Consider the following 57,671-nt stretch of genomic DNA (forward strand, 5'->3'; position numbering starts at 1 on the left):
TCACCCCCCTCCCATCACCTCTTCCCCCCCCCGCCGCTCTCCCAACCCCCCCCCCGCTGGACGGGCCGCGGGGGGGGGAGGGCGGGGGGGCGGGCCCGGACCGGCCACCCGCCCCTCCGCCGTACCCGGGACAGGGGCCCTCCCCCGTACCCGGACAGGGGGCCCTCCCCCGTACCCGGACAGGGGTCCGCCGTATCCCGGCGCCCCCGTCGAACAGAGGGTTCGCCGGGGGTTCGCCGGGGGGAAACCCGCTCCGCGCGGCACGGTTCCGCGTGGAAGGATGGCGGCAAACGTCACACACCGAGGAGATGAGCGCGTGCCTGGCACGAACCTGACCCGTGAAGAGGCCCGGCAGCGGGCGCGGCTGCTGACCGTGGACGCGTACGAGATCGAGCTCGATCTCGGCGGCGCGCAGGAGGGCGGCACCTTCCGGTCCGTGTCCACCGTGCGCTTCGCGTCCGCCGAGGCCGGCGCGAGCACCTTCGTGGACCTGGTGGCCCCCACCGTCCACGAGGTGGTGCTGAACGGCACCGCGCTGGACGCGGCGGCCGTCTTCCAGGACTCGCGGATCGAGCTGTCCGGGCTGCGCGAGGGCGCCAACGAGCTGCGGGTGGTCGCGGACTGCGCGTACACCAACACCGGTGAGGGACTGCACCGGTTCGTGGACCCGGTGGACGACCAGGCGTACCTCTACACGCAGTTCGAGGTGCCGGACGCCCGCCGGGTGTTCGCCAACTTCGAGCAGCCGGACCTGAAGGCGGCCTTCCAGTTCACCGTGAAGGCCCCGGCCGGCTGGACGGTGATCTCCAACTCCCCGACCCCGGAGCCCAAGGACGACCTCTGGGTCTTCGAACCGACGCCGCGCATCTCCACGTACATCACGGCGCTGATCGCCGGTCCGTACCACGCCGTGCACAGCTCGTACGAGAAGGACGGCCAGTCGGTCCCGCTGGGCATCTACTGCCGTCCCTCGCTCGCCGAGTTCCTCGACGCGGACGCGATCTTCGAGGTCACCCGGCAGGGCTTCGACTGGTTCCAGGAGAAGTTCGACTACGCCTACCCGTTCGCCAAGTACGACCAGCTCTTCGTGCCCGAGTTCAACGCGGGCGCCATGGAGAACGCGGGCGCGGTCACCATCCGCGACCAGTACGTCTTCCGCTCCAAGGTGACGGACGCGGCGTACGAGGTGCGGGCCGAGACCATCCTCCACGAGCTGGCCCACATGTGGTTCGGCGACCTGGTGACCATGGAGTGGTGGAACGACCTCTGGCTGAACGAGTCGTTCGCCACCTACACCTCGATCGCCTGCCAGGCGCACGCCCCGGGCTCGCGGTGGCCGCACTCCTGGACCACCTTCGCCAACTCCATGAAGACCTGGGCGTACCGGCAGGACCAGCTGCCGTCCACGCACCCGATCATGGCGGAGATCCGGGACCTGGACGACGTCCTGGTCAACTTCGACGGCATCACCTACGCCAAGGGCGCCAGCGTGCTGAAGCAGCTCGTCGCCTATGTGGGGATGGACGAGTTCTTCCGGGGCGTGCAGTCCTACTTCAAGGCGCACGCCTTCGGCAACACCCGGCTGAGCGACCTGCTCTCGGCGCTGGAGGAGACCTCCGGCCGGGACCTGAAGTCCTGGTCCAAGGCGTGGCTGGAGACGGCCGGCATCAACATCCTGCGCCCGGAGATCGAGACCGACGGCAGCGGTGCCATCGCCTCGTTCGCCGTCCGCCAGGAGGCCCCGGCGCTCCCGGCCGGCGCCCAGGGCGAGCCGACCCTGCGCCCGCACCGGATCGCCATCGGCCTCTACGACCTGAACGCCGCCGGGAAGCTGGAGCGCACCGACCGGATCGAGCTGGACGTGGACGGCGAGCTGACCGCCGTGCCCGAGTTGGCCGGCCGGGCCCGTCCGGCGGTGATCCTGCTCAACGACGACGACCTGTCGTACGCCAAGGTCCGGCTGGACGAGGAGTCGCTGCGCACGGTCACCGCGCATCTCGGCGACTTCACCGAGTCGCTGCCCCGCGCGCTGTGCTGGGCCTCGGCCTGGGACATGACCCGGGACGGCGAGCTGGCCACCCGCGCCTACCTGGAGCTGGTGCTCTCCGGCATCGGCAAGGAGTCGGACATCGGTGTGGTCCAGTCGCTGCACCGCCAGGTGAAGCTGGCGCTCGACCTCTACGCCGCACCCGAGTGGCGGGAGACCGGGCTGACCCTGTGGACCGACGCCACGCTGGCCCACCTCCGGGCCGCCGCGCCGGGCAGCGACCACCAGCTCGCCTGGGCCCGCGCCTTCGCCGCCACCGCCCGCACGCCGCAGCAGCTCGACCTGCTGGCCGGTCTGCTGGAGGGCACGGAGACGGTCGAGGGCCTGGCCGTCGACACCGACCTGCGCTGGGCGTTCGTGGAGCGCCTGGCCGCGACCGGGGTCCTCGACGAGGCGGACATCGCCGCCGAGTACGAGCGCGACCGCACCGCCGCCGGTGAGCGGCACGCCGCCACCGCCCGCGCGGCCCGTCCCACCCCGGAGGCCAAGGCGGAGGCCTGGGCGTCGGTGGTGGAGTCCGACACCCTGCCGAACGCGGTGCAGGAGGCGGTGATCGGCGGCTTCGTCCAGACCGACCAGCGGGAGCTGCTCGCCCCGTACACGGAGAAGTTCTTCGAGGTGCTGAAGGACGTGTGGGGCGCCCGCTCCCACGAGATGGCCCAGCAGATCGCCGTCGGCCTCTACCCCTCGCTCCAGGTCGCCCCGGAGACCCTGGAGGCCACCGACGCCTGGCTCGCCTCGGCCGAGCCGAGCGCCGCGCTGCGCCGCCTGGTCTCCGAGTCCCGCTCCGGCGTCGACCGCGCCCTCAGGGCCCGGGCCGCCGACACCACCGCCTGACCGGCGCCTTCCGCACACCCCCGACGCCCGGCCGGAACTCCCGGCCGGGCGTCCGGCGTCGGGGGCCGGCGCCGCGTCCCCGCCCGTCGCCGGTTCGCGGCCGTCGCTCAGCTCTTCGCCGCCCCCGTGCGGCCCGCCCGGTAGGCGCGGCGCACGGCGGGGCGGTCGGCCCACATGGTGAGCAGGGTGGTGGCCAGGGCGATCCAGAAGATGGTGCGGGGGACGTCCCGGGCGGTCCAGGGAATCAGCGCCAGGAGCAGGGCGCAGCCGGTGACCGTCGCGGCCTGGGCGAGGGCCAGCCGGGCCCAGCCGTCGCGGCGCAGCAGCGAGCGGAGGTTCAGCCGGACGCCCCGGCGGCGCCTGCGGAAGCGCGGCAGGGTGCCGAGGGCCCAGACAGCGGCCAGCAGCAGCACGTCCCAGAGCCGCTGGCCGAGCGGCAGCGGCAGCTCGCGCGGGGTCTCCCCCGGCCACAGGTCGAGGCCGACGGCGGCGAACACCAGGCAGAACAGACCGAGCCAGCGGGTGCCGCGCAGCAGCCGGTAGGTGGCCGCGTCCAGGTCGGCCCGCATCGACGCCGACTGCGGGGCCACCGCGAGGGCGTCGGCGGTCAGGTCGGCGGCCTCGGCGGCGCGGACCCCCGGGGTGTGGGCGGCCCGCCGGCTCCGGGCGCTCAGGGCCCCGGCGTCGGTGGGGTCGATGCGCAGGATGGCGCGGTTCATCGCCTCGGACGTCTCGCGGTCCCCGGACAGGCCGGCGATGAACCGCCGTATCCGGTACGGGTACAGCTCCTCGGGCGCGAGCCGTATCGCCTCGTCCGCCAGCGCGACGGCCTCCGCGGATCCGGCGGCCAGTTCCTCGTCGGTGACGGTACGGAAGCCGTCCGGGCCGAACCGCCCGTCCGCCTGCGCGCTGCGGATGGTGACCCGCCGCATGAGGTGGTCCGCGAGCGTCGCCAGGGCGGCCGCAGACCCCGGCCGCACCCGTACCGCCTCGCGGAACGTCGCCACGGCCCGGTCGATGCCCGCACCGGTTCGGACTTGCAGATGGCCGTGGAGCAGCAGTGTGTTGACGTCCTCGGGAGCCAGCCGCAGGGCCTCCTGGACGGCCGCCACCGCCTCGTCGAACTGCTCCAGCCGGTAATGACAGCGGGCGAGTTCGGTCCAGGCGACGGCGTCCTCGGGTGCCTCGGCCAGCCGGCGCGCGAGGAGTCCGCGCGCCTCCTCGTACCGCTGGAGCGAGCTGAGCGCCTCGGCGCGCTCCACGGCCTGTTCGGTGTTCACAGCTTGCGCTTCCTCTTGAGATGGGCGACCAGGTCGTCGTACTGGCCGCCCTCGTTGGCGTACATCGCCACATTGCGGGCGGCGGCGAACCACGGCTCGGTGGAGGGCACGATCCCCCGGACCGCGCCGAGCAGGTCCGGCATGCCGATCAGGCGTACGGTCCCGGTGCGTGCCGAGTCGAGCAGCGCGGTCTCGGCGGCGCTCTCGCACACATGGGCGAGGTCGGCGCCGGAGAAGCCGTCGGTCAGCCGGGCCAGTTTGGCCACGTCGACCTTTTCGATGGGGCGTTCGCGCAGGTGGTAGCGGAGTACGGCCTCCCGGGCCGGGGCGTCGGGCGGCAGCACCAGCAGGGTGCGGTCGAAGCGGCCCGGCCGGCGCAGGGCGAGGTCCACGTCCCAGGGGGCGTTGGTGGCGGCGAGCACGAACACCCCCTCGTTGGCGGCGGCGTCGACACCGTCCAGTTCGGTGAGGAGCTGGTTGACGGTGTTGCGCATGCCGCTGGACTGGACGCGCGAGCGCTTGCCGCCGAGCGCGTCCAGCTCGTCGAGGAAGACCACGCAGGGAGCCTGGCGGCGCGCGGTCTCGAAGACCTGGTGCATATTGCGCTCGGAGTTGCCGATCCACATGTCGAGCACGTCGTTGACGGACACCGAGAGGAAGCCCGCGCCGAGTTCGCCGGCGACCGCCCGGGCCACGAACGTCTTGCCGCAGCCGGGCGGCCCGTACAGCAGCAGGCCGCCGCGCAGGCTCTTGCCGTAGAGCCTGCGCAGCTCCGGGTTGCGCAGCGGGGCGAGGAACGCGGCCTCCAGCCGGTCCTTGACCTCCCGCAGGCCGCCGACGTCCGCCAGGCGTACGGCTCCGGGCACCTCGACGTCCCAGGCGGCGTCGCTCTGCTCGTCGCCGGTGTTCTCGTCGCCGTCCGCCGCGAGCGGTTCGGCCGTCACGAAGCGGGGCGGCACGGCGTCACCGACCTGTTCCCCGGCGGCCTTCCAGTCGAAGCCGGGCCGCGGCGCGGCTGCCTGCGGGACCGGTGAAGCCGGCGAAGCCGGTGAGATCGGTGACGCCGACGCGTTCGGTGCCGTGGGTGAACTCTGCGGTGTCGGTGAAGCCGGTGACGCCGGCGGGGCGCCCATCGCCCGCGCCATCAGCTCGCGGGCCTGCGCGTCGCCCGGCGCGTGCTGGAGCGCGACGGCCGCCTCGGCGACGGCGGCGTCGGCGGCTCCCCCGGCCAGGAGCAGTTCGGCGAGGTGCAGGCGCAGCGGGATGTCCTGGGGCGCGGCGGCGACCGCGGTTCGCAGGCTCTGTATCAGGGGTGAATCGGCGGGCATGGGGCCCCACTCTACGAAGTGGGGCCCCATGCCCGGCCGGGTGGACCGGGGACCCGGTCTACCGGCGGGCGGCGGTGACGGCCGGCTCGGCCGGGGCGGGGGCGGGCGGGGTGCCGGGCCGCCTGGGGGCGCGCTGGGCGAGGAAGGTGGCGGAGAGGGCGACGGCCATGCCGAGGAGCTGCACCGGGCCGAGGGCCTGACCGAGGGCGGCCCAGCCGATGACGGCGGCGGTGACCGGGGAGAGCGGGCCGAGCAGGGTCACCGAGGTGGCGGTGAGGCGGGAGACGCCCCACATCCAGATCCAGTAGGCGGCGGCGGTGTTGAGCAGGACCAGGTAGAGGTAGCCGGACACCGCCCGGCCGTCCAGGGCCGGCGGGGCCCCCTCCACCAGGAGGGCGACCGGGGCGATGAGCAGTCCGCCGGCGGTGAGCTGCCAGCCGGTCAGGGCCAGCAGCCCGACCCCGGCCGGGCGGCCCCAGCGCTTGGTGAGCACCGTCCCGGTGGCCATGCAGGCGGACGAGCCGAGCCCGGCCAGCACGCCCACCAGGTCGAAGGCGGCGCCCGCCTTCAGCACGACCAGGCTCACCCCGAGGGCGGCGGCCACAGCGGTGAGCACCGCCCGTACGGTGGGCCGCTCGCCCAGCAGCAGGGCGGCCAGCCCCACCACGAAGAGCGGCCCGACCGAGCCGACCACGGCCGCCACCCCGCCGGGCAGCCGGTAGGCGGCGAGGAAGAGCAGCGGGAAGAAGGCGCCGATGTTGAGCGCCCCCAGCACGGCGGCCCGGCCCCACCAGACTCCGCGCGGCAGTCTCCGGCCCGCCGCCAGCAGGAGCAGCCCGGCCGGCAGGGCCCGGGTCAGCGCGGTGAACAGCGGCCGGTCGGGCGGCAGGAACTCGGTGGTGACGAAGTAGGTCGTCCCCCAGGAGATCGGCGCGAGCGCGGTCACGGCGACGACGCCGGCCTTTCCGGAGACCGGCGCGGACGCTGACACTGACGACGCCGACGACACGGATGACGCTGATGACACGGACGACGCGGACATGGGTATCCCCCTCAAGGAAGCTTGTGAGTAAGTAGCTTAACGCTAAGCTACTTACTCGCAAGAGGCTTTCTCGCTGCCGGGAGATCCGGGGGGAGACTGATCCGTGTGGCCCACAGGGAATCCGGGACACGAACGACATGAACGCCATGAACGACACCGAGCCGAAGGAGGCCGCCGTGGCCGGGGGCGACGCCGTGGACGCGATCAGGGAGCAGTGGGCCGCGGTCCGCCCCGACCTGGAGACCCTGCCGATGGAGGTGTACGGGCGGATCTACCGGCTGGCGGCGGTGATGGGCGACCGGGTGGGCCGGGCGTACGCGCCCTTCGGCCTCTCGCGCGGGGAGTTCGACGTGCTGGCGACGCTGCGCCGCTCGGGAGAGCCGTACACCCTCTCGCCGCGCGAGCTGGCGGCCACCCTGATGCTGACGACCGGCGGTATGACGGGCCGGCTGGACAAGCTGGAGCGCCGGGGCCTGCTGGCCCGGCACCCGGATCCGGACGACCGCCGCGCCCTGCGGGTCACCCTGACGGAGCAGGGACTGGCCGTGGTGGAGGAGTCGGTGGGCGCCGGCCTCGCGGCACAACGCGCCGCGGTGGACGCCGCGCTGACCCCGGAGGAGGCGGCGGATCTGGCCGGCCTGCTGCGCAAGCTGCTGCGCGCGACGGAGGGATGACGCTCCGTCGGTGACGGCGCGGGCGGGCCGCCGGAACCGGACGGCGGGGGCCGGGGCGGGCCGCGACCCGCCACGGTGATCCGGCACCGGTCCACGGCGCCCTGCCACCGGGCCACCGGGGCGCCGCCCGGGACCCGCGGGACGGCGGCCCGGGATGCCTCAACCGCGCGTCACCGGCTCCCCCGCCCCCGGGGCGAGAGAGCCGGAGGGCGCGCGGGCGGCGAAAGGGAGAGGGGGTCCCCCGGACGTAAGCCCGGGAGACCGAGCCTCAGAAAATCAGGCCTGCTTCTTGGACCTGTCCAGCAGCATGACCAGGCCCGCGATCACGGCGAAGATCACGATCGGCGCGGCGACGTAGAGGCCCAGGGTCTCGGCGACGCTCAGGCCCGGGCCGGGGTCGTCGCCGTCGTCGCGGGTGAGCGCGAGCGCGGGGGACGACAGGAGCAGCATCATCAGCGTCGTACCGGTCGCGACGGCTCCGGTGCGCAGGGCGTTCTTCTTGTCCACGGGCCCCAACGTAGCGAACGCCTAGACCTCCCGCGCGTCCGGGGGTGCCGTTGGCGGACGGAGCACGGCCATCAGGGCCGCGAGGCGGGGCGAGGCGGCCAGTTCCTCCAGGGTGACGGGGCGGCCGGTCGCGTCCGCGACGGGGAGCCGCCAGTTCGGGTACTGGTCCCAGGTGCCGGGGAGGTTCTGCGGGCGGCGGTCGCCCACGGCGTCGGGCAGCCAGACGCCGACCATCCGGGCGGGGGTGCGGCAGAGGAAGCGGTAGACGGCCCGGATCTCCTCCTCCTCGTCGCGGGCGTCCCCGGCCGCCCGGTCGCCGTCCCCGAGCAGGCCCAGGCTGTGCAGGCAGGCCAGCCAGCCGGCCACGTCGGCGTCGTCGGCGGCCCGTTCGACGTCCAGCGGCCGGGTGAGCAGGCCCAGCCGGTGGCGGAGGTCCACATGCTCGCCGGAGAGTCGGGCGGCGGTGGAGGGGAGGTCGTGGGTGGTGGCGGTGGCCACGCAGTCGGCGCGCCACTCCTCGGGCGGCAGCGGGTCCCCGGTGCCGGCGTAGTCGCGCTCGAACCAGAGCACCGAGGTGCCGAGGACGCCGCGCCGCTGGAGGGTCTCCCGTACGCCGGGCTCGACCGTGCCGAGGTCCTCGCCGATCACCGCGGCGCCCGCCCGGTGGGCCTCCAGGGCGAGGACGGCGAGCATGGCGTCGGCGTCGTAGTGGACGTACGTCCCCTGGGTCGGCGTCTCGCCCCCGGGCACCCACCAGAGCCGGAAGAGGCCCATGACATGGTCGATCCGGAGGGCGCCGGCGTGCCGGAAGAGGGCGCGCAGCAGTTCCCGGAAGGGGGCGTAGCCGGAGGCGGCGAGGGCGTCGGGGCGCCAGGGCGGCAGGCCCCAGTCCTGGCCCCGGGCGTTGAAGGCGTCGGGCGGGGCGCCCACCGAGATGCCGGCGGCGAAGGTCCCGGCACCGGCCCAGGCGTCGGCGCCGTCCGGGTGCACCCCGACCGCCAGGTCGTGGACGATGCCGACGGCCATGCCCGCCCGCCGGGCCTCCGCGGCGGTCGCGGCGAGCTGCTCGTCGGCGAGCCAGGCGAGCCGGCGGTGGAACTCCACCCGGCCGGCCAGCTCCTCCCGGGCGCGGGCCGTCCCGGCGGAGCGGGGGTCGCGCAGGGCGTCGGGCCACTCGCGCCGGTCGGTGCCGTACCGCTCGGCCAGCGCGCACCAGGTGGCGTGGTCGGTGAGGGCCTGGCCCTGGCCGGCCACGAACTCCTCGTAGGCGGCCAGCCGGGCGGGGGCGAGCGGCACCCGGTGGAGGAGTTCGAGGGCGTCCCGCTTGAGCACCCAGACGGCGTCCCGGTCGATCAGCTCGCCCTTGCGCAGCACCCCCTCGCGCAGCTCGGCGGCCCGGCCCAGCAGGGCGTCCAGGGCGGCCCGTTCCTCGGCCGTCAGGTAGCCGGGGGCGTACGCGTACTCCGGTACGTCCTCGATCCGCACGTGCACCGCGTCGGGGAAGCGCCGGGAGGAGGGGCGGTAGGGGGAGGGGTCGGTCGGGGTGCCGGGCACGGCCGCGTGCAGGGGGTTGACCTGGAGGAAGTCGGCGCCCAGCCGCCGCCCGGCCCAGCCCGCCAGTTCGCGCAGGTCACCGAGGTCGCCCATGCCCCAGGAGCGGCTGGAGAGCAGCGAGTACAGCTGGACCAGCAGCCCGTGGCCGCGTCCCTCGGGGACCGGCACACGGGCGGGCGCGACGATCAGGGCGGAGGCGCCGGTACGGCCCTCCCGGGTGGTGGCCTCCAGCCGGTGCACCCCGGGCGGCAGCCGCTCCCAGCGGGGCGTGCCGGTGATCTCGTCGCCCCGTTCGGTGATCACCCGCACCTCGGTGCCGGGCGGCAGGCCCGCCAGCGGGCCCGGCAGGACCGGCGGGGCGTCCAGCCAGAGCACCAGGGCGGGCGGCAGCAGCCGCTCCCGGGCGGCGGTCTCGGCGGCGTCCAGGGACCTGCGCACCGCGTCCGGGGTGGCGGCGTCCACGTCCAGGGCGGCCAGCACCCGGATCACCGTGGCGTCGGGCACGGTGACCGTACGGTCCTCGGTGGGCGCGTAGGCGGTGGCGACGCCGTGCAGGGCGGCGAGCCGGGCAAGGGTCAATTCAGGCTCCAGGTGACTCCGGTCCGCCCGCCGTGCCGTGCGCGGTCGGCTCGCTGGTCAGGGGGGTGAAGTGGGTGAGCGCGGGTTCGCTGGTGAGCGGGGCGGCGTCGGCGAGCGGCGGTTCGCTGGTCAGCGGGGCCGTGTCGGTGAACGCCGGTTCGCCGGTGACGGGGGCGGGCAGCAGGTCGGCGAGCGAGGGCTCACCGGCCGGTTCGCCGGCTCCGGGGGTGGCCGGGGCGGAGGAGACGTACCGGGCGGAGACCGGGGAGGGGGCCGGCGCGGGGGCGGGGATGCCCGGGACGCCGGGGACCTGTTTGGAGAGGGCGGACATCAGCAGCTGGGCGGAGGCGGGCACGGGGGCTCCCTTGTGGGGGGACGGACGGACACGACAGCCCTACCCAGCGGGCGGCGCCGCATCCGTCCTCCGTGGCGCCCGTCACACCATGTCCATGAGCCCGCCGGCCCGGCGACACCGGGTCGTACGGGGCTGTTCCCGGAGCCCGGTGGCCGGGCGGCCCCAGGTGGGCGCGGGACCGGGCGGGGCGGGACCGCCCGGGCGGCCGGCCCGCCTCCGTACGGGCCCCGCGCCCGCCCCGGCCGGAGCGCACACCGGGACCACACAAGCGGAATTCGACATTCCGAGGGCTCTCGGCAGGCAAATCCGACACAACGACCATGCGCGTTGACACCTTCGGTGCGGGGTGGTGGGCTCGAAGCCCATCGGGCGGAACCCCTCGCTCAGGGCTCCCGGCCGGATCTCCCGGTCGGGGCTCGCGATCGGGGCTCGTGATCGGGTGCTTCCGGCCGGGGCCTCCGGCGGGGGACGGATCGGGCCACGGACAGGTCGGGTACGGACAGGTCGGTACGGACGGGCCGGCCGGTGGGACGTGGCAGCCGCGAGGCCCCCGGGCCCGCCGGTCGCGGAACAAGCTACTCGCGGAACAAGCGAAGACGAGGGAAGACGAGGGGAGACGCGCGTGGGGTCGGAGCGCGGAAAGCGAACCGCCACCGCGGTGGCGGTCGCGGTCTTCGGCGGCCTGCTGAGCGGAGCCGGCGCCACCGCCGCCCCCGGCGAGCCCGCCGGTTCGGGTACGGCACCGGCCGAGGGCGCCGCCGCTCCCCCGCCCGCGACCGCGCCGCCCGCCGCGACGCCGCTCGGCGGTGTGCCCTCTCCCCGCACCGCCCCGGCCGCCGCGTCCCCCGCCGTGCCGGCCCCCGGCCCGTCCGCCGCCCTGCCGGCCACCCGGGGCGGGCTGCCCGCCGTCTTCCCGCGCCCCCAGTCCTACCGGCCGGCCGGCTCGGCGGTGGCGCTGCACGGAACGGTCCGGCTGGTGGTGGACCCGGACGCCGACCCGTACGCGGTGGCCGCCCTGGAGGAGACCCTGCGCGGCGCCGGGGTACGGGCCGAGCGGGCGGCGGCGCCGGGCGAGGGGACCGGACCGGTGATCCTGGCCGGCGGGACGGCCGCCCGGGACGCGCTGCGCGGGCTGCGGGCGGCCGAGCCCGGCGACCTGCCGGCCGGCGGCTACCGGATCGCCACCGGGCGGTACGCGAACCGGCCGGTGGTCGCGCTGGACGGGGTGGGCGCGGACGGCCTCTTCCACGCGGTGCAGACCCTGCGCCGGCTGATCGCGGACCGCTCGGTCCCGGGCGTGCGGGTGCGCGACTGGCCGACCACCGCCGTGCGCGGGGTGACCGAGGGCTTCTACGGCCGTCCCTGGAGCCACCAGGAACGGCTGGCGCAGCTGGACTTCCTGGGCGCCACCAAGCAGAACCGCTATCTGTACGCCCCCGGGGACGACCCGTACCGGCAGGCGCGGTGGCGGGACGCGTACCCGGCGACGCAGCGCACCGAGTTCCGGGAGCTGGCCGCCCGGGCCCGGGCCAACCATGTGACCCTGGCCTGGTCGGTGGCGCCCGCCCAGTCGATGTGCCTCGCCTCGGACGACGACGTACGGGCGCTGAAGCGCAAGGTGGACGCCATGTACGCGCTGGGCGTCCGGGCCTTCCAGCTCCAGTTCCAGGACGCCTCCTACGACGAGTGGCACTGCTCCCGGGACGCCGACACCTTCGGCTCGGGCCCGGAGGCGGCGGCCCGCGCGCACGCCCGGGTCGCCGATGAGCTGGCCCGGCACCTGGCCGCGCGGCACCCGGACGCCGGGCCGCTCTCGCTGATGCCGACCGAGTACTACCAGGACGGCACCACCGCGTACCGCACCGCGCTCGCCGGCGCCCTGGACGACGCGGTGCAGGTGGCGTGGACCGGCGTCGGGGTGGTGCCGCGCACCATCACCGGACGGGAACTGGCCGGGGCCCGGGACGCGCTGGGCGGCCATCCGCTGATGACCATGGACAACTACCCGGTCAACGACTACGAGCAGAGCCGCCTCTTCCTCGGCGCCTACACCGGCCGGGAGCCCGCCGTGGCGGCCGGGTCGGTGGCGCTGCTGGCCAACGCCATGGAGCAGGCCACCGCCTCCCGGGTGCCGCTGTTCACCGCCGCCGACTACGCCTGGAACCCCCAGGGCTACCGGGCCGGGGAGTCCTGGCAGGCGGCGCTCACCGAGCTGGCGGGCGGCGACCCGGCGGCCCGTGCGGCGCTGCACGCCCTGGCCGGCAACGACTCCTCGTCGATCCTGGACCCGGGCGCCGAGTCGGCGTATCTGCGTCCGCTGCTCGACGCCTTCTGGCGCACCCGCTCGGCGGGCCCCGGCGGAGCCCCGGCCCGGGACCGGGCGGCGCACGAGCTGCGGGCCGCCTTCACGGTGATGCGCGAGGCGCCCGAACGGCTGGCCGGGACGGCGGGCGGGCACCTGGACGACGAGGTGCGGCCCTGGCTGGACCAGCTCTCCCGGTACGGCCGGGCCGGGGAACTGGCGGTCGATCTGCTGCAGGCCCAGTCCCGGAACGACGGCCCGGCCGCCTGGGGCGCCGCGCTGGAGCTGGAGCCACTGCGCACCGCCCTGGCCGCCGCGCCGGTGAAGGTCGGCACCGGGGTGCTCGACCCGTTCCTGGCCCGGACCGCCAGGGCGGCGGCCGAGTGGACCGGCGCCGCGCGGGAGCGGGCCGGGACCGTGGAGCGGGACCGGGGCTCGTACACCCTCCGCTTCGGCCGGCCGCGCGCGCTGGAGGCGGTGACGGCGATGACCGTGCCCGGCCCGGGGACGGGCGGCGGCGCCGTGGAGGCGTATCTGCCGGGCCGGGGGTGGCGGACCCTGGGACCGCTGGCGGCGAGCGGCTGGACCCAGCCCGCCGTCCGGGGGCTGCGCGCCGAGGCGCTGCGGGTGACCTGGACCGGTGGTGACCCGGCGGCGGTACGGGCGCTGGTGCCCTGGTTCGCCGACGAGCCGGCCGCCACGGTGGCGCCGGCCCACGAGGAGGTGGAGGCGGTGATCGGCGGGCCCCCGGTCCGGGCCGACCTGACCGTCACCGCCCGGCGGGCCGGCGGGGTGCGGGGCCCGGTCACCGTGCAGGCCCCGCCCGGGCTGCGGATCACGGCGCCCAGGGGGGAGGTGACGGTGGAGCGCGGCCCGGCGGTGGCCGTCCCCGTCTCCGTGACCGTCCCGGCCGGCACCCCGGCGGGCGAGTACCTGGTCACGGTCGGATACGCGGGTGAGCGCCGGACGGTCACCGTCCGCGCCTACCCGCCGGCCGGCGGCCCGGACCTGGCCCGTACCGGAACGGCCACCTCGTCCGGCGACGAGACCGACGCCTTCCCGGCCCGCGCCGCGCTCGACGGCGACCCGGCGACCCGCTGGTCCTCCCCCGCCGAGGACGACGCCTGGTGGCAGGTGGAGCTCCCGGCCCCGGTCCGGCTCGGCCAGGTGGTGCTGCGCTGGCAGGACGCGTACGCCGCGAAGTACCGGGTCCAGGTCTCCGCCGACGGCCGCACCTGGCGCACCGCCGCCGCCGTCCGCGACGGCGGGGGCGGCCGGGAGGCCCTCCGGATGGACGCCCCCGGCACCCGCTTCGTCCGCGTCCAGGGCGACGCCCGCGCCACCCGCTTCGGCTACTCCCTCCACGCGGTCGAGCTGTACGCCGTCACCCCGCCCCGGACGAGCCCCGCGAGCCCCCCGGCCGGGTGAGCCGGCGCCGTCACCTCACAGCGGCGCCCCCGAGGTGAGGCGGGCTCCCTGGAAGCGGGCCAGCGCGTCGTCGGCGCCGTAGGGCTGGAGATAGGGGAGCCAGCGCGGGTCGCGGTGGCCGGTGCCGATGATCCGCCAGGCGAGCCCGGACGGCGGGGCCGGTTGCTGGTGCAGCCGCCAGCCCAGCTCCCGGAGGTGGCGGTCGGCCTTGACGTGGTTGCAGCGGCGGCAGGCGGCGACCACGTTGTCCCAGGCGTGTCTGCCGCCCCGGCTGCGCGGGATGACGTGATCGACACTGGTGGCGACGGCGCCGCAGTACATACAGCGCCCGCCGTCCCGGGCGAAGAGGGCCTTGCGGGTCAGTGGAACGGGCCCCCGGTAGGGGACCCGTACGAAGCGTTTCAGCCGTACGACGCTGGGCGCGGCCACGGCCCGGGTCGCGCTGTGCATGAAGGCGCCGGACTCCTCAAGGCAGATCGCCTTGTTCTCCAGCACGAGGACGAGCGCGCGGCGGAGCGGTACGACGCCGAGGGGCTCGTACGACGCGTTGAGGACAAGGACATGCGGCACGTATGCCTCCCATTACGCCGGCGGCGCGTGGCTCGCGCCGGGACGATCGCTCTCAGTCTCCCCTCAGCCGTGGCCGAAGCGCCACCACGTACCGGTAACACCGGTAACGGCCACGGAGTGTTTTCGACCACAGCGCGGCCGGAAACCGAGCCCACCTGGGTGGTCCCCCGCTGAGACATCGCTCTCACTCGAACAGGGCAACGAAACGGGGTCGCTGCCCCGTTAGTGTGGTTGATCCGCTCGTGTCGCCTGGAGGTCCCCGCCGTGCCCTGGTCCGCCCTATTGGCCGCCGATCCCTCGCCGCCCCCGCAGGTCTCGTTCGACGAGGCCGCCAAGCAGGCCAACGAGGCGGCCGGCTGGGTCGAGGAGAACTGGACCACCTGGGTCAACACCGGGCTGCGGATCATTCTGATCCTGGTGATCGCGCTGGTGCTGCGGATGCTGATACGCCGCGCCCTCACCAAGCTGATCGAGCGGATGAACCGCAGCGCGCAGGCGGTCCAGGGGACGGCGCTGGGCGGGCTGCTGGTCAACGCGGAGCGCCGCCGCCAGCGCTCGGAGGCGATCGGCTCGGTGCTGCGCTCGGTGGCGTCGTTCCTGATCCTGGGCACCGCGGCGCTGATGATCCTGGGCGCCTTCAAGATCGATCTGGCGCCGCTGCTGGCCTCGGCCGGTGTGGCGGGCGTCGCCATCGGTTTCGGCGCCCGGAACCTGGTCACCGACTTCCTCTCCGGGGTCTTCATGATCCTGGAGGACCAGTACGGCGTCGGCGACTCGATCGACGCGGGGGTGGCGTCCGGCGAGGTGATCGAGGTCGGGCTGCGGGTGACCAAGCTGCGCGGCGACAACGGTGAGATCTGGTACGTGCGCAACGGCGAGATCAAGCGGATCGGCAACCTCAGCCAGGGCTGGTCCACGGCGGCGGTGGACGTCACGGTCCGTCCCACCGAGGACCTGGACCGGGTGCGGACGCTGATCACCGGAGCGGGCGAGTCGCTGGCCAAGGAGGAGCCCTGGAACGAGCGGCTCTGGGGCCCGGTGGAGATCCTGGGTCTCAGCGAGGTGCTGCTGGACTCGATGACCGTACGGGTCTCCGCCAAGACCATGCCGGGCAAGTCGCTGGGCGTGGAGCGGGAGTTGCGCTGGCGGATCAAGCGGGCGCTGGACGCGGCGGGCGTCCGGATCGTCGGCGGCCTTCCGGCGGCGGTGGAGGAGCCGGCCGCCGACCCGACGGCGGGCATGGCGCCGCCCTCGGTGTTCGCCAACGCCTCCTCCCCGCAGTCGACGGCGGCCACCCCGATAGCGCCGCCGGTCCCGCCCGCCGCCGGGCAGAGCCTGCACAAGTGACGGTCTGAACCTCCGCCGTTCCGGCATCTCTGTTCTTTCCGCCGTCTCTGTCGCTTCTGCCGTTTCCGTCGTCTCTGTCGTCTCCGTCGTCTCTGTCGTGACCGCCGTTTCCGCCGGCCGTCCTGGGTGGGCGGGCCCCTGAAGCAGGGGTCCGCCCACCCATGCGTTCTACAGGGTTATGGGTTTGACGGTCAGATATGGAGATCGTTTGAATGCTTGCCGAGCAAGCGCTCACTTCATCTGACCGAAGGACCTTCCTTGCGCGCACATTCCGTCCGCACCCTCGCCGTCGCCGTGGTGGCCGCCGCGGTTCCCACGGTTCTCTTCGGCCTGCCGGCCGTCGCCGCGGACGCCCCGGCCCGTCCGGCCACCGCAGCCGTCGCCACCACCGAGCCGGGGCAGAGCGCCGAGGAGGACCGGGCGACGATCCAGCGCATCCTCGACAACCCGTACGAGGGCCGGGGCGTCCGGGAAGCCGCCCAGAAGGCGCTCGACGGCACCCCCGAGGGCATGCGCCGGTTCCTGGAGACGGAGCTGCGCTGGGAGCGGCACAAGGACAACGAGGTCCGGGTCTCCCAGCTCATCGCCTCGGGCGGCGTCGCGATGAAGCGGGACGGCAAGAAGGCGCTGAAGGGCTCCGAGCGGGATCTGGTCCTGTTCCTCCAGTCCGGCCAGTACCAGGCCCGCGCCGAGGACGAGCGGGTGCGGGCGCTCCAGGTCATGGACATCGGAGGCCGCGGGGTCAGGAAGGCTGCCGTGAAGGCCCTGGAGGGCACCCCCGAGGACGTCTCCCACTTCCTGGAGTTCGGGCAGCACCAAGCCCGGAACGAGGACAACCGGGTGCGCGTCGCGCAGATCCTCTCGGTGGGCGGCCCGGCGGTCAAGGCGGCGGCCAACAAGGCGCTGAGCGGCACCCCCGACGACGTCCAGCGCTTCCTGGACATCGGCCACCACGTGGCGTTCGAGCAGGACAAGAAGGCCGCCGCCAAGCCCCCGGCCAAGCCGGCCCCCAAGCCCGGCGCCAAGCCCGCGCCGAAGCCGGCCCCGAAGAAGCCCGCGCCCAAGAAGCCGGCGGCCAAGCCCGCCGCGAAGCCCGCGCCGAAGAAGTGACGCGGGGAGTCACGGGCAGAACCCCCAGGAAGACCCGGGCACGCGCCCGGTGAACCCCGCACCCGGTGGGCGGGACGGCTCCGGCCGTCCCGCCCACCGGCGTTTCCGGGGCCGTGTGCCGGGAGGCACCGACAGGCCGCCCACGGGGCCCCGGCGGGGCATTGACCGGGCGCGGGCCGGGGGCCTAGGTTCCGTGGTGACGACGACAGGAAACTTTCCTGACAGTTGTCCCCCACTCCCGGCGGTTCGCTCAGCCGGCCACCGTGACCGGAAGGCGGGCGCGCCGTGTCTCCCCTGGACTCCGCCACTCCCGGCACGCCGCGGGTGCTGCGGGCGATGAACGACCGCGCCGCGCTCGAACTGCTGCTGGAGCACGGCCCCCTGTCCCGGACCCGGCTCGGCCGGCTGACCGGGCTCTCCAAGCCGACCGCCTCCCAGCTGCTGGCCCGGCTCGAAGCGGCCGGTCTGGTGGTCGCCACCGGGACGAGCGAGGGGCGGCCGGGGCCCGCCGCGCAGCTGTACGCGGTGAACGGCCGGGCCGCCCACGCCGCCGCGCTGGATGTGACGCCCCGGCGGATCCTGGCCGCCGTGGCGGACCTCGCCGGGCGGACGGTCGGCACATACGAACTGCCGACACCGGGCCGGCGGGCCGGGAGCGTCGTACGGCAGGTGACCGACGCGCTCGACGGCGCGGTGAAGGCCGCCGGGCTGACCCGGGACGAGGTGCGGCGGCTGGTCGTGGGGACGCCCGGCGCCTTCGACCCGAACACCGGGCGGCTGCGGTACGCCTCCCATCTGCCAGGCTGGCACTCCCCCGAGCTGCTGGACCGGCTGGCGGCGGCGCTGCCGGTGCCGGTCGCGTACGAGAACGACGTCAACCTGGTGGCGCTGGCCGAGCAGCGGTTCGGGGCCGCCCGGGGCCACCGCGACTTCGTGCTGTTCTGGAGCGACGAGGGCCTCGGTGCCGCTCTGGTGCTGGGCGGCCGGCTGCACCGGGGGTTCACCGGGGGCGCCGGGGAGGTCGGCTTTCTGCCGGTGCCGGGCGCCCCGCTGGTGCGGCACGTGGCCCAGACCGGCAGCGGCGGCTTCCAGGAGCTGGCCGGCGCCCAGGCGGTGGCCGGGCTCGCCCGGGAGCTGGGCATCGGGGGCGTACCGTCCGGCCGGCCCGCCGAGGTGGCCGCCGCGCTGCTGGCCCGGGCCGCCGCGGCCGACACGGCACCCGACGCGGGGGCGGCGGCGGAGCCGTACCGGCGGCTGCTGGACGCCTGCGCGGCGGGGCTGGCCACCGGGCTCGCCGCACTGGTCGCGGTGGTCGACCCGGAGCTGGTGGTGCTGGCCGGCGGGGTGCCGGCCGCGGGTGGGGAGCCGCTGCTCGGGCGGGTGCGGGCCGAGCTGCTGGAGCTGGCCGCCGCCCGGCCCCGGCTGGTGCCGGCCGCCGTGTCCGGCCCGCCCGTGCTGCGCGGCGCCCTGGAACGGGCCCTCGCCGCGACCCGGGACGAGGTCTTCGACACCACGCGGTAGCGCGAAGGGGCCCGGGGCCCCAGGCAGTTCCCCCGGGCGCCCCGCCCGAAGGGGCAGCACGACCGGCCGGACCACCGAGCGACCGACCGGACGACCGAGCGACTGAGCGGACCATCGAGCGACTGAGCGACCGAGCGAGTGACCGGCCCGCGTGACGAGGGGCCGGCCGAGCCGGAGGACCGACCCGGGAAACGAACGAAGGGCTGGACACAGCGTCATGAAGCTGACCGTGGTGGGGGGCGGCTCCACCTACACCCCCGAACTGGTGGACGGGTTCGCGCGGTTGCGGGACACCCTGCCGATCACCGAACTGGTCCTGGTGGACCCGGCGGCCGACCGGCTGGAGCTGGTCGGCGGGCTGGCCCGGCGGATCTTCGCCCGGCAGGGCCACCCCGGCACCGTCACCGTCACCGGCGACCTGGCGGCGGGCGCGGCCGGCGCGGACGCGGTGCTGCTCCAGCTCCGGGTCGGCGGCCAGGCGGCCCGGCAGCGCGACGAGACCTGGCCGCTGGAGTGCGGCTGCGTCGGCCAGGAGACCACCGGCGCGGGCGGTCTCGCCAAGGCGCTGCGCACCGTCCCGGTGGTGCTGGACATCGCGGAACGGGTGCGGCGGGCCGCCCCGGACGCCTGGATCATCGACTTCACCAACCCGGTCGGCATCGTCACCCGGGCCCTGCTCGGGGCCGGGCACCGGGCGGTCGGGCTGTGCAACGTGGCCATCGGCTTCCAGCGGAAGTTCGCCGCGCTGCTCGGGACCGACCCGGCCGAGGTGCACCTCGATCATGTCGGGCTCAACCATCTGACCTGGGAGCGGGCGGTACGGCTCGGCGGCCCGGACGGGCCCGACGTACTCCCCCGGCTGCTCGCGGAGCACGGCGGCGCGATCGCGGCGGACCTGCGGCTGCCGCGCCCGCTGCTCGACCGGCTGGGCGTCGTCCCCTCGTACTACCTGCGGTACTTCTACGCCCATGACGAGGTGGTGGCCGAGCAGCGGACCGGACCGTCCCGGGCCGAGGAAGTCGCCAGGATGGAGCGGGAGTTGCTGGCGATGTACGGCGATCCCGCGCTGGACGAGAAGCCGGAGCTGCTGGCCCGGCGGGGCGGGGCCTTCTACTCGGAGGCGGCGGTCGGGCTGGCGGCCGCGCTGCTGGGCGGGGGCGGGCCGCGCGTCCAGGTGGTCAACACGTACAACCGGGGCACGCTGCCCTTCCTGCCGGACGACGCGGTGATCGAGACCCAGGCGGCGGTGGACGGCTCCGGGGCCGTGCCGCTCGCCGTGCCCGCCCTGGAGCCGCTGTACGCGGGGCTGGTCGCCCGGGTGACGGCGTACGAGGAGCTGGCGCTGGACGCGGCGCTGCGGGGCGGCCGGGACCGGGTGTTCCGGGCGCTGCTGGCGCATCCGCTGGTGGGCCAGTACGCGTACGCCGAGACCCTCACCGATCTGCTGCTGGCCCACAACCGGGAGCATCTGGCGTGGGCGTGAGCCGGCCGGGCGCCGGGGTCCCGGAGGCGCCGGGGCCGGCCGCCCCCGCGGTGCCAGCCGCCCCCGCCGTGCCGGCCGCCCCCGCCGTGCCGGCTGCCCCCGCCGTGCTGGCTGTCGACGCGGGCAACAGCAAGACCGATGTGGCCGTGGTCGGCGCGGACGGAACCCTGCTGGGCAGTGCCCGGGGCGGCGGCTTCCAGCCACCCGTGGTGGGCGTGGCGGCGGCGATGGAGGTGCTGGCGGCGGCGGTCGCGGCGGCCTGGGCGGCGACCGGGCTGCCGGGCCCGCCGTACGCCGCGCGCGTCTCGGCCTGTCTGGCCAACGCCGATCTCCCGGTGGAGGAGGCGGAGTTGACCGAGGCGGTCGCGGCGCGTGGCTGGGGCGGGGCGGTCCGGGTGCGCAATGACACCTTCGCGGTGCTGCGCGCCGGGGTGGCCGAGCCGCGCGGGGTCGCCGTGGTGTGCGGCGCGGGCATCAACTGCGTGGGGTTGCTGCCGGACGGGCGGACCGCGCGGTTCCCGGCGCTGGGCCGGATCTCCGGTGACTGGGGCGGCGGTTCGGGGCTCGGCGAGGAGGCGCTGTGGTACGCCGCCCGGGCGCACGACGGGCGCGGTGAACCGACCTCACTGGTACGGGAGTTGCCCGCGCGCCTCGGCTATGGCTCGGTGCCGGGGCTGATCGAGGCGGTCCATCTGGGCCACGCCCCGGCCGACTGGCGCCACCGGCTGGCCCCGGTGGTCTTCGCGGCCGGGGCGGCGGGCGACCTGGTGGCCGGGGCGCTGGTGGAGCGGCTGGCGCGGGAGGTGGTGGCGCTGGCGGCGGTCGCCCTGGAGCGGCTCGGGCTGCTGGCGGACCGGGTGCCGGTGCTGCTCGGCGGCGGGGTGCTGGCCGCCCGGCACCCGGGGCTCAACCCGCGGATCGCCGCGCTGCTGGCCGAACGGGCGCCGCGCGCCGAGGTCCGGGTGGTCACCGAGCCGCCGGTCCTGGGCGCCGCCCTGCTCGGCCTGGACGAACTGGCCGCTTCCGCCCCGGTGCTGGCCCGGCTGCGGGCCGCGTACGGGGCGGGGGCCGGGTACGGGCCGGGGCCCGCGTACGGGTGAGGGGCGGGGGCCGGGTACGGGCCGGGGCCCGCGTACGGGTGAGGGGCGGGAGCGGGGGCCGGGGGCCCTCGTACGGGTGAGCGGCGGAGCCGCCCCGGCCCGGCGTCCGTGACCGGCGGGACCGGTGGGCCGGGCGGGACGCGGCAGGGGCCGGCGGGGCGGCACGGCCGGGCCGGGGCTGGTGTGAAGGGCGGCCGGTACGGCCATACTGCGGTCAGCGACCGAGGGGGAGGTCAGGTGACCTACGCATGACCCGTGCACCGGAGACACCGGACGCGCCGCACACGCGGTACGCGCCGACGCCCGGCGTGCCCGCCGCGCGCACGGGCGGCCCGGGAGCGATGGGGCCCGGAGCGGCCGGAGAGACCGGGGCCGGAACCGGAACCGAGCCGACGGGAACTGAGCCGGCGGGGGCCGGACCGACGGGGGCCGGGAGCGGGCCGATGGGGGGCGGGCCGGCCGGTGCCGGGCCGTCAGGTCCCGCACTGTCCCGGACCGCCGGGCCGGCGGGGCTTCCACGGCCCGAACCGCCCGCCGGGCGCGGGGCGTGGGCGGTGGGCCGGGCGAAGCTGCGCGAGACGGTGACCACCGAGCCGGGGCGGCTGCGGATCCTGGGCGCCGTGCTGGCCGGGCTGGTGCTGGCGTTCGGGGTGCTCGCCGCGCTGGAGGCGGACGGCCGGGCGTCGGCCGCCGCGAACGTGGTCGGCCGCAGCCAGCCGCTCAGCGCCGACGCGGCCCGGATCTTCCGCTCGCTGGCCGACGCCGACACGGCCGCCACCAGCGCCTTCCTGGCCGGCGCCCCGGAGCCCGCGACGACGCGGCAGCGGTACGAGCGGGACATCGCCACCGCCGCCCGGCTGCTCGCCAAGGCGTCCGGCCACACCGGTGACTCCCCCGCCTCCGCGCGCGAGATAGAGGTCCTCAACGAGCGGCTGCCGGTCTACACCGGCCGGGTGGAGACCGCCCGGTCGATCAACCGGCAGGGGCTGCCCCTGGGCGGCGCCTACCTGCGGTACGCCAACCAGCAGATGACCACCGAACTGCTGCCCGCCGCCCAGCGGTTGTACGACGCCGAGAGCGGCCGGCTGGACCGGGACACGGCCGACGCCCGCTCCTGGCCGTATGCCGCCCTGGTGCTGGGTCTGCTGGCGCTGGGCGCGCTCGGCTGGGCGCAGCGGCGCGTCTTCCTGCGTACCAACCGGGTGTTCAACCACGGCCTGCTGGCTGGCAGTGCGGCGGTGCTGGCCGGTCTGCTGTGGCTGGTGGCCGGGTACGCGCTGGCCGCCGGGCGGCTGGGCGAGGCCCGGACGGGCGGCCAGGAGTCGCTGGCGGTGCTGAACCAGGCCCGGATCAGCTCGCTCCGGGCGCGGGCCGCCGAGAACCTGGTCCTGGTGGCCGGGGGCGCGGTGCTCACCGACGAGCGGCCCGGGGAGGACCGGGAGGACAAGTACGAGCGGGACTACCGGCTGAACCGGGACGCCCTGTTGGCGACGCTGGGCCGGGCCGCCCGGCTGGCGGACGACCCGGCGGGCCGCGAGCCGGTCACCAGGGCCCTGGAGCAGGCGGACCAGTGGAAGAAGCGGCACACCGAAGCCCGGCGTCTGGACAACGACCGGGGCGACTACGAGAGCGCGCTGGCCCTGGTGATCGGCACCAGGGAGAGCACGAGCGGCTCCACCGGGGAGCTGTTCGACCAGGTGGACCGGGCACTGGACCTGGCGGTCCACCACGAGCAGGGCGAGTTCACCCGGGCCGCCGAGGGGGCCAGTGCCGCGCTGACCGGACTGCCCGTCGGGGCGGCCGTGCTCGCGGGGCTGGGCGCGGTCGGCGCCCTGATGGGCATCAACCGCAGGCTCACGGAGTACCGGTGAGCGGCGCCCGGGCCGGCGGGGGCGGCGGGAACGAAGAGGGACGGGGACGCGGTGAAGGGGGTGACGCCATGATCGGACGGGGGGCGGCCGGGGAGCACCGGGCGGCCGGAGGGCGACGGCCGGACGGCGGCCGGTGGGGGCCCGGCGGGAGACGGACGGCCGGCGGAGTGGCGATGGTCCTCTGCGCGGTGGCCGCCGGGTGCGGACCGGCCGGCGGGCCCGTGGCGCCGCCGGCGGCGCACGGCACCACGGCCCCGGCGGCGTCCGGTGGGTCAGGGGCGCCCGGAGCACCGGGCGGGGGCACCCGGGCGCCCGGCGACGCGCGCGCCTCCGCGCGGACACCGGCCCCCGGCTGCCGGACACCGGAGGCGTCGCTGCCGCCCTCCCGGGCGGACGGCCCCGCCGTCGCCGCGATCAAGAAGCGCGGCAAACTGGTCGTCGGGGTGGACCAGAACAGCTACCGCTGGGGCTACCGGAATCCCGCCACCCGGAAGCTGGAGGGGTTCGACATCGACCTGGCCCGGGCCATCGCCACCGATCTGCTGGGGGATGCCAGGAAGCTGGTGCTCCGGGCGGTGCCGACCGACCAGCGCATCCCGGCCCTGAGCGACGGCACGGTCGACCTGGTGGTCCGGACGATGACGATCAACTGCGCCCGCATCAAGAAGGTGGCCTTCTCCACCGCCTACTTCCAGACCGGCCAGCAGGTGCTGGCGCCCAAGGACTCGGAGGTGACGGGGTTCAACCGCACGCTCACCCGCAAGCGGATCTGCACCGCCGAGACCTCGACCGCGTACGACGCCGTGAAGGACAACCCGTTCGGGGCGATCTACCAGGACGCCGACGACGGCGGGCCCGGCGACCGGGACCGGATCACGGTGCCCAACCAACTCGACTGCCTGGTGCGGCTGCAGCTCGGTGAGGTGGACGCGGTGGTGACGGACAGCGCCCTGGCGGCCGGCCAGGCGGCCCAGGACCCGGCGGTGGAGCTGAAGGGGAAGCCGTTCACCACCGAGTACTACGGCGTCGGGGTCAAGCTGGGCCACGACGACCTGGTGCGCAGGGTCAACCAGGTGCTGGTCGAGTACCGGAAGGGCCCCTGGCTCACGGCGTACGACAAGTGGCTGAAGGCCGGTCTGCCGGGGCTCACGGGGCCGCCGGCGCCGAAGTACCGCTCGCGCTGAGCCGGTCGGGTCCCGACCGGGCACGCGGACGGTGCCGGGCGTCCGTGGGCCCGGACACCCGCCACCCCGGACATCCGTTCGGGTCTCGGGCCGGGCCGGAGGCGTCCCCGGTCCCGGCCGGCGAGAACCGGACGGCGGGCCACGGGCGTCGGACCGTATGCCGGGATGTTCGCCGGGTCTTTCGGGCGGCCCTTCTCGGGAAAGGTGGCACGGCGGGGCGGTGGAGGGGCGGAGACTGGGACGCGGTGGACACAGTGAGAGCGGAGGGGTGAGCGATGGGCGACGCGGGACCGTCCGGTCCGGTGCTGGACCGGGACGAGGCGGACCGTGCGCTGGCGCGGCTGGGCGCCGAGCACAAGGCGGTGGAGGAGTCCCTGCTGGCCCTCCAGGACCATGCGGGCCGGGGCCTGCTGGAGGGCGCCGGACTGACCGGCACCACCGCCGGGCGCTGGGCCGCGACGGAGCGGGCCATCACCCTGCTCTGGACCTGTTTCGACGCCTGTACGGGGGTGTTGCGCGCCGCCCACGAGGTCCGGGCCCGGCGCCGCACGCCCGGCGACGAGGATCTGGCCGAGCTCACGGAGCTGCTGCGCGGCCCCTCCGTCACGGTGCCGGACGCCACCGACCCCTCCGGAAAACTGTCCGAGAGCCTCTCCCCGGAGCGGCTGATGGAGCGGATGAACGCGCTCTACGCGGAGTCGCTGGACACCGTCGTCTCGGCGGACGCGGTCTGGTCGGCGCTGCCCGCCCGGATAGATCTGCTCGCCGCCGAACTGCACCGCACCCGTTCGCTCGCCCATTCGGTGGGGGTCCGCCCCGGTGAGCACCCGGCCGCCGACGAACTGGCGGCCATCACCGGGGAGCTGACCGCCCTGCGCGCCGAGGTGGTGGCGGACCCGCTGGCGTTCTGGCGTCCGGCGAGCGGGAGTTCGGCGCCCGGCGGCGGACGGCCCGACACCGCGCGGTACGACCGGGCCGCCCGCGCCCTGGAGGAGGTGCGACGGGAGATCGAGGCGGTGCTCCAGGTCCGGCAGGACTCCGAGACCCGGCTGCTGCGGCTGCGCGATCTGCTCTCCCGGGCCGACCGCACCCTGGCCGAGGCCCGGACGGCCCGGGTGGAGGTGCTGTCGAAGATCGCCGCATCCGAGGTGCCGGTGGTCAGCGGTCCGCCCACCGTCCTCCAGGAACGGCTGGCCACCGCCGCCCAGTACCGGCGGCACGCCCAGTGGCACCGGCTCTCCCCGCTGCTGGAGGCGCTGGAGCGGGAGGCTGAGGAGGAACTGCTGCGGGCCCGCGACTCGCTGACGGCCGTCACCGCGCCGCTGGCGGTCCGGGCGGAGCTGCGCGGCCGGCTGGACGCGTACAAGGCGAAGGTCGCCCGGCACGGGCTGGCCGAGGACCCGCTGCTGATCGAGCGGTACGACGCGGCCCGCCGGATGCTCTGGAGCGCGCCCTGCGATCTGCGGGTGGCCGGGGAGGCGGTGCTGCGCTACCAGCGGACCGCCGCCGAGCTGCTGACCCCACCGGCCGGGGATGCCCCGCCGGGCGGCCCCGGCCCCTCACCGGCGGGACGCGGAGCGGAGTCGTACAGCGTCCTGGAGAGCGGGACGGGCGGCCGGCCGGCCGACGGCGACGGCGGCGATGACGGCGGCGGACGGCACGGAACGCGGGGGCCGTACGACCGCGTCGAACCGTACGACCGGGTGCGGCCGGACCACCGGAGGGAGCCGTACGACCGGGTGGAGCCGTACGACCGGGCCGAGTCCGGTGGCCCGGGCGAGTGGGCGGACGGGAGGGGGAGCCGGTGATCACCTGTCAGCGGCCCGGGTGCCCGGGGGCGTACGACGATCTGGGCGGCGGCGCGCTGTACTGCGACACCTGCGGGATGGCCCCGTTCGCCGCCCCGAACGGGGACCTCGCCTCACCGCCCACCACCGCCGCGATCCCGGCCGGCGCGGCGGCGGACGCCGGCCGGGACGGGTCCGCCGGGTCCACCGGCTCCGGCCCGGCCGGGTCCGGGGCCCCGGGCGCGGCACCGGCGGGCGGCGGGCGGGTGTCCCGGTCGGTGTCGGTGCGCAGCTCGGGTTCGCCGACCGGGCGGTCCGGGCGGTCCGGGCGCAGCGGGCTGGGCGCCGGTCTGGTCTCCGTACCGGACGTGCCCCGGCCCGACCCGCGCACGGCGGTGCTGGCGGACCCGGAGGTGCCGGAGCGCAAGCGGTACTGCTCCCGGTCGGACTGCGGCGCGCCGGTCGGCCGGGCGCGCGGCGGCCGCCCGGGCCGCACCGAGGGCTTCTGCGTCAAGTGCGGGCACCCGTACTCCTTCGTGCCCAAGCTGCGCCCCGGCGAGATGGTGCACGGCCAGTACGAGGTGGCCGGCTGTCTGGCGCACGGCGGGCTCGGCTGGGTCTATCTCGCGGTGGACCGGGCGGTCTCGGACCGCTGGGTGGTGCTCAAGGGGCTGCTGGACTCCGGCGACGAGGACGCCATGGCGGCGGCGATAGCCGAACGGCGTTTCCTGGCCGCCATCGAGCACTCCAACATCGTCCGGATCTACAACTTCGTGGAGCACCTGGACCCGCGCACCGGCTCGCTCGACGGCTACATCGTCATGGAGTACGTCGGCGGCAAGTCGCTGAAGGAGATCGCCAACGGGCGGCGCGGCACGGACGGACGGCGCGATCCGCTGCCGGTCGAGCAGGCGTGCGCGTACGGCATCGAGGCGCTGGAGGCGCTCGGGCACCTGCACAGCCGCAAGCTGCTCTACTGCGACTTCAAGGTCGACAACGCCATCCAGACCGAGGACCAGCTGAAGCTGATCGACATGGGCGCGGTGCGCCGGATGGACGACGAGGAGTCGCCGGTCTTCGGCACGGTCGGCTACCAGGCCCCGGAGATCGCCACCACCGGCCCCTCGGTCGCCTCCGACCTCTACACGGTGGCCCGCACCCTGGCCGTGCTGACCTTCGACTTCCAGGGGTACACCACGGTCTTCGCGCACGCCCTGCCCGGCCCCGAGCACATCGAGGTGTTCCGCAGACACGAGTCCTTCCACCGGCTGCTGGTGCGGGCGACCGCCCCGGACCCGGGCCGCCGGTTCGCCTCGGCACGCGAGATGGCCGAGCAGCTCACGGGGGTGCTGCGGGAGGTGGTGGCGATACGGACCGGACGGCCGCGCCCCGCGCTCTCGACGCTCTTCGGCGCGGAGCCCCGGGTGACCGACACGGTGCTGTTCGCGGAGCCGGTGGACGAGGTGTCCGCCCTGGGCTCCCGGCCCGCCCCGGTCCGCCGGCTGTTCCCCCGCGCCCGCGCGCTGGGGTCCGGCCGGGAGGCGGCGGAGGCGGGCGGGCCCGGTCCGGAGGCGGACGGAGAGCTCGGCCCGGAGGCGGGTCCGGGGGCTGACGGGGGGCCCGGCCCGCAGGCGGGTCCTGGCGCGGGGCTGCCCGGGGCGGGTGTGCCGGGAGCGCCGGGGTCGCGGGCGGGGGCCGGGGTGCCCGGGTCCCGGGTGCCGGAGGTCCCGGGGTCGCGGGCGGGGGCCGGGGCGCTGCTCGCCGGGATGGACGAGGGAGCCACGGCGCTGGCGCTGCCGGTGCCCCGGGTGGACCCGGACGACCCGAACGCCGGTTTCCTGGCCGGGTTCGCCACCGCCGCGCCGGCCGAGCTGATCGCCGCCCTGGCCGCCGCGCCCGCCTGCTCGGCCGAGCTGCGGCTGCGGGAGCTGCGCGCCCTGCTGGAGCTGGGCGAGCGGGAGGGGGCCGGGGTCGCCCTCGAGGCGCTGGACGAACAACTGCCGGACGACTGGCGGGTGGTCTGGTACCGGGGCGTGGCGGCGCTGGCGGCCGGCGACCCGGTGGGCGCCGCGCTCGCCTTCGACGCGGTCCACGACGCCTTCCCCGGCGAGCCCGTGCCCAAGCTGGCGCTCGGGGTCTGCGCGGAGGCGGTGGGCCGGCTCGACGCGGCCGGCGGCTACTACCAGCTGGTGTGGACGACCGACCCCGGCTTCGTGAGCGCCGCGTTCGGGCTGGCCCGGGTGCGGCTGGCCGCCGGTGACCGGGCGGGCGCGGTGCGGGCGCTGGAGTCGGTGCCGGGCGCGTCGATCCACTACACGGCCGCGCGGGTGGCGGCGGTACGGGCCCGGCTGCGGCACCGCTCACCGCGCGAGCCGCTCGCCGGCGATCTGACGGCCGCCGCCGCGCAGGTGGTGGCGTTGCGGCAGTTCGGTCTGGACACGGTGCGGTACGAGCGGCTGTCGGCCGAGGTGCTGGGCCTGGCGCTGGACTGGGTGCTCTCCGGCCGTCCCGGAGCGGACCCGGCCCCCGCCGAACTGCTGGGCTGCCGACTGGACGAGCGGGGGCTCCGGTTCGGTCTGGAGCGCTCCTACCGGGTGCTGGCCCGGCTCGCCCAGCGCGGTGACGAGAGGTACGACTTGGTGGAGCGGGCCAACCGCCTCCGCCCCCGGACATGGGTGTGAATGATGGAGCGGATGCACCGGCCGGCGGCCGTGTCGAAGTGCCCCGGCTGCGAGGAGCCGCTGGAGCAGGGTGATCTGTACTGCGGGGCATGCGGGTACGACCTGTCGGCCGTGCCCCCGCCACCACCGGACCGGCCGACCGTGCCGGTGGGATCGGGGGGATCGACGGGTTCGCCGGGCTCCGAGGGCTCGGTGGGCCCCGAGGGACTGGTGAGGTCGGTGAGCTCGGTGGGTTCAGTGAGCTCGGTGACTTCGGTGACTTCGGTGGACTACGGAGGAGCTGTGGAACCGGCGGGCTCCGAGGGTCCAGTGGGATCGGTGGAACCCGGCGGATCGATGGGACCCGGTGGGTCGATGGGGTCCGGTGGGTCGATGGGGTCCGGTGGATCGATGCAACCCGGTGGATCGATGGGGCCGGCGGGTTCGCCGGGGTCCATGGCGGTGCCGGCGGTGGCCGGTTCCTCCGGGCCGGGCCCGGTGTGGCCGGCCGCACCGGGCGCCGGGCCGGTGGCCGCGGGGCGGACCGGTGCGGTGCCGGACGGCGACCGGGGCCTGCCCGGGATGGACCGGAACGGCGACTTTCCCCTGGCGCCCCCGGAGCCGCCCGTACCTCCCGCTTCGGCCGCGCCCCCGGTGCCGGCCGTCCCCCCGGTGCCGCCCGCGCCGCCCGTGCCCCCGGGGGCGCCCGTCCCGGAGCCGTACGCCGGTGCCGGGGCGGGGACGTACCCGGGCGGGCCCGGAGCCGGGGCCGCGGACGGGCCCGGTGAGGCCGGCGCGCCCGATGGTCCGGAGCCGTCCGGCGCCCCGGAGGCGCCCGCCGGGCCGGTGCCACCCGGGGCCGGGGCCGGGTCGGCCGGAGCGGGGCGGTGCGTGGCGTGCGGGACCGGACGGCCGGGCCGGGAGGGGTACTGCGAACGCTGCGGTCACGCCCAGCCGCGCGCCCGGGACCATGTGGAGGAGGAGGCGGGACCGGCCGCCGCCGTGACCGACCGGGGGCTGCGCCACCACCGCAACGAGGACGCGTTCACGGTCGCCGCGACGGCGCTGCCGGACGGTTCGCCCGCCGTGGTCGCGGTCGTCTGCGACGGGGTGTCGTCCGCCACCCGCCCCGACGAGGCGTCGGCCGCCGCCGCGGACACCGCGGGGGCCTCGCTGCGGGCGGCCCTGGAGTGCGGCACCCATCCGCGGATGGCCATGCACGAGGCGATCGTCGCCGCCGCCGGGGCCGTCGACGCGCTGGCGGCCCGGAAGGCCGGGGCGGACGACGGGGCGTCCGGCGGCCCGGACCCCGAGCCGCGCCACCACCGGAACGCCCCCGCCTGCACCCTGGTCGGCGCGGTCGTGGCGAGCGGGCTGCTGGTGGTCGGCTGGGTCGGGGACAGCCGGGTCTACTGGGTGCCCGACGACCGCTCCACCCCGCCCGCCCGGCTGACCGAGGACGACTCCTGGGCCGCCCAGATGGTGGCGGCGGGACTGATGGGCGAGGCCGAGGCGTACGCGGACGCCCGGGCCCACGCGATCACCGGCTGGCTGGGCGCCGACGCGTACGAACTCGACCCGCACACCGCCTCGTTCACCCCGGACCGGCCGGGCGTGGTGGTGGTCTGCACGGACGGCCTGTGGAACTACGCGGAGGCGGCCGAGGCGATGGCCCGGGTCGTCCCCCCGGACGCCGCAGCCCGGCCGCTGGACGCCGCCCGGGTGCTGCTCGGTCACGCGCTCGACGGCGGCGGGCACGACAATGTGACGGTGGCGGTGCTGCCGGTCGTCCCGGCCGCCGGTGCCGCCGGGGCCATCGGGGATTCCGAGACCGCCGAAACCGCGTCCCCGGCGTCGGGCGGCACCGGTACGGACGGAATCACCCCGACGTGACGTTCCGTCACCGGACATTCGGGGAAGCCCCGTTCCTGGGGTGACGTGCCGGTGACCGGCCGGGGCCCGCCGGGCCCCGGCCGGTGAAGGCGCCGGTGCCGGCGGTCCGCCGCCGGTCCACCGGGCGGCCGGGACCGCCGTGTCCGGAGGTGCCGCCGCCGGTGCCCCGTGCCGTCGCCTCCCGCACCACGCCCGCAGCACCCCGCACCGCCCCGCACCACCTCCGGCAGCAGCCCGTCCCGCCGGCCACGTCCCTCCGGCCCCGTCCCACCGGAGTCCCGCCCGTACCGTCCACGGCGTCCCGCCGAACAGGCCCGAGGAGCCCCAGCAGATGGCGAACTTCTCCAAGTCGAAGGTGCCGCAGTTCTCGGTGGAGGTGTACCAGAACGCCTATCTGCCGGAGGGCGGCCGGGAGGTGCACGCGATCGTCTCGGTCACCTCCACCGGCGGCGGCACCAGCGGCGGGGCACCGCTCGTCGCCGACGCGGTGCCGGGCCCGGGACACGGACCGGGCGGATCCGGCGGGCCGGGCGGCTCGGACGGGCCGGACGGACCCGGCGGACCGGGTGGCCCCGGCGGCTCCGGCGGGCAGCGGGGCGGCGGCGCGGCTGTGGTGATCATGGTGGACTGCTCGGGCTCGATGGAGTACCCGGCCGGGAAGATGCGGCACGCCCGGGAGGCCACCGCCGCCGCCATCGACACCCTGCGCGACGGGGTCGCCTTCGCGGTGGTGGCCGGCACCCACGAGGCCGCCGAGGTCTTCCCGGGCGGCGGCCGGCTGGCGGTGGCCGACGCCGGCACCCGCGCGGCGGCCCGGACGGCGCTGCGCCGGCTGACCGCCTCCGGAGGCACCGCGATCGGCACCTGGCTGACCCTGGCCGGCCGGCTGCTGGCCGGCTCGGACGCCCCGATCCGGCACGGCGTCCTGCTCACCGACGGACGGAACGAGCACGAGTCGCCGGCCGGGCTGCGGGCCGCCCTCGACGCCTGCGCCGGCCGCTTCACCTGTGACGCGCGGGGCGTGGGCACCGACTGGGAGGTCAAGGAGGTCACCGGGATCGCCGCCGCGCTGCTCGGCACCGCCGACATCGTCGCCGACCCGTCCGGCCTCGCCGCCGACTTCCGGGCGATGATGGAGCACGCCATGGGCAAGGAGGTCGCGGACGTCGGACTGCGGCTGTGGACGCCGGTCGGCGCGGAGATCCGGTACGTCAAGCAGGTGGCCCCGGCGGTGGTGGACCTGACCGGGCGGCGTACGGAGGCGGGACCGCGCCTCGGCGACTACCCGACCGGCTCCTGGGGCGACGAGTCCCGCGACTACCACCTCTGCGTCCGGGTCCCGGAGGCGGGCGTGGGCCAGGAGATGCTGGCCGCCCGGGTCTCGCTGGTGCTGCCGGACCCGGCAGGCGGGGCGCCGGGGACCGTGGGGCAGGGCCTCGTCCGGGCGGTGTGGACCGACGACCTGGCCGCCTCCACGGCGATCAATCCGCAGGTCGCGCACTACAGCGGACAGGCCGAGCTGGCCCGCGCCATCCAGCAGGGACTGGCCGCGCGCAAGGCGGGCGACCCGGACGGCGCGACCGCGCGGCTGGGCCGGGCGGTGCAGCTGGCGGCGGCCTCCGGAAACGCGGAGACGGCGAAACTGCTTTCGAAGGTGGTGGACGTGGTCGACGTGGCGACCGGTACTGTGCGACTGAAGGCAAAGGTCGCGGAGGCGGACGAGATGACCCTCGAAACGCGCTCCATCAAGACCGTTCGCGTCAAAAGCGTAAAGAAGTGACCGTACCGCGGTCGGACTTCGCGCCTGCCCCGGGTGACGGCACCGGGGGCGGGCGCGCAGCCGCGGAAGCGACACCGGCCCGCCGGCCGGCGGAGAAAGGGGGAAGCGCCGACATGCCGACCTGCCCGAACGGACACCAGTCGGATTCCGACGACTGGTGCGAGGTCTGCGGCCATCGCATGGCCGGTACGGCGCCCGCGGGCGCCGTACCGCCGCCCCCTCCCCCGCCGCCGGGCTACGGCCACCCCGGCGGCCACGCCCCCGCACCGGGCCGGGACCCGGGCGCCGGCGGGCGGGCCGAGCTCTGCCCGCAGTGCCGTACGCCCCGGGAGGCCGGGGCGCCGTTCTGCGAGGAGTGCCGCTGGAACTTCGTCACCGGCACGGCGACCTCGTACACCCCCATCTCCACCGGCCCCCGCCGCTCCCCGTCTCCGGCCCCGGCCCCGGGCGGCCCCACGGGCCCGGGCGGTCACCAGGCGCCGGGCGGCGGCCCGGCCTTCCCGCCGCCGGGCGCCCCGGGACACGGCCCCGGCCGCCCGGGCGGCCCCGGTAGCGGTATGCCCGCCGGGCCCGGCGCTCCCTCCGGTCCGGGTGCTCCCGGACCGGGGGCCGGCCTGCCGCCCGGCTACCGGCCGGAGCCTCCGTCGTCCGGGCCCGCGGACCCCTTCGAGTACCAGGGCTCCCACTACCAGGGCTCCCGTCCGTCCCGGGTGAACCGTCCGGCCGAGCCGCTCCCCGAGGAGCCCCCGGAGCCGGGCGCCGCCCCGGGGCCGTACCGGGGCCAGGAGCAGGGCCAGGCCAGCCAGGGGCAGCGGGGCCAGGGGCAGGGCCTCGCCGGGCTGCCCCGGCGGACCCCCGGCCGTCCGGGCGTCTCCGGCTTCGACCGGCCGTCGGCACCCGGATTCGACCGTCCGGCGGCACCCGGATCCGACCGTCCGGCGCCCGAATTCGACCGGCCCTCGGCGGCCGGTGAACACCCCGCGCCCGGATTCGACCGGCCCGTCCCGGGAGCCGACCGCCCGGCGACCGGTTTCGACCGGCCCGCCTCCGGCCCCGGTAGCCCCTGGCCGGACGCCGGGCGTCCCGCGCCGGAGCCCGACCGTTCCGAGGCCGGCTTCGGGCCCGGCGTACCCGAACCCGGCCGGCCCGCGTCCGATTTCGGGCGCCCCGTGCCGGAGGCCGGCCGGCCCGTCCCGCCGCCCGCGCGGCAGGGCTTCGAGGAGAGCTCGGCTCCCCCGCCGCTGCGGCCGCGCCGCCGGGCCGCCGACGACGACTGGGTGCTGCCGCCGCCGTCCGGCCCCGAGCCCACCGCTTCCCCGGAGCACCGGGCCCCGGAGCGGCCCGCCCAGGAGCACCGGGCGCCCGAGCCCGGGTTCCCGGGACCCGGGTTCCCGGCGCCCGAGCCGGAGTTCCGGGAGGCCGCCCCGCAGCCGCCCGCCGCGCCGGAGCACCGGGCGCCGGAGCGGCACGCTCCCGAGCGCCGGCCGGAGCCGGAGTCCTGGCCCCCGGAGCACCGTTCCGCGCCCGAGCCGGGTCCCGGGCGGCCGGAGCCGGAGCCCTGGGCCGCGCCCGAGCACCGTCCGGCGCCCGAGCGGCACGCCCCGGAGCAGTCGCCGTTCCCGCCCGCGCCGCAGGCTCCGTCGGGCCCCGCCGCGCCGCCCCCGGCGCCCGTGCCCGCCCCGCCGTCCCCCGGGCCGGCCGGACAGCCGCCCGCGACCGGCCCGGCCGGGCACTGGACGGCGGTCGTGGCGCCGGACCGGGAGTACTTCCTGGCGATGATGGAACGCAGCGGCCCCGAGGCCGCCGGGCTGAGCCTGCCCGCGTACGCCCCGGAGCAGCAGCTGCCGCTGGCCGGTGACCGGATCACCATCGGCCGGCGCCGGCACTCCACGGGCGAGTCGCCGGACATCGACCTGTCGGTGCCGCCGGAGGACCCGGGCGTCTCGCACCAGCACGCGGTGCTGGTGCGGCAGCCGGACGGCTCCTGGTCGGTGGTCGACCAGAACTCCACCAACGGCACCACGATCAACGGGGCCGAGGAGCCGATCCAGCCCTATGTGCCGGTGCCGCTCCGGGAGGGCGACCGGGTGCACGTCGGGGCCTGGACCACCATCACCGTCCGGCGCGGCTGACGGCCGGCGGCCCCGTGCCGGCTCACCGGCCGCGCACCCGGCCCACCGGCCGGTGAGCACGGCGACCGTACCGGCCGCCGTGCTCACCGGCCGGCGCCGCCGTCCGTCCCGAGGGGCCAGCTGTACGGTCCCTCGGGGTCGTCCAGCCAGGCCCACTGGCGCCCGGCTCGGACGGTCACCCCGAACCGTTCCCGCGCCGGGCGCCCCTCGCGCTGCCAGAGCGCGTACGCCTCGCGCGGGTCCAGGGTGCCCGCGGTGAGGGTCAGCAGGAAGCGGAACAGCTCGTTCTCGGTGGCGCTCCTGGTCAGTCCCCCGGTGCGTACCGGCGGCGCGGGACCGGTGGCGCCGCCCCGGAGCTGGACGAAGTACGCCGAGGTGCGCAGAAACCGGCCCTCGGCGTGACCGGGGGCAGCCCCCGGCCCGGCGGTGGAATCGGAGTCCGGCTCCCGCACCCGGAGCCGGATCAGCCCGGTGGAGAGCGGCGCCAGGATCCGGGCGCCCGGACGGCACTGGCCCACCCAGGCGGGCGGCACGGACGGCAGGGTGCAGGTGGCGACGATCGCGTCGAACGGCGCCCGGCCGGGGCAGCCGAGCGCGCCGTCACCGGTGAGCACGGCCGGGTGGTGGCCGGCGGCGGCCAGCCGCTCCCGCGCCGGTCCGGTGATCTCCTCGTCCAGGTCGACGGTGGTCACCCGGTCGTCCCCGAGCCGGTGGCCGAGCAGCGCCGCGTTGTAACCGGTGCCCGCGCCGATCTCCAGCACCCGGTCCCCGTCCCGTACCTCCAGGGCCGCCAGCATCGCGGCCATCAGGGACGGCTGGCTGGAGGAGGAGACCAGCTCCCCGTCGCGCAGCAGGGTGGCGAGCGGCCGGTCCTCGTAGGCGCCGGCGAGCCAGCGGGCCCGGCGGCCCGGGTCGGGGTCGTCGCGGGTGAGCCGTTCGTAGCCGCCCATGACGCCGAGGTAGTAGAACGGTACGAAGAGATGGCGGGGCACCTCCTCGAACGCCGCCCGCCAGGCCGGATCGGCCAGCTCGCCCGCCCCGATCAGCTCCCGGACCAGCGCCCGGCGGTGCCCGGCGGCGGCCTCCGCGTACGGGTCGGACGCGGCGGCCGCTCCGGTCGTACCGGGTGTCCCGGCCGCCGCGTCGGGGGTTCCGGCCGGGCCGGGTGTCCTGGGCCCATCGGGCGTCCCGGGCGCGTCGGGTCGTTTCGTCCCCATGTCTCCACTGTGCTGCCCCGGCTCCCGGGACGCGAACAGACGGGCGAGGGGCCTCCCGCCGGGCGGGGAGGTCCTGGGGCCCCGGTCCTCGGCCGGTGGGTCTGAGACCATGGGTGGGTGAATGAGATCCCGCGCGGCACGCTTCAGGAGCAGACCTTCTACGAGCAGGTCGGCGGCGAGGCGACCTTCCGGCGCCTCGTCCACCGGTTCTACCAGGGGGTGGCCGAGGACCCGCTGCTGCGGCCGATGTACCCGGAGGAGGACCTGGGTCCGGCCGAGGAGCGGCTGGTGCTGTTCCTGATCCAGTACTGGGGCGGCCCGCGCACCTACAGCGACCAGCGGGGACACCCCCGGCTGCGGATGCGCCACGCGCCGTTCACCGTCGACCGGGCCGCGCACGACGCCTGGCTGAAGCACATGCGGACGGCCGTCGACGAGCTAGGGCTCCCGGAGGAGCACGAGCGGCAGCTCTGGAAGTACCTGACCTACGCCGCCGCCTCCATGGTGAACGCGGCGGACTGAGCCGGTGGACACCGCGGGCTGAGCCGCCCGGGAGAGCCGCGGGTCAGCGGCTGTGGGCGTGGCCGGCGGTGTGCGGCACCGGGATGACGCCGAGGCCGGCGGGCCCGGCCGTGCGGACGGCGACGGAGCCGTACGGGGTGCGCAGCCGCAGCCAGGGACCGGAGCCCAGCAGGGCGACGGGCGGCTCGTGCGGAGGCAGGAAGCCCAGTGACTGGGCGGCGTGCACGGCCCGGAGCGGCAGCCCGGTGGAGCCGATGGTGCGGGACCAGATCTCCCGGCCCATCCGGTCGCGCTCGGCGCGGTTGCGGCGCTCGGTGGGCAACTGCTCGTCCCGGGTGCGGAACTCCGCGACGGCGGCGGCGACCACCCCGCGCAGTCCGGCGGCGCCGGGCAGCCCGGGCACCTCCCGCCAGCCGCCGTGCGGGGGCAGCACCCCGGCCCACGGCGGTCCGGTGACCGCCCCGGGGACCGGGATCCCGCCCGCTGGCGTGGTCTCGCCGCCGTTCTCGATGCCGTCGAGCAACTCACCGGCGGAGACGGTGACATCGAGCGGGGCGGCGTCCAGGAGCACGGCCGTCCGGATGGCCAGCACCTCGAAGGACGGCGGCCGCCCGAAGACGGCGAGGGCCCCGCCGCGCGCCTGCAGGCGGACGGCGGCGGCCCGGTCGTAGTGGAGCAGCCGGGCCAGGAAGGCGGCGAGGTCGGCCGCCTCCCTGGCGTCGGCGAAACGCAGCGGCGCCGTCATACGGCGGCGGCCCCCTCGCCGGCCGCTCCGGAACCGCCGGCCGCCCCGGCCCCGCCGGACCGCCCGGCCCCGCCGGCCTCGCCGGAGCCGTCGGCGGCCCGCTCGCCGCCGCGCATGCCGTCGTCCACGTACTCCTCCAGGAACGCCCGCTCCTCGGCCGTGATCCGGCGCGGGCGCTGGGTGTCGAGGTCGAACGGCACCACGACGGTCGAGGCCCGGACGTAGACCTGCTCCGGGTCCTTGATCTCGTACGCGATCGTCAGCGAGGCCGCGCCGATCTTGGTGACCCAGGACTCGACGGTCACCGGGGCGTGCCGGTGCACCAGCGGACGCAGATAGTCGATCTCGTGGCGGGCCACGACGGACCCGCCGGAGAACGACGGCGAGCCGTTCCCGGGCGCCAGCCGGAACATGAAGTCGATCCGGGCCTCCTCCAAGTAGCGGAGGAAGACCACGTTGTTGACGTGCCCGAAGGCGTCCATGTCCGACCAGCGGAGGGGGCAGGGGTAGAGGTGACGGGCCACCGTGATCGCTGCCTCAGCCCCGGGTGAGCTTCTTGTGGGTGGCCCGGTGCGGACGGGCCGCGTCCGCACCGAGGCGCTCGATCTTGTTCTTCTCGTACGACTCGAAGTTGCCCTCGAACCAGAACCACTTGGAGTCGCCCTCGTACGCCAGGATGTGCGTGGCCACCCGGTCGAGGAACCAGCGGTCGTGGGAGACGACCACGGCGCAGCCGGGGAAGTCCAGCAGCGCGTTCTCCAGCGAGGAGAGGGTCTCCACGTCGAGGTCGTTGGTCGGCTCGTCGAGGAGCAGCAGGTTGCCGCCCTGCTTGAGGGTGAGCGCCAGGTTGAGGCGGTTGCGCTCACCACCGGAGAGCACCCCGGCCGGCTTCTGCTGGTCCGGGCCCTTGAAGCCGAACGCCGAGACATAGGCGCGGGACGGCATCTCGACCTGGCCGACGTTGATGTAGTCCAGCTCGTCCGAGACGACGGCCCACAGCGTCTTCTTGGGGTCGATGTTCTCGCGGCTCTGGTCGACGTAGCTGATCTTGACGGTGTCACCGACCTTGATGGAGCCGGAGTCCGGCTCCTCCAGGCCCTGGATCATCTTGAACAGCGTGGTCTTTCCGGCGCCGTTCGGGCCGATGACGCCCACGATGCCGTTGCGCGGCAGCGAGAAGCTGAGGTCCTCGATGAGCACCTTGTCGCCGAACGCCTTGTTGAGCTTCTCGACCTCGACGACGACACCGCCCAGGCGGGGGCCCGGCGGGATCTGGATCTCCTCGAAGTCCAGCTTCCGCATCTTGTCGGCCTCGGCCGCCATCTCCTCGTACCGGGCGAGACGGGCCTTGGACTTGGCCTGGCGGCCCTTGGCGTTGGAGCGGACCCACTCCAGCTCGTCCTTGAGCCGCTTCTGGCGCTTCGCGTCCTTCTGGCCCTCGACCTTGAGGCGGGCGGCCTTGTTCTCCAGGTAGGTGGAGTAGTTGCCCTCGTAGGGGTGGGCGCGGCCCCGGTCGAGCTCCAGGATCCACTCGGCCACGTTGTCCAGGAAGTACCGGTCGTGGGTGATCGCCACGACGGTGCCCGGGTACTTGGCGAGGTGCTGCTCCAGCCACTGGACCGACTCGGCGTCCAGGTGGTTGGTGGGCTCGTCGAGCAGCAGCAGGTCGGGGGCCTCCAGCAGCAGCTTGCAGAGGGCGACGCGGCGCTTCTCGCCACCGGAGAGGTTGACGACCGGCCAGTCACCGGGGGGGCAGCCCAGGGCGTCCATGGCCTGCTCCAGCTGGGCGTCCAGGTCCCAGGCGTTGGCGTGGTCCAGGTCCTCCTGGAGCTTGCCCATCTCCTCCATCAGCTCGTCGGTGTAGTCGGTCGCCATCTGCTCGGCGATCTCGTTGAACCGGTTGAGCTTGCCCTTGACCTCGGCGACGCCGTCCTCGACGTTCTCCAGGACCGTCTTGGACTCGTCCAGCGGCGGCTCCTGGAGCAGAATGCCGACGGTGTAGCCCGGCGACAGGAACGCGTCACCGTTGGAGGGCTGCTCCAGACCGGCCATGATCTTCAGGACCGTGGACTTACCGGCGCCGTTCGGGCCGACCACACCGATCTTCGCGCCGGGCAGGAAGCTCAGCGTCACGTCATCGAGGATGACCTTGTCGCCGTGCGCCTTGCGCGTCTTGCGCATCGTGTAGATGTACTCAGCCAAAGGAAACCGTCCGGCATTCGAGTGAGTGGGCAGAGGTACACCCCATCTTGCCTGACGTCCACCCGAGGACGAAAACCCATTGTCCCGGGGGCCCCGCCCCCGCCCCTCCCCCCTCCCTCCCCTCCCCCGGCGCCTCACCACCACCCGTCGTCACGGAGTCGCGGCGCCCCCCGGCTCGCGGGACCCCCGGCTCGCGGGACCCTCGGGTCGCGGGGTCACCGGGCCACGGAGTCGCGCCGCCGCCGGACTCCAGGGCCCACGCAGTCGCGGGACGGCCGGGCCGCCGGACCCTCGGCTCGCGGGGCCGCCGGGCTCATACAGTCGCCGGGCGACGCAGTCGCGGCACCCCCGGCTCGCGGCGCCCCCGGCTAGCGGCGCCCCCCAGGCCGTGGAGTCGCGGCACCCCCGGCTCTCGGGACCCCCGAGCCACGCAGGCGCGCCGTCGTCGGACCCCAGGGCCCACGCAGTCGCCGGGCCACCGGGCCACGGCACCCCCAGGCCACCGGGCCACCGGGCCACCGGGCCACCGGGCCACCGGGCCACCGGGCCACCGGGCCACCGGGCCACCGGGCCACCGGGCCACAGCATCGCCGGGCCACCGGGCCACAGCATCGCCGGGCCACCGGGCCACAGCATCGCCGGGCCACCGGGCCACAGCATCGCCGGGCCGCGGTGGCGTGCCCGCCACCTGCGGCTGTGGTGGCGCGCGTGCCGCCCGCCGCTGCGGTGGCGCACCCCGGGCCGGTACCGCCGGCCACGGTCCGTGCGGCCGGCCACCGCCCATGCGGCCGGTCACGGCGGGACCCGGTCCCGGCACCCCGGCGCCCGCCGGGTGTGGCACCGAGGGGTACGTCCACGCCATGGTCGAGCGCCGGCACCCCGGGGCCCGCCGGCCACGGTCCGTGCGGCCGCCGGTCACGGCGACGTGACCCGGCGCCGGCACCCGCCGGTCGCGGTCGCCGCAGCGCCCGTGAGCACCGCAGCCCCCGTGGCCGCTGCGGTCACCGTGGTCGCCCCGGCCCTGTGTCCACCGCAGTCACCGTGACCGCCGCGCGGTCACTGCGGCCGCCGTGATCACCGCAGCCGCCCTGGCCACCGTCGTCACCGTGGCGCGTTCCCGGGCCGGGTGCCGGCGGCCGGGATCACTCCTCGGCGTACGGGCCCTCTTCGGCGGCGGCCTGCTCCTTCCTGCGCAGCAGGAAGAGTGCCGTGCCGCCGAGCAGCACCATGCCGAGCGCCACGCCCGCGATCATCGGGGTCGCCCCCGAGGCGCCGGTGGCGGCCAGGTCCTCGCCGCCGCCCATCGGCACCGTGCCGGCCGTCAGGGGGCCGGCCGGGGTGCCGCCCGCCGCCCCGGGGTCGCGGTCCTGGTCCTTCCGGGCGGTCGCCGCGAGGGTGCTCCCGGTGGTCGCGCAGTCCAGCAGCCCGTCGAACGCCTTGACGAAGCCGTCGGTCCCGGTGAGCGTCAGCTCGTACGCCTGGTCCTCGGCGAGCGGTACGGGCACCGTCCGGACGGCCCCCGGCGGGACGTAGTGCTCGGTGCCCAGCAGTTCGAAGGCGAAGGCGGCGTCCCCCTGGTTCACGGCGGTGATGTCGACCCCGCCGGCGGCACAGTTCTTCCGGGCGGAGAGGGCGGGTATCGGGCCCTTCTTCGCCCAGGTCGCCGTCGCCGTGGCGGTGGTGGTGGACTCGCTGGATCCGGCGAGGATCTGCGTCTGGCTCTTGGTCACCCCGGCGAACGCCCGTCCCACCGGAACGGTCGTGGTGACCTGGACCGTCAGCGAGGCGGTGCCGGGCGCGGCGGCGGCCGGGACGTCGAACCAGAGCCGGCCGCCGTTCACCGCCGAGGTGACCGGTCTGCCGTCCGCTCCGGTGACCCGGACCCCGCTGGTGGTGTCGGCCGGTCCGGCCACCGTCACCCGGGCGGCGCCGGTCCGCACGGTGACCGGGCCCAGCCGGGTGCCCGTCCGGCCCGCGACCACCGGCGACTCCAGGCTGAGCGAGGGCGGCGGCTCGGGTACGTACCGGGCCTGCTTGCCGAGCCAGTCCGCGAGTCGTTCGGCGGCGGGATCGAGCGCGTCCACCCGGGCGCGGTCCGAGTGGCGCCATATCGCCACCTGGGTGCCGGCGGCGGCCGTCTCCCGGGTGAGCGGCCCGCTCCCGGCGGCCTTGGCGAGTGCGGTCAGGTCGTCGACCTGCGGATACGAGTGCTGGAGTATCCAGCGGATCTTCCCGGCGGCCGGGTTGGCGCCCAGTGAGGTCTGGCTCCAGGAGGTCTCGGCGTAGGCGGCGTTCTCCTGCGCCGGGCTGTGCAGGTCGACGCCGTAGGTCTTGAGGGTGCCGCCGCCGTCCACGGTCATCGCGAAGAGGCCGGCGGGGAGTTCCTGGCGGCGCCCGTCGATGCGGAGGACCGCCCGGTCGGCGACGGTCAGTCCGGTCAGGGTGGCGGTGGCTCCGCCCGGGCGGGCGACAGGTGTACTGCCGGTGTCGGCCGTCCCGGTGCCGGCCAGAGGCCCCGCCACCATGAGCACGGACACCAGCGCCGTCCCGGCGAGGCGGGCCGGACCGCGGCCCGGCCGGTGTACCGCAAACCGCCCAGCAATCACAGAATTCCCCTCCGGGCAAGGCGCTTTCGCATGGGGACGCGTTGGGGTGCAGCGCCTCGCCTGCCGACTCGACCGCCCCAGGAGTACCCGCGAATCCTAGAGAGACGGCCATGCAGAGTCCCCCGCGAGACGCCCCAACAACCATTCCGAATCGCAATCGTTATCGAGACCACTCCTTTCAGTGCTTTCGGCAACGTTTAGTTGACGTTACGTCACTTGTTGACTCATCAAACAAGCAGGTCAGGTCCTGTTCCCGGCTGGTGCCGCCCATCGCCGTCGCCCTGTGCCACCGAGCACGCGACGGACCATGACCCCGCACGGGGCGCGGCGGCAGAGGGCATCCGGGGGCGCGAGACCTTCACGAGCCCTCGGGGCGTCCTCCGGGCAGCCTCCCCGCGGACTCCGGGCGGACTCCGGGCGGACTCCGAGGAGGGCCGCGCGGTTTGTCAGCCGACCAGCTCGGCCACCCGGGCGGCACCGCCCGTGCCGCTCGCACCGCCCGTGCCATCCGTGCCGTGGGTGCCGTCGGCCTCGGTCCCGGTGTCCGGCCCGCCCGGGCTCCCCACGCCGTCCGGTGCCGGGCCGGTCGGGCGCGGCCGGGCCTCGCCCCTCGCCACCCTGCGGAAGGCCGCCGTACCCCGGGCCAGGTCATGGCCGACCGCCGTCGCGTCGACGTCCACGAAGGTCCTGCGCTGACCGTCCCGGCCCTCCTCGCGCACCTTCAACCGCCCCCGCACCACCAGGGGATCCCCTACCGAGACGGAGGCGGTGAGATTCATCCCGAGATTCCGCCAGGCGTTGACCGTGTAGAAGCTCGTGGGCCCGTCCGCCCATGCCGACCGCTCCCGGTCCCAGCGGCGCGCGGTCACCGCGAGCCGGAACCTGGCCACTCCGCCGGTCGCCGTCTCCCGGTAGTCCACCCCGGTCGCCACATTGCCCACCAGCGTCACCATGGTGTCGTTCATGGTGCACCCCTTCCGTCCCGCGTCCGTCCCGTGCCCGGCCGGTCCCACGCCGACCGCTGACACGACTCATGCTGGACCGGATCGCCGGAGCCCGCTCGGGCCTGTGGACAGCTCCCCGACTGTGGACAACTCCGCCACCCGGACGGGTTCACCGCATCGGATGGAACGGCCTCCGCAGGCCCGGCCCCGTCCCGGGCGCGCGGCCCGTGCCGACCGCCGTGCGGCCCCGGGCCCCGGCCACCGTGGCGTACTGCTCGCGTACCTCGCGGTACCGCATCAGCTCGCCCGCCACCGGATCCAGCACCATGGCGCGCCCGCAGGCACCGGCCGCCTCCCGCAGCCGCCGCTCGGTCTCCTGCCCGTACCGGCGCGCCGGGCCCCGGGCCGCGACCGCGCAGGCCCACTCCACCAGCGGCCCGCCCACGATGCCGGCCAGCATGATGAACACCGGGGGCAGCAGCGCCGGTTCGAGCACTCCAGCGACCTGACCGGCCAGCCACAGCGCGCCATAGAGCTGGAGCAGGGTCATCGACGCCTGGGCCAGCACCGCCGCCGGCCACCAGGCGGGCCGCAGCGGACGCGCCTTGGCCCGGCGCCGCCCCGCCCCTGCACCCTTCCCGGAGGCCGTCCCCGTCCCTTTTCCGGAGCCCTTCCCACCGCGCGCGCCGGAATTCTGGCCCGGGCCCGCGACGGAGCCCCGACCGGAGCCCCTCCGCCGCCCGGGGAGCAGCCCTCGCCCGGCGTCCTCCGCGTCCCGTGCGTCCCGTGCGTCCCGCTCGCGCCGCCTGCCTCCCCGGCCCCCCTTGCCGCCTTTGCCGCCCTTGCTCGCCTTACCCCTCTTGCCGCCCCGGCTCTCCTTGACGGGCCCCCGGTCCCGCCGGCCGTCCGCCCGTCCGCCCCGCTCCGGCCGTCCGTCCTCCTCGGGCGCGGCCTCCGGGGCGGTCGCCAGCCGGTCCAGGGCCTCCGGCAGCCCGTGCGCGCCCCGGACCGCCGCCTCGCGGACGGCCTGGGCCCAGGGGGCGGGCAGTCCGTGCGCGGCCTCGTCGGCGACGATCCGCACCGCCTGCTCGACCCGCTGCCGGGCCGTCAGTTCGTCCTCGGCCGGGGCGGGCGGACGCGGGGCCGCCGTGGCGCCGGGGGTACGCATCCGCTCGTACCAGCGCCACAGCCGCAGCCATGGCGTCCCGCAGGCCCGGTTGGCGTTCCGCCGCCACTCCCGCTCGGCGGCCTCGCCGGCGGCCGTGGCGCCGACCGCGACGGCCAGCCGGGCGGCGAAGTCGGCGCGGGCCCGCTCGTCCAGGCCCGGGTGGCCGTCGGCGACGTACACCGGGCGGAGCCGGGCCGCGGCCGCGTCCACATCGGCCGACAGCCGGCGGGCGGCGGCGGTCCTGGACTGCACGAACGTCCCGAGCAGATCCTTGAGTTCGGCCACCCCCTCGCCCGTGAGGGCGGAGACGGCGAGGACCGTGGCGCCGGGCTCCCCGTGCTCGCCCAGCGCCATGCCGTCCTCGTCCAGCAGCCGCCGCAGGTCGTCCAGGACCTGGAGGGCGGCGTCCCCGGGCAGCCGGTCGATCTGGTTCAGCACCACGAAGGTCACCTCGGCGTGACCGGCCAGCGGGCGGAGGTAGCGCTCGTGCAGCGCGGCGTCCGCGTACTTCTCCGGGTCCACCACCCAGATCACCGCGTCCACCAGGGCCAGCACCCGGTCGACCTGGTCCCGGTGGCTGGTCACCGCCGAGTCGTGGTCCGGCAGGTCCACCAGGACCAGGCCCTGGAGCGCCTCGTCGCCCGCGCCGCCGGCCAGCGGCAGCCGGCGCAGCCGGCCGGGGATGGCGAGGCGGTCGAGCAGTCCGGCGGCCCCCTCGGACCAGACGCAGGCGATCGGGGCGGCGGTGGTGGGGCGGCGCAGCCCGGTCTCCGAGACGGGCACCCCGGCCAGCGCGTTGATCAGGGACGACTTGCCGCTGCCGGTGGCGCCGGCGATGGCGACCACGGTGTGCCGAGCGGAGAGCCGCTGCCGGGCCGCCGCCTCGTCCAGCACCCGTCCCGCCTCGTCGAGCGTGGCCGCGTCGAGCCGGGCGGTCGAGAGGCCGAGCAGCTCGCGCAGGGCGTCCAGCCGGTGGCGCAACCCGCCCCCGTAGGAGCCGCCGATCGGCACATGGGGTTCCTCAAGCGGCCCGACCAGATCCGGAAGGGGCGGTTCCATGCCCACCCGACGGGCGATCAGGCCGTCGTCCCAGCGTCCCTCCACGGTGCTCACCCGGGTCACCTCTCCTTCTGCAGTACGGACAGCGCGGCGATCAGTTCGGCCTGGGGGTCGGGGGCGATGTCCAGCCTCTGGAGAGGGGCGAGGCGGCGCTGCCGCTCCTCCCGCAGGATCCGGTCCAGATAGCCGGCGACCAGCTCGGTGCCCCGGTCCCGCAGCCGCAGCGCGCTCTGGGCGCCGAGCAGTTCGGCGAGCCGCTCCCCCGCGCTCCGGGTGCGGCGCCCGCCGAGCAGCGCGGCCGCGAGCAGGGCCGCCACCGTGTCGGTGTCGGGTGCCGGGGTGCGCTCGGTGCGGTGCGTCTCGTCGTCGGCCAGCTCCTCCAGGACCCGCCGCCAGCGCCGTACGGCCATCCCGATCCGCTCGGCGGACTCCGGGTCGGGGCCGCTCGGCAGCCCGTCGCGGACCCCGCCGGCCGCCGGTTCGCGCAGCCAGACCTCCCGGACCCGTTCGTCGGCGGCGGCGACCGCGCACTGGAGCAGGGCGGCCAGCGACTCCGCGAGGGCGTCCAGCAGTTCGCTCGCCGTGCAGTCGCGGGGCCAGCAGCGCCAGCGGGTGCGCGCGTCGCCCGCGAGGACCGCGCCGCGCCGCAGTTCCTGGCGGACCCGGTCGCCCTCGGCGGCGTACGCCTGGTCGACGGCGCCGGTGAGCCGGACGGCGGCGGCGTACTGCGCGGCGACGGCGGAGGCCAGGCCGGGCAGCCGGGCGCCGAGCGAGTCGATGACGCCGCGCGCGGTGCGGGAGACGGCCTGCTGCCGGGCGGCCGGATCCTGCGCCCGGTGCGCCAGCCAGGTGCGCAGCGCGACCACGGCGGAGTCGGGCAGCAGCCCGCTGCCGCCGCCCGCCGACTCGGGCAGCTCCGGGACGGTGAAGCGGGGTACGGCGCCGAGCCCGGCCCGCACCAGCAGCGCCTCGTACTGCCGGGAGACCTCGGTGAGCACCTGGTGCGGCACCCGGTCGAGCACGGTGACCAGCGTGGCGTCGTACTCCTTGGCGGTACGGAGCAGATGCCAGGGCACCGCGTCGGCGTACCGGGACGCGGTGGTGACCATCACCCAGACGTCGGCCGCGCAGATCAGTTCGGCGGCCAGGTCGCGGCTGTCCACCACGAGGGAGTCGATGTCGGGCGCGTCGAGCAGCGCGAGCCCGCGCGGCAGGGTGTCGGCGGTCTCGACGCGCAGCGTCCGTTCCCAGGCCCCGGGGGCCGGGTCCTCGGGGGCCTCGGCCGGCCGGACCCGGGTGAGCTGGGGCAGCACCCGCATGTCCGCGAACCAGGGGTGGTCCTCGGGGTGGCAGACCAGGACCGGGGTCCGGGTGGTGGGCCGCAGCACCCCGGCCTCGCTGACCCGCCTGCCGACAAGGGAGTTGACCAGCGTGGACTTCCCGGCTCCGGTGGAGCCGCCGACGACGACGAGCAGCGGCGCCTCGGGGTCCTTGAGCCGGGGCACCAGATAGTTGTCGAGCTGGGCGAGCAGTTCGGCCCGGGTCTGCCGCGCGCGCGGCGCGCCGGGCAAGGGGAGGGGCAGACGCACGGCGGCGACACGGTCGCGCAGGGCGGAGAGTGCGTCGATGAGCTGAGGCCGTACGTCCAAGGTCACCACATGCGAAGAATGCCCAAATTTCTTATTTTTTTGAAGCGTATGGACGTCTCTGCGCGCCGATATCCCCTCATGCGCGCAGAACGGGCGCCGAGGACAGGGGAGCCGGCCGGGACGAGACGGCCCCGGGCATAACGAGTGCACAACACCCGGCCCGGGAGAGGCGAAAAGCGCTGCATAAATCGCACCTGCCTGCGATTATCGTTCCGCTTCACCGAACCTCCACATCGTGCCACGGAGGTGAAGCGACCGGGCCAAGGCGAGCGGAGCCCTATCCTTGACCCCGGCGATGTCACGGCCCCCCACCGGGCCGCCCGGCCCCACCGGCCACCACCGGCCCCCGTAGCTCAGTGGATAGAGCAGGCGCCTTCTAAGCGCTTGGCCGCAGGTTCGAGTCCTGCCGGGGGCGCACAGGCCAGGACCCTCCTTCGGGAGGGTCTTTCCGCTTGCCGAGGACGATTTCCGGCCGGCGGCCACCGAGGGGGCCGCGGACGGCTCGAACCGCCCGGCCGAAAGCGGCGGCCGCCGGCGGTCGTCAGGCCCGCGCCCGGGCCGGCGCGACCGCACCGGCCCCCGGCCGCCGCATGCGTGAGTCGCGGCGCCACCGCGGGCCGGCAGGGTCTCGACACCGCGCGCCGAGCCGTGGCATGCCGGGGCGCCGCGGACGTGATCATCGGTCGGACGCGCGAAGCAGCGCCGGCGCTGGGCTCGTGGATTCCGGCCGTGCCGCCGTCCACCAGGGGCCGGGTGGGCACCGGAGGCACCCGCAGGCCCAGACGGCCCGGAACGACCTGCCGACCCGTGGCCGGACCGGCACGGCCACGGGGAGCGCGCGGAGGGCGTGAGGCTGCTCGTAGTCCGCCGGGGGGGGCGAGCAGGGCGTCGGTGAGCAGCCGCCCGCACATGTCCCGCGAACGCCTCGCGCACCGGGTGTGGGCCAAGCGCCACCTTCGCGCGCCGCAGGCGAGCGCGACGACGGGGGCACCGTCATTCCGGCAAACACGGAGCCCGACCATCGGTCAGCACACCGGAAAGGCCGCCAGGATCGTCTCGCGGCGGGCCTCGGGAGCGTCGCGGCCGTGCCGGTGTCGGTCGGACTGGACGCGACGACGTTCACGGTGATGCCACGGCCCTCGGCTCCCGGGCCGGCGACCGGGCCGCCTCGGACGCGGTGCGGTGGGCCTGCCCGGCCCTCCCGGAGAGGGCGACTGGAAGGGCGGCCTGACGACGCGGCACCACCAGGCCCGCGGCATGCCACGCGCGGCGCGCGACAGGGTCGCCCCTCCCTCCCGGGTGCCCGGGCGGCGCCGACTCCCGCTGCGCACCGCACCTTCGCGAACGTCCCCCATCCGCGCGAGGAGGAGACGCCGCACGCCCGGGTCCATCGATGTATGTGGTACCGGCTCCTCCGGTGGGCGGAGGCCGACCGTCCCGCCCCGGGCCTAGCCTGACCAGCGTTTGGCGAACCGGCCCGACACATCCGCACCGAGTTCGAGGAGATCGATCACCGTGGCTCCCCCCGCCAAGCACTTCGCCGAAGGCGCTGCCGCGTTCGCCATCGGGCTCGCCCTCCGCCTCTGCGCCGCGGATGTCCACATCCCCGTCTTCACACTCACGAAGGTGGGTGTGGTGCTGATGGCCATCGGCGGCGCAGAAATCCTCTACGGCGTGTACCGGACGGTGAGCGCCCGGAACGGAAGGGCCGGCCCCTGAACGGGGCTGCCGCGCCGGCCGCGCATGTGACGAGCCATTGACTCACACGGCCGGCGCGCCGAACTCCCCAGGATCACGCCCCGGACTGGGTGGGGCACATGGCGGAAGGCCACGTCGACACAGTGAAATGGCCCTCTGGCGCCCCAAGCCCTTCACGCTCCTCGGCCGCGTGCCCGGGTAACCCCGCGAGGACACGCGCCCATCGCCACCCCCCTCCGCCGCCGCCGTGCGCCCGCGCCCTCACCCGTGCCTCCGGCGGGTGGCGGCGGCCGGCGAGAACGGGGCCCGGGGGTGACGGAGGCGGCGGTCGCGGTTCAGGCTCCGTGGACGGTCAGGACGTAGCCCTCGGGACCGGCGAAGGAGAACACCGGGCCGAAGGGGCTGTCGGTGATCGGGGTGAGGATCTCGACACCAGCCTCGGTCAGCCGCCCGTGCAGGGCCTGGGCGTCGGGGGTGGAGAACCACAGGGCGACGCCGAGGCCGGGGCGGCCGGCGTCGAGGTCGGTGCCGGGCAGCGGCTCGCGCACCGCGAAGGGGCAGGGCCTGGTGTCGAAGACGATCGCTCCGGGCGGGCTCGCGGGGGCGCGCTTCAGACCGAGGTGCCGCTCGAAGAACTCGGCGGCGGCCGCCACCTCGCGGACCTGCAGGGCTATGAAGTCGGGGCCGTCGATGCCAGCGGACATGGGTGTCCTCCTCAGTTCAATGTCAGAACCTTGACATATTCGACAGTAGGCGGGCGCCCTGATAGATGTCAAAGAATGGACATGCACGAGGTTCCGCGCGCGGAACCGCCCCACCCCGCCCAGGACGTCTTCGAGCACGTGGGCTACCGGCTCAAGCAGGCACACGCCGCCCTGCGCGGCGCCATGGACGCGGTACTGCGCGAACACGCCCTGACCGTGCCGCAGTACTCCTGCCTGGAAGTCCTCGCGGCCCGCCCCGGGCTGTCGAACGCGGAACTCGCGCGCGCCACCTTCGTCACCCGCCAGTCCATGAACGTCGTTCTGCGCGGGCTCCAGAGCGCGGGGCTGCTCAGCCGCCCCGACACGGTCGCCACCGGCCGTGCCCGCCCCACGACCCTCACCGACGAGGGCCGCCGCCGTCTGCGCGCCGCCCAGAGAGACGTGTACGCCGTCGAGGCCCGTATGGTGTCCGCCCTCCCCGCCGGCCGGCTGGAAGCACTCCTGACGGACCTCGGCCGCGTCACGCGGGCCCTGCACGACGACCACCCCGACCACGCCGGTGCTCTCGGCGAGCCCGGGACCTGATCACCGCCCGCCCCGCCGGTTCGCCCGTGCGCGCGGGGGCCCGGCCGCCCTCCGGCGCGGCGCACCACCCGGTGGAGGTCCGGGGCGGGCCGGCTCTCGTCCGGGACCACGCCCGGACGAGAGGTGACTCGTGTACATGATGCTGTGCCGGCCGCTGCGGCTACGGCCAGGCGGTCAGGGCGAGGACGACGTTGTGGCCGCCGAAGCCGAAGGAGTGGCTGACGGCGGTGCGTACGTCCTGGCGGCGTGGCTGTTTGGTGACGCAGTCGATGTCGAATGCGGGCGCCGGGGCCTGGAGGTTGGCGATGGGCGGGACGCGCCGGTGCTGGATCGTCAGCACGGTGAGGGCGGCCTCGATGGCGCCGGCCGCCCCGAGGGTGTGCCCGAGGACTCCCTTGGGGCCGGTGACGCTGGGGCGGTGCGGCAGGACGCGGGCGATGAGCCCGGCCTCGGTGGCGTCGTTGAGCGGAGTGGAGGTGCCGTGGGCGTTGACGTGGTCGACGTCGTACGGCGAGAGCCCGGCCTCGGCCAGCGCCGCCCGCAGCGCCGCCTCCGCCCCCTGCGCCCCTTCCGGCGGGGAGGTGGGGTGGAAGGCGTCGGAGGTGCTGCCGCAGCCGGCGAGCAGGGCGCGGGGCCGGGCGCCGCGCGCGGTGGCGTCGGCGACGCGTTCCAGGACGAGCACCCCGGCGCCTTCGGCCATCACGAAGCCGTCCCGGTCGGCGGCGAAGGGCCGCGACGCCCCGCCGATGTCGTCGGCCCGCTCGGACAGTGCGCCCATCCGCCAGAAGCCGACGGTGCTCAGCCGGCCGAGGGCCGCCTCGGCTCCCCCGGTCACCGCGATGTCGCAGAGATCGGCGGCGAGCAGGTCGCGGGCCACGGCGATCGCGGTGGCCCCGGAGGCGCAGGCGCTGGCGGGCGTCAGACTCACCCCGCGGGCGCCCAGGTCGATGGAGACCCCGCCCGACACCAGGTTCGGGATGATCAGGGGGATGAGGAGCGGTGAGACCATGTCCGGGCCGCGCTCCTGGAGCCGCGCCTGCTGCTCCTCCCACTTCTCCCCCCCGCCCATGCCGCAGCCGATGATCGTGGCCACCCGGGCCCCGTCCCAGGACTTCGGGTCCAGCCCCGCGTCGCGTACGGCTTCCCGGGCGGCGAGGACCGCGAACTTCTCGGCCCGGCCCATGCGCCAGGACTTGCGCCCGACGCGGCGGTCCACCTCCTCCTCCGGGACCGGGACCCGGCAGGAGAAGTCCACCGGCAGACCGGCGAGCCGGGGGTCCGGAGCGGCCTGCGAGCGCCCGGCGCAGACCGTCGCCCACGTGGTCTCGGCGCTGTCGCCGGCCGGGGTGAACAGACCGAGCCCGGTGACGGCCACCGGTGACGTGGCCCGAGCCATCAGGACGCCACCGCGGCGGTGCGCAGCCGGTCCAGGTGGTCGGTGATCTCGGCGAGGGTGGTGGTCCGGACGGCGTGCTCGCTGTCGATCTTCACACCGAGCCGCTCCTCCAGGATCAGTGCGAACTCCGCCAGCGCGAGGGAGTCCAGCTCCAGCTGTTCCAGGGTGGCGTCCGGGGTCACCTCGTCCTCGGGGACGCGAAAATCGGTGATCAGGGCGGTACGGATGGTGGCGTAGGTGTCGGCGGCGTGCATGAACGGGCCTTTCCTCGGTTCTTGCGGTGCGGTGAGCTCTTCCGTGTCACATACGGTGGCTCCCCGGTCTTGCGGTGCGGTGGCTCCCCGGTACTCGGTGCGCGGTGGCTTCCCGGTACTCGGTGCTCGGTGGCTCCCCGGTACTCAGTGCTCGGTGGCTCCGCGGTCCTTGCGGCGCGGTGCGCCCGTCGGGCGGCGGTGGGGGGACGCGTACGGTGTGCCGGGCGGGGTCGGTCAGAGCGGCGGGCCGGCGGGTACGGAGTCCGGGTCCCACTCCAGGAGCAGCATTCCTGCGGAGGCGCCGCCGGCGAGACCGAAGAGGGCGACCAGGTCGCCGGGGCGGAGCCGGCCGAGACGGCGGGCCTCGGCGAGCTGAAGCGGCAGGGCGGCCGTGGCGACATCGCCGTACCGGGGGAAGACCGGCACCACCTTGTCCTGCTCCACGCCGAGCGCGTCGAGGGTGGTGCGGGTGAACGGGACGGACGGCTGGTGGACGCAGACGAGATCGAGGTCCCCGGACTTGTGCCCCAGGGCGTGCAGGGCGTCGAGCCCGTGCCGCTCCATGCCGGCGAACGAGTCGGCCAGGGCCTGGGAGTCGAACCGGACGGCGCGCGCGGTGCCACCGAGGTCGAGGGAGATGTAGGGGTTGACGGCCGTAACGGACCGCCAGCCGGCGGAGTTGGCGACGAAACTCCCGCCGAGCAGACCGGGCCGGCCGGACTCCTCGACCAGCAGGGCGGCACCGAGGTCTCCGCGGGTGAAGACGGGCATCATCAGGGCGAGTTCGTCGCGGTCCCGCACCGGAAGCCGGGAGAGCAGGCTGCTCCGCTCCCCGGTGGTCACCAGCACGCGGCTGTAACGACCCGCACCGATGAAGGAGTTGGCGATCTCCAGGGCGTTGAGCAGCCCGTTGCAGGCGTTCTTCACATCGAAGACCGGGGCGGTGACGCCGAGTTTGTCCGCCACGACATGGGCGGTGGCCGGCTCCTCCATGTCCTCGGAGGCCGAGGCGAAGATCAGCAGATCGACGGCGCCGGGGCCCAGACCCGCCTGGTCGAGGGCGCTCCGGGCGGCCGTCGCCGCCAGGTCGGAGGGCAGGGTGCCGGCCGGTGCGACGCGGCGCTCCTCCAGGCCGTACGTCTGCCGCAGGACGCCGGGCATCAGCCGGATGCCGGGGTTGCGGCGGCGTACGTCCTCCTCGACCTCCTCGGCGGTCTGCCGGCCGGCCGGCACCTCGACGGCGACCTGGCGGACGGCGGCGCACCGGAGGGCGGGCGCGACGGCGGGCGGATGCGGGGTCACCGGGAGCGCCTCCCGGTCCGGAGGCCGGGACGGGGGAACGCGGCAGGCCGTCCGGCGGATCGCCCCCTGGATCGTCTCGGTGCCGCCGCTCGGGGCGGGCGGAGCGGACGGGCGACGGTGGGGTTCACGGGGTCTCTCCTTGGCGGTGCGCCACGGGGGCGGCCGGGGGCCGGCCTCCGGGCGGGGCGGCGGTGCGCTGCGGGGGCAGCACGCGGGGCGCGGACAGCGGCAGCAGCCGTCGCAGGGGGCGCGGCAGCCACCAGTTGAGCGGGCCGAGGAGCCGTATCAGGGTCGGCACCAGCACCATGCGGATCAGCGTGGCGTCCAGCAGCACCGCCACGGTCACCAGGAGGCCCATCTGCCGGAAGTCCTGACGATGGGTCGTCAGGAGCCCGGCGAAGACGGTCGCCATGGTGAGCGCCGCGAGGGTGATCGGGCGGGCGGTCTCGCTGAGTCCCCGCACGATGGCCGTGCCGCACTCGGCGCCCGCGCGGTGGTGGGCGGTGATGCGGTGGACGAGGAAGACCTCGTAGTCCAGGGAGAGTCCGAACACGATCGTCAGAGCGAGCACCGGGATGGCGGTGTTCACGGGTTCGCCCGTGCGGCCGGTGTACCAGGCGAGCACGCCGAAGGCCGCGGCCGTGGCGAGCCCGTTCATGAGCAGCGCCTTGACCGGGATCAGCAGGCTGCGGAACGCCACCAGCATCAGCAGGAAGCAGGCGCCGGCGCAGACCGCGGCGACCTGCCGGAGGGCGGCGCGCAGCGCGATGTCGAAGTCGTTCAGCGTGGCGGTCTGGCCGGTGACGTACAGGGGCTGTCCCGGCGGGAGCGTTCGCGCCGCCACCGACCGGACCTCGCGCAGCAGTCGGACGGAGCCGGCGCTGTCCACCGGCACCCGGTCACCGATGAGCACCAGGGTCAGGTCGGTGCCGTTGTCCAGGGCGACGGCGGTGATGATCCGCGGATCGCCCTGGAGCCAGGTGACGAGGGCGTCGGTGTCCACCGCGCCCTCGTCGGCCGGGTGCGGCAGGGCCAGCAGCGTCGCGTTGGCCAGTCCGTCCCGCTCCAGCTGGTCGAGACCGGCCCCGGCGGCGCTGTGCTCGATCGCCGTACGGTCCACGGTCAGGCCCAGCCGGAAGCCACCGATCGGGGCGATGGCGAGGGCCAGCACGACGAGGGTCGCGAGGAGGTACGGCCAGGGCCGGCGCACCAGGTGGCGCGCCCAGCGCTCCCAGCGGTCCGAGCCGGGCCGCCCTCGCCGGGCGTCCGGCCTGCCGCCCCGGATCAGCAGCCGGTCGAGCCGGGGCAGCAGGGCGGGCAGTGCGACGGCGGTCGTGGCGGTGGTCGTCACCGTGGTGAGGGCGGCGGCCAGCCCGATCGTCCGGACCAGCGCCAGCGGCACGGTGCACAGGGCCGCCGCGGCGACCACCAACGCTCCCGCGCACCACAGCACCGCGCGTCCGGCGCTCGCCCGGGCGTGTGCGGCGGCCTCCCGGGGGTCCAGCCCCCGCGCGCGGAAGTCGCGGTACCGGAGCAGAAGCAGCAGGGCGTAGTCGAGACCGAGACCGAAGCCGACCGTCGTGGAGACCGTCAGCACCACACTGTCCACCGGCACCGCCAGGGCGAGGGCACTGAGCACTCCGGAGCTGAGCAGGACGCTCATGCCGGCCGCCGCCACCACCACCAGGGCGCCCGCGACCGAGCGCAGCCCGAGCACCAGCAGCAGCACCGCGAGCGGGACGGTCACCAGCTCCAGGCGCCGCAGATCGCGCATGTCCGAGCGGTGCAGCTCGGCGAAGACCGGGGTGAGGCCGGTCATCGCGACCGAGACCCGGCCGCCCGAGGCCGCGGCCGCGGCGCGTTCGGCCGCGGCGCGCCAGCGGGGCAGAAGCCGCTGCCGGGCGTCGGTGTCGCCCTGGACGCCCACGAACGCGTAGGCGTGCCGCGGATCGATGCCGGGGGGCGCGGTGACCGGGAGCTCCTTCCCGACGCCGGGCTCGGCGGTCACCGCGGTCACCGCGGCGCCGACGGCCCCGAGATAGAGCGCGTCGCCGGAGCGCAGGGTCCGGGAGTCGAAGGCGAGGACCAGTTGCTCGGTGCCGAACTCGGGAAAGCCGCGCGCGATCAGCCCGGCCGCGTGAGCGGACGAAGTCCCCTCCGCCTCGGGGGCGATGCCTCGCAGCTGGCGGTGGCCGACGGCGATTGCCAGAGAGGCCGCCAGCACGAGGAGGGTCCACACCATCACCCAGGTCCTGCCCTTATGGGTCCGCAACCCGGCCATGGCCTCGGTCTCCTTCGCGCGGTGAGTAATCAAATGCAATAGGTAATGAAATGCAGTGAATGATCAGCGTGCAGATGAAATGATCCTTTTAGTCCACCCATCCCACAAAACCTCGCAAGAGCGCCACTCAATCGAAAAAGGGGCATACCTCTTTGATGTGCGACATAGTTGCACAGCAATCACTCCACAGGTGCGGAGGTAAGTGGGCATGTTCACACGGACGCGCCACGGCGCCCCGGACGCGGCGTCGAACCGGGCCCTGTCCTTCACCATGGGCGACTATCACGTGGCCCTCCAGACGCGCAGCTCTCCCCGGAACTCCGACTGGAACATCGCGTTCGCTCTGCGCCAGTCCGGGGCCGCGCCCGGCGCCGACGACATCCGGGCCCTGCTGGCGGGAGTGGCGGACCGGGTTCCCTCGCTCGGCTACCGGCCCGCCGGCCACGGCGGGCGGCGGTATTTCGCGCCGTGCGGAGAGCCGGTCCTCCGGGACCACGTGGAAGAGGTCCACTGTCCACCCGGGCGCACCGCCGAGGAGGCTCTGCTGTACGCGGCGGACCGGCCGTGGCCGGCGGGCAGCCCGCCGTGGAGCTTCCAGATCGTCACCGGCCATCGCGCCGACGAGCACCTGCTCATCTACCGTGTCGCCCATGTCCTCCAGGACGGGGTGGGGATCGCGAAGATGTGGCGCGCCCTGCTGGGCGGCCGCCCTCTGCCACCTCCCGCGACGCCCCGCCCCCGGGCGCCCCGCCCCCGGGCACGGGCGTTGGGCACCGCCTTGCGGATGGTGCCCGCGATGCTCGCCCCGAGCCCCAGCCGTGGCCTTCCGTACGCCCGGGGGACCGACGAGGAGTGGCAGTTCACCCCGGCCGCCCTGGACCGGTCGCTGTACGACGACATCACCCGTCGCACCGGGGCCACCACCGCGCAGATCAGCCTGGCCGTCATCTGCGGGGCACTGCGCGCCTGGCACCTGGCCGCCGGCTGCCGGACGGACCAGGGCATGCCCGCCTATCTCACCCTGGATCTGCGCGGTCCGGGAGACGACACGACCCTGGGCAGCCGGGTCGGCGCGGTTCCCCTCGTCCTGCCCTGCCAACGGCCTTCACCGACCGGGCGACTGCGCCGGATCATGGAGCAGACCGACCCGTCCCGGCTGAGCCGCATCCGCGAGGCACTGGCCATGCTCCTCGGTCTGCGCGGGCCGCTCGCCAGGCTGCTGGCCGGGGTGACGGTGTCCGCCGAGCGGCCCCGGATCACCGTGACGGTGGTGTCCACCCTGATCGATCCGGCCCTGCTGGGCGGCGGCGAGCTGCTGGTGCTGCCGCCGCGGCTGGCTCGCCACCACGCGATGTTCGCCGTCGTTCCGCAGTCCTCGGTCGTCGGGGTGCACACGGTCGTCCGCGCCTCGGTCGCCGGGACGGACCAGCTGCCCGGTCTGCTCACCGGGGCGCTGCGGGAACTGCACGCCTCGGTCGTGGCACCCGCCCCCGGCTCCGCTCCCGGCTCCGGCTCCGCTCCCGGGTCCGGCGCTGGCGCCGGCTCCGGCTCCGGCTCCGGCTCCGGCTCCGGGTCGTGGGAGGCGTGCGGCTGTGGTGATCATTCCGCTTCGCCCGGCGCCTGCGGCTCTTCGGACTCTTCCGGCTCTCCAGGTTTTTCGGGAGCCCCGGACTTTTCCGGCTGTTCGAGTTCTTCCGTCTCTTCGGTCTCTTCGAGTTCCGCCGGCGCTTCGAGTTCCGCCGGCTCTTCGGGTTTCTCGGACTCTTCCACTTCTTCCGCCACCTCGCCCGCGTCTTCTGCGTCTTCCGATTCTTCCGATTCTTCCGCTCTGTGAGGAGATCGTTTTGAGAAGTGTCGTCATCACAGGCGCCACCAGCGGCATCGGAAAGGCCGCCGCGCTCGGCCTGGCCGCGCACGGCTTCCAGGTCATCGGCACCGCCCGTACCACCGAGAAGGCCGATAAACTCACCGCGGCGGCGGCCGAGTCGGGCCACCGGGTCAGGGCCGTCCTGCTGGACGTCACCGATCCGGGCTCCTGCCAGGACGCCGTGGCGGAGATCGCCGAGCTGACCGGCGGTGGCCCGTGGGCCCTGGTGAACAACGCCGGTCTCGCGGTCGGCGGGGCCTTCGAGGACGTCTCCGAGGCCGACGCCCGGGCCGTCCTGGAGACCAATCTGCTGGGCGTCGCCCGGATGACCCGTCTGGTGCTGCCGTCCATGCGCCGCCGGGGCGAGGGCCGCATCGTGCAGATGAGCTCCGTCGCCGGGCTGATCGCCACCCCGCTCAACGGCTGGTACAGCGCGGGCAAGTACGCGCTGGAGGCGCTGACCGATGTGCTGCGCCGGGAGATCGCCGCCAGCGGGATCCGGGTGTCGCTCATCGAGCCCGGGTTCATCGACACCCCGATGCTCTCCGAGGGGATCGCGCGCCTCCCGGCGCACACCCGGTACGCGGAGGCGTACGAGGCCGCCGGCCGGCTCATCGCCCGGCGCCGCCCGCTCGGTCCCGACGCCGTCGCCCGCACGGTGCGCCGCGCCCTCACCGCCCCGAACCCGCGCCGCCGCTACTCGGTCGGCCACGAGGCGAGGATGGCCCGGCTCAGCCGGTTGCTCCCGCCCGCCACCGTGGACGTCACCATGCGTGCCTGCCTGCGGCTGAACCGGGTCTGAGCCGCCCGGTCTCCTCGACCGCTCCCCGGCGGGTGCCCCACGGCGCGCGGCGGGGACGGTCGTCGAGCTCCCCCGGGGCGTGTGGGCCCGTCCGGCCGGCGGCGCGAATTCCGGTGGCGGGCCGCGCTGTTCGTTCCCGGACCCGGTCGCGGCCTGGCACGATGGCCCCGGGGTGCCGGGCCCGTACCGGCCGGGGTGCGGCGGTGGCGACGTCCGCGGCACACCGGTGGCGGTGGTGTCCGCGGCGGGCCCGGCGGCCGGAGGTGAGCATGGGCGGGGGACCGACGAGCGGCGGACGC

The 57,671-nt window shown here is 75.7% G+C and carries 39 protein-coding genes, 1 tRNA gene and 2 pseudogenes (1 of these 42 running past the window's edge); 22 read left to right on the plus strand and 20 right to left on the minus strand.

All coding sequences use genetic code 11. From position 1 onward, the window contains the following. The first annotated feature begins 316 nt into the window (after positions 1-316). A complete protein-coding gene (gene pepN / locus NX801_RS23515; protein ID WP_258789874.1) occupies positions 317-2,884 on the plus strand; it encodes an aminopeptidase N in 2,568 nt (855 codons plus the stop codon). A 107-nt stretch (positions 2,885-2,991) separates the two neighbouring features. Here the strand turns inward: pepN and NX801_RS23520 are convergent, their stop codons facing one another. Genes NX801_RS23520 through NX801_RS23530 form a run of 3 tightly spaced genes read right to left on the minus strand, consistent with a single transcriptional unit; the run spans position 2,992 to position 6,438 of the window. After that, positions 2,992-4,164: a tetratricopeptide repeat protein gene (locus tag NX801_RS23520; protein ID WP_258789875.1), complete on the minus strand. Its 1,173-nt coding sequence runs from the start codon at positions 4,162-4,164 to the stop codon at positions 2,992-2,994. Further along, complete coding sequence (locus NX801_RS23525) at positions 4,161-5,492, minus strand: ATP-binding protein (RefSeq protein WP_258789876.1); 1,332 nt, start codon at positions 5,490-5,492, stop codon at positions 4,161-4,163. Before NX801_RS23525 ends, NX801_RS23520 begins: the two co-directional genes overlap by 4 nt. 58 nt (positions 5,493-5,550) lie before the next feature. Next, positions 5,551-6,438, minus strand: coding sequence for an EamA family transporter (locus tag NX801_RS23530; protein WP_428986210.1), 888 nt, complete (start codon positions 6,436-6,438; stop codon positions 5,551-5,553). Between the two features lie 233 nt (positions 6,439-6,671). On the opposite strand from NX801_RS23530, the gene NX801_RS23535 reads away from it, so the two are divergent. Continuing rightward, positions 6,672-7,208: a MarR family winged helix-turn-helix transcriptional regulator gene (locus tag NX801_RS23535; RefSeq protein ID WP_258789878.1), complete on the plus strand. Its 537-nt coding sequence runs from the start codon at positions 6,672-6,674 to the stop codon at positions 7,206-7,208. A gap of 276 nt (positions 7,209-7,484) precedes the next feature. On the opposite strand, the gene NX801_RS23540 is transcribed toward NX801_RS23535, so the two are convergent. Genes NX801_RS23540 through NX801_RS23550 form a run of 3 tightly spaced genes read right to left on the minus strand, consistent with a single transcriptional unit; the run spans position 7,485 to position 10,203 of the window. Further along, positions 7,485-7,715 (minus strand): hypothetical protein, encoded by a 231-nt coding sequence (locus NX801_RS23540; RefSeq protein WP_258789879.1) that lies wholly within the window; start codon positions 7,713-7,715, stop codon positions 7,485-7,487. A gap of 21 nt (positions 7,716-7,736) precedes the next feature. Next, entirely contained in the window at positions 7,737-9,848 is a 2,112-nt protein-coding gene (malQ, locus tag NX801_RS23545; protein WP_258789880.1) for a 4-alpha-glucanotransferase, read from the minus strand. A gap of 1 nt (position 9,849) precedes the next feature. Next, positions 9,850-10,203 (minus strand): hypothetical protein, encoded by a 354-nt coding sequence (locus tag NX801_RS23550; protein ID WP_258789881.1) that lies wholly within the window; start codon positions 10,201-10,203, stop codon positions 9,850-9,852. A gap of 622 nt (positions 10,204-10,825) precedes the next feature. Between NX801_RS23550 and NX801_RS23555 the strand changes: the two genes are divergently transcribed. Continuing rightward, positions 10,826-13,933 (plus strand): beta-N-acetylglucosaminidase domain-containing protein, encoded by a 3,108-nt coding sequence (locus NX801_RS23555; RefSeq protein WP_258789882.1) that lies wholly within the window; start codon positions 10,826-10,828, stop codon positions 13,931-13,933. Positions 13,934-13,948: 15 nt separating this feature from the next. Here the strand turns inward: NX801_RS23555 and NX801_RS23560 are convergent, their stop codons facing one another. Then, positions 13,949-14,503 (minus strand): HNH endonuclease, encoded by a 555-nt coding sequence (locus NX801_RS23560; protein WP_258789883.1) that lies wholly within the window; start codon positions 14,501-14,503, stop codon positions 13,949-13,951. A gap of 264 nt (positions 14,504-14,767) precedes the next feature. Between NX801_RS23560 and NX801_RS23565 the strand changes: the two genes are divergently transcribed. The 12 genes and pseudogenes from NX801_RS23565 (at position 14,768) to NX801_RS23620 (ending at position 34,371) form a co-directional block, all read left to right on the plus strand. Next, complete coding sequence (locus NX801_RS23565; RefSeq protein ID WP_258789884.1) at positions 14,768-15,850, plus strand: mechanosensitive ion channel family protein; 1,083 nt, start codon at positions 14,768-14,770, stop codon at positions 15,848-15,850. Positions 15,851-16,108: 258 nt separating this feature from the next. Then, positions 16,109-16,960 (plus strand): ALF repeat-containing protein, encoded by an 852-nt coding sequence (locus NX801_RS23570; RefSeq protein WP_258789885.1) that lies wholly within the window; start codon positions 16,109-16,111, stop codon positions 16,958-16,960. A 336-nt stretch (positions 16,961-17,296) separates the two neighbouring features. Next, a complete protein-coding gene (locus NX801_RS23575) occupies positions 17,297-18,481 on the plus strand; it encodes an ROK family transcriptional regulator (RefSeq protein WP_258789943.1) in 1,185 nt (394 codons plus the stop codon). A 217-nt stretch (positions 18,482-18,698) separates the two neighbouring features. Continuing rightward, on the plus strand, positions 18,699-19,964 hold the full coding sequence (locus NX801_RS23580) for a 6-phospho-beta-glucosidase (RefSeq protein WP_258789886.1): 1,266 nt from the start codon (positions 18,699-18,701) through the stop codon (positions 19,962-19,964). A gap of 104 nt (positions 19,965-20,068) precedes the next feature. Beyond that, complete coding sequence (locus NX801_RS23585) at positions 20,069-21,064, plus strand: N-acetylglucosamine kinase (protein WP_258789887.1); 996 nt, start codon at positions 20,069-20,071, stop codon at positions 21,062-21,064. A gap of 443 nt (positions 21,065-21,507) precedes the next feature. Beyond that, positions 21,508-22,935 carry a hypothetical protein gene (locus NX801_RS23590; RefSeq protein ID WP_258789888.1) on the plus strand — a complete coding sequence of 476 codons (1,428 nt, stop codon included), beginning with the start codon at positions 21,508-21,510 and terminating at the stop codon, positions 22,933-22,935. Between the two features lie 173 nt (positions 22,936-23,108). Continuing rightward, on the plus strand, positions 23,109-24,119 hold the full coding sequence (locus tag NX801_RS23595; RefSeq protein ID WP_258789944.1) for a glutamate ABC transporter substrate-binding protein: 1,011 nt from the start codon (positions 23,109-23,111) through the stop codon (positions 24,117-24,119). A 275-nt stretch (positions 24,120-24,394) separates the two neighbouring features. Beyond that, positions 24,395-25,690, plus strand: a pseudogene (locus NX801_RS23600) (hypothetical protein); the annotation flags it as partial. Positions 25,691-25,923: 233 nt separating this feature from the next. Continuing rightward, a complete protein-coding gene (locus tag NX801_RS23605) occupies positions 25,924-28,587 on the plus strand; it encodes a serine/threonine-protein kinase (RefSeq protein ID WP_258789889.1) in 2,664 nt (887 codons plus the stop codon). A gap of 435 nt (positions 28,588-29,022) precedes the next feature. After that, a pseudogene (locus tag NX801_RS23610) lies at positions 29,023-30,381 on the plus strand (PP2C family protein-serine/threonine phosphatase); the annotation flags it as partial. A gap of 409 nt (positions 30,382-30,790) precedes the next feature. Continuing rightward, positions 30,791-32,239, plus strand: coding sequence for a vWA domain-containing protein (locus tag NX801_RS23615; RefSeq protein WP_258789891.1), 1,449 nt, complete (start codon positions 30,791-30,793; stop codon positions 32,237-32,239). 113 nt (positions 32,240-32,352) lie between these two features. Beyond that, complete coding sequence (locus tag NX801_RS23620) at positions 32,353-34,371, plus strand: FHA domain-containing protein (protein ID WP_258789892.1); 2,019 nt, start codon at positions 32,353-32,355, stop codon at positions 34,369-34,371. Between the two features lie 83 nt (positions 34,372-34,454). Here NX801_RS23620 and NX801_RS23625 read toward each other — a convergent pair whose 3' ends face one another. Beyond that, positions 34,455-35,588, minus strand: a complete 1,134-nt coding sequence (locus NX801_RS23625; protein ID WP_258789893.1) for a methyltransferase domain-containing protein — start codon at positions 35,586-35,588, stop codon at positions 34,455-34,457. 117 nt (positions 35,589-35,705) lie between these two features. Between NX801_RS23625 and NX801_RS23630 the strand changes: the two genes are divergently transcribed. Continuing rightward, positions 35,706-36,110 (plus strand): globin, encoded by a 405-nt coding sequence (locus tag NX801_RS23630; protein ID WP_258789894.1) that lies wholly within the window; start codon positions 35,706-35,708, stop codon positions 36,108-36,110. Between the two features lie 43 nt (positions 36,111-36,153). Here the strand turns inward: NX801_RS23630 and NX801_RS23635 are convergent, their stop codons facing one another. The 7 genes from NX801_RS23635 to NX801_RS23665 form a co-directional block, all read right to left on the minus strand. Next, complete coding sequence (locus NX801_RS23635; RefSeq protein WP_258789895.1) at positions 36,154-36,855, minus strand: DUF8010 domain-containing protein; 702 nt, start codon at positions 36,853-36,855, stop codon at positions 36,154-36,156. Then, entirely contained in the window at positions 36,852-37,379 is a 528-nt protein-coding gene (locus NX801_RS23640) for an acyl-CoA thioesterase (protein WP_428986211.1), read from the minus strand. The genes NX801_RS23635 and NX801_RS23640 overlap by 4 nt, the downstream gene beginning before the upstream one ends. 13 nt (positions 37,380-37,392) lie before the next feature. Then, positions 37,393-39,057, minus strand: a complete 1,665-nt coding sequence (gene ettA, locus NX801_RS23645; protein WP_258789896.1) for an energy-dependent translational throttle protein EttA — start codon at positions 39,055-39,057, stop codon at positions 37,393-37,395. Positions 39,058-40,199: 1,142 nt separating this feature from the next. Beyond that, positions 40,200-41,582 carry a thioester domain-containing protein gene (locus tag NX801_RS23650; protein ID WP_258789897.1) on the minus strand — a complete coding sequence of 461 codons (1,383 nt, stop codon included), beginning with the start codon at positions 41,580-41,582 and terminating at the stop codon, positions 40,200-40,202. A 527-nt stretch (positions 41,583-42,109) separates the two neighbouring features. Beyond that, the gene (locus NX801_RS23655) at positions 42,110-42,628 is read right to left on the minus strand and encodes a single-stranded DNA-binding protein (protein WP_258789898.1); all 519 of its coding nucleotides are present in this window, start codon (positions 42,626-42,628) and stop codon (positions 42,110-42,112) included. 148 nt (positions 42,629-42,776) lie between these two features. Then, entirely contained in the window at positions 42,777-44,834 is a 2,058-nt protein-coding gene (locus NX801_RS23660; protein WP_258789945.1) for a GTPase, read from the minus strand. A gap of 59 nt (positions 44,835-44,893) precedes the next feature. Then, positions 44,894-46,483, minus strand: a complete 1,590-nt coding sequence (locus NX801_RS23665) for a dynamin family protein (protein WP_428986212.1) — start codon at positions 46,481-46,483, stop codon at positions 44,894-44,896. 342 nt (positions 46,484-46,825) lie between these two features. Here NX801_RS23665 and NX801_RS23670 point away from each other — a divergent pair. Then, positions 46,826-46,898: transfer RNA gene (locus NX801_RS23670), tRNA-Arg, on the plus strand. Positions 46,899-47,998: 1,100 nt separating this feature from the next. Continuing rightward, entirely contained in the window at positions 47,999-48,202 is a 204-nt protein-coding gene (locus NX801_RS23675; protein ID WP_258789900.1) for a DUF5708 family protein, read from the plus strand. A 314-nt stretch (positions 48,203-48,516) separates the two neighbouring features. Here the strand turns inward: NX801_RS23675 and NX801_RS23680 are convergent, their stop codons facing one another. Further along, positions 48,517-48,885 carry a VOC family protein gene (locus NX801_RS23680; protein WP_258789901.1) on the minus strand — a complete coding sequence of 123 codons (369 nt, stop codon included), beginning with the start codon at positions 48,883-48,885 and terminating at the stop codon, positions 48,517-48,519. Positions 48,886-48,966: 81 nt separating this feature from the next. Here NX801_RS23680 and NX801_RS23685 point away from each other — a divergent pair, with 81 nt between their 5' ends. Next, positions 48,967-49,470 (plus strand): MarR family winged helix-turn-helix transcriptional regulator, encoded by a 504-nt coding sequence (locus tag NX801_RS23685; RefSeq protein WP_258789902.1) that lies wholly within the window; start codon positions 48,967-48,969, stop codon positions 49,468-49,470. A gap of 160 nt (positions 49,471-49,630) precedes the next feature. Here NX801_RS23685 and NX801_RS23690 read toward each other — a convergent pair whose 3' ends face one another. The 4 genes from NX801_RS23690 to NX801_RS23705 all read right to left on the minus strand — a co-directional run bounded on the left by NX801_RS23690 (position 49,631) and on the right by NX801_RS23705 (position 54,703). Beyond that, the gene (locus NX801_RS23690) at positions 49,631-50,866 is read right to left on the minus strand and encodes a beta-ketoacyl-[acyl-carrier-protein] synthase family protein (RefSeq protein ID WP_258789903.1); all 1,236 of its coding nucleotides are present in this window, start codon (positions 50,864-50,866) and stop codon (positions 49,631-49,633) included. Then, complete coding sequence (locus tag NX801_RS23695) at positions 50,866-51,120, minus strand: acyl carrier protein (RefSeq protein ID WP_258789904.1); 255 nt, start codon at positions 51,118-51,120, stop codon at positions 50,866-50,868. The genes NX801_RS23690 and NX801_RS23695 overlap by 1 nt, the downstream gene beginning before the upstream one ends. Positions 51,121-51,354: 234 nt before the next feature. Beyond that, the gene (locus NX801_RS23700) at positions 51,355-52,422 is read right to left on the minus strand and encodes a 3-oxoacyl-ACP synthase III family protein (RefSeq protein WP_258789905.1); all 1,068 of its coding nucleotides are present in this window, start codon (positions 52,420-52,422) and stop codon (positions 51,355-51,357) included. Between the two features lie 124 nt (positions 52,423-52,546). After that, positions 52,547-54,703 (minus strand): MMPL family transporter, encoded by a 2,157-nt coding sequence (locus tag NX801_RS23705; RefSeq protein WP_258789906.1) that lies wholly within the window; start codon positions 54,701-54,703, stop codon positions 52,547-52,549. Between the two features lie 208 nt (positions 54,704-54,911). Between NX801_RS23705 and NX801_RS23710 the strand changes: the two genes are divergently transcribed. From NX801_RS23710 to NX801_RS23720, 3 genes are all read left to right on the plus strand, one after another. Continuing rightward, positions 54,912-56,537: a WS/DGAT/MGAT family O-acyltransferase gene (locus NX801_RS23710; RefSeq protein WP_258789907.1), complete on the plus strand. Its 1,626-nt coding sequence runs from the start codon at positions 54,912-54,914 to the stop codon at positions 56,535-56,537. Between the two features lie 10 nt (positions 56,538-56,547). Continuing rightward, positions 56,548-57,372 (plus strand): SDR family oxidoreductase, encoded by an 825-nt coding sequence (locus tag NX801_RS23715; RefSeq protein WP_258789908.1) that lies wholly within the window; start codon positions 56,548-56,550, stop codon positions 57,370-57,372. 269 nt (positions 57,373-57,641) lie between these two features. Then, positions 57,642-57,671, plus strand: the beginning of a protein-coding gene (locus NX801_RS23720; RefSeq protein WP_258789909.1) for an ATP-binding protein. Its footprint extends 1,791 nt past the window's final position; 30 of the gene's 1,821 nt are visible here — the first part of the coding sequence; the start codon lies at positions 57,642-57,644; its stop codon lies beyond the right edge, outside the window.

The organism is Streptomyces pyxinae, from assembly GCF_024756275.1.
In the GTDB taxonomy this organism is placed as follows: Bacteria; Actinomycetota; Actinomycetes; order Streptomycetales; family Streptomycetaceae; genus Streptomyces; species Streptomyces pyxinae.

Excerpts from the sequence above, each read along its gene's own strand:
- NX801_RS23525 (WP_258789876.1), bottom strand. The coding sequence starts at position 5,492 with ATGCCCGCCGATTCACCCCTGATACAGAGCCTGCGAACCGCGGTCGCC.
- NX801_RS23535 (WP_258789878.1), top strand. The coding sequence starts at position 6,672 with ATGAACGCCATGAACGACACCGAGCCGAAGGAGGCCGCCGTGGCCGGG.
- NX801_RS23575 (WP_258789943.1), top strand. The coding sequence starts at position 17,297 with ATGAACGACCGCGCCGCGCTCGAACTGCTGCTGGAGCACGGCCCCCTG.
- NX801_RS23580 (WP_258789886.1), top strand. The coding sequence starts at position 18,699 with ATGAAGCTGACCGTGGTGGGGGGCGGCTCCACCTACACCCCCGAACTG.
- NX801_RS23590 (WP_258789888.1), top strand. The coding sequence starts at position 21,508 with ATGGGGGGCGGGCCGGCCGGTGCCGGGCCGTCAGGTCCCGCACTGTCC.
- NX801_RS23595 (WP_258789944.1), top strand. The coding sequence starts at position 23,109 with ATGGTCCTCTGCGCGGTGGCCGCCGGGTGCGGACCGGCCGGCGGGCCC.
- NX801_RS23615 (WP_258789891.1), top strand. The coding sequence starts at position 30,791 with ATGGCGAACTTCTCCAAGTCGAAGGTGCCGCAGTTCTCGGTGGAGGTG.
- NX801_RS23620 (WP_258789892.1), top strand. The coding sequence starts at position 32,353 with ATGCCGACCTGCCCGAACGGACACCAGTCGGATTCCGACGACTGGTGC.
- NX801_RS23625 (WP_258789893.1), bottom strand. The coding sequence starts at position 35,588 with ATGGGGACGAAACGACCCGACGCGCCCGGGACGCCCGATGGGCCCAGG.
- NX801_RS23635 (WP_258789895.1), bottom strand. The coding sequence starts at position 36,855 with ATGACGGCGCCGCTGCGTTTCGCCGACGCCAGGGAGGCGGCCGACCTC.
- NX801_RS23650 (WP_258789897.1), bottom strand. The coding sequence starts at position 41,582 with ATGGTGGCGGGGCCTCTGGCCGGCACCGGGACGGCCGACACCGGCAGT.
- NX801_RS23655 (WP_258789898.1), bottom strand. The coding sequence starts at position 42,628 with ATGAACGACACCATGGTGACGCTGGTGGGCAATGTGGCGACCGGGGTG.
- NX801_RS23660 (WP_258789945.1), bottom strand. The coding sequence starts at position 44,834 with ATGGAACCGCCCCTTCCGGATCTGGTCGGGCCGCTTGAGGAACCCCAT.
- NX801_RS23680 (WP_258789901.1), bottom strand. The coding sequence starts at position 48,885 with ATGTCCGCTGGCATCGACGGCCCCGACTTCATAGCCCTGCAGGTCCGC.
- NX801_RS23685 (WP_258789902.1), top strand. The coding sequence starts at position 48,967 with ATGCACGAGGTTCCGCGCGCGGAACCGCCCCACCCCGCCCAGGACGTC.
- NX801_RS23690 (WP_258789903.1), bottom strand. The coding sequence starts at position 50,866 with ATGGCTCGGGCCACGTCACCGGTGGCCGTCACCGGGCTCGGTCTGTTC.
- NX801_RS23695 (WP_258789904.1), bottom strand. The coding sequence starts at position 51,120 with ATGCACGCCGCCGACACCTACGCCACCATCCGTACCGCCCTGATCACC.
- NX801_RS23705 (WP_258789906.1), bottom strand. The coding sequence starts at position 54,703 with ATGGCCGGGTTGCGGACCCATAAGGGCAGGACCTGGGTGATGGTGTGG.
- NX801_RS23710 (WP_258789907.1), top strand. The coding sequence starts at position 54,912 with ATGTTCACACGGACGCGCCACGGCGCCCCGGACGCGGCGTCGAACCGG.